This window comes from Paenarthrobacter nitroguajacolicus, assembly GCF_029952445.1.
Classification (GTDB): domain Bacteria; phylum Actinomycetota; class Actinomycetes; order Actinomycetales; family Micrococcaceae; genus Arthrobacter; species Arthrobacter nitroguajacolicus_B.
Genome location: NZ_JAQPPK010000008.1, coordinates 1 through 54407, shown reverse-complemented (window position 1 = coordinate 54407; position 54407 = coordinate 1). Strand labels below are relative to the sequence as shown.

Below are 54407 nucleotides of genomic sequence, written 5' to 3'. Positions count from 1 at the left end.
CATTGCCGAGGAACTCCAGGAACCGGCCCAAAGTGTTGCCGAGGTGTACTTCGCCGTGTTCGAACGCATCTCCGCCATCCCCCTGCTGGAGCACATCACCATGCTGCCGCGGGGCACGCATTGGGAATCCTTGGCCCGGGCGGCCCTTCGAGACGACATGTATCTCGTTCTCGCCGACATGACCAAAGCCGTGGTCCGGCATACGGCCCGCTCATCCGCCGCGGCCGCCGATCCGGTGGAGCGGATAGTGGACTGGGAGCACGGAAACATCGAGCAATTGACGCGTGTCCAGGAGACCATCCAGGAGGCCATCAAGCCAGGTCCAGTGGACATTGCCGCCCTTTCGGTGGCTGTGAAACTGCTCCGCGCCATGGTCCGGCGGTGAGACCCGGGTCACTCACATGCCGGTCATCTTACAAATATTTGGCCTCCACCTACTATGATTGACGGGTCGCCCTCGCATGCGGCAAGTAATAGGAGGCCCCCAAATGACCCCTGCAATGACTGCAGAACGCGAAATCCGTCTGTCCTTTTCCAGGGCTGACGAAATCCACGACGGACTTGAGCAAGCCGTGGATGCATTGATCAAGAACGCAGCAGCTGAGGCTGCCTGCGGAATTCTGGTGACCCGGCACGAGCCCGGCACCTACACCGTGGCGCTGGACGAATCCGTTCCCTTCGGTCAGACCCACGAAGTCCTCGCTGCCTAACTGCCACCCTGAGGGCAACCCAGGCAGCGACGCCAAAAACCGGGGCCCGTCCCCTTCCGCATCTACTACCCGCGGAAGGGGACGAGCCCCGGTTTCTGTTTAAACTGCACCCGACTTAAGCTACGCCCGGCGGAGAGTCACGCCGTCGGACTTCATGAACAGTTCCTTGCCCTCTTCGGTGACGCCCGGCCCTGAGTGCTCGAGCCACACAACGTTTCCGCTGCCCGAAACTTCCTCGACCCGACCGGCTGCGATGACGTGGGCGTATTTGACCACTTCCACCGTGTCGCCGACTTTCAGCATCCGCCAGTCGGAAACCGTAGCCGAGTGAGCGTTTCGCCTGGACAGGACTGCTCCGCGTGCCTTCATTGAACTTCTACCCCTTTGTGGATGTTCTCTGTTGTGTATTGAGTTGTGTGAACGGTTGACCGTCAAGCCCACGACATCTTCGGCGTGGACGTGACGTACACCATAAGTTCTACTACATTTGCCACGCCCCGGTGCCTGCGTTGCGAACAAAGACCGGGGCGTGACAAATTAGCCCATCAAATGAGCGTTTTATTCGACGTCAGGCCAAAATCCCGACGGCGGATTCGGCGGCCGCACGGACCGCGCCGGAGCCAACCAAACGGTCAGCCGCTTCGAGTTCGGGCGACAGGAACCGGTCGGTGCCCGGCCCCTGGACCACTTCGCGAAGCACCTCAAGCACAGCCGTGCCGGCAGGACCCGGGGTGAGTTCGCCGTCGGACATCTGCGTACGCATGTCGATGGCGCGCGCGCTGGTGACGAGCTCGACGGCGAGCACCCGCCGCAGGTTCTCCACGGCCTTGCGCAGCTTCCGGGCCGCGTGCCAGCCCATGGACACGTGGTCCTCCTGCATGGCGGAGCTCGGGATGGAGTCCACCGAAGCCGGAACGGCCAGGCGCTTGTTGTCCGAGACCAGGCCGGCCTGCGTGTACTGGGCGATCATGAGGCCCGAGTCCACGCCGGGGTCACCAGCGAGGAACGCAGGAAGGCCGTGCGAGCGGGCAGGATCCAGCATGCGGTCCGTGCGTCGCTCCGCGATGGAGCTGAGATCCGCGACGGCGATGGCCAGGAAGTCCAGGACGTAGGCCACGGGGGCGCCGTGGAAGTTGCCGTTGGACGTGACCCGGCCGTCGGGCAGGACCACAGGGTTGTCGATGGCTGCGGCGAGTTCGCGGGAAGCAACCAAGGCGGCGTGGTCCACGGTGTCGCGGACAGCGCCTGCAACCTGGGGCGCGCAACGCAGCGAATAGGCGTCCTGGACCTTGGTGTCGTTGATCCGGTGGGAGGCGACGATCGGCGAATTGGAGAGTACCCGCAGCATGTTGTCAGCGCTGGCAGCCTGGCCCGGGTGCGGACGCAGTGCCGCGTGGAGCTCGGGCAGGAACACCTGGTCGGTACCAAGCAGGGCCTCGACGCTGAGCGCGGCGGTGACATCCGCCGTCGCCAGCAACAGGCGGATATCCGCGATGGCCATCAGCAACATGCCGAGCATGCCTTCGGTGCCGTTGACGAGCGCCAGGCCTTCCTTTTCGGCCAGCGTGACGGGCTCGATGCCGTGCTGCGCGAGCAGCTCAGCGACCGTTGCCTTGCCGGGGACGCCGTAGAGCTCGCCGTCGGGACCCGTTGCTTCGCCTTCACCCATCAGCACCAGGGCGCAGTGGGACAGCGGTGCGAGGTCGCCGGAACAACCCAGCGAACCGAACTCGCGGACCAACGGAGTGATGCCGGCGTTGAGGACGTCAACCATGGTCTGCAGGACCACGGGACGAACTCCCGTGCGACCGGAGGCAAGGGTCTTGGCGCGGAGGAACATGATGCCGCGGACCACTTCGCGCTCCACGGCCGGGCCCATGCCGGCTGCGTGGCTGCGGATCAGCGACTTCTGCAGCTGGGTGCGGAGGTCGTTGGGGATGTGGCGGTTGGCCAGCGCACCGAAGCCCGTGGAAATACCGTAGGCGGGGACGTCGCTGGTGGCGAGGCTGTCGATGTGTGCCCGGACCTTGGCGACGTTATCCAGGGCGTCCTGGGAGATGGTCACCTTGGCGTCATGGCGTGCGACGGCGACGACGTCTTCCGGTGTCACTCCGCTGGAACCGAGGGTAACGGTCAGTTGTTCGTTGGACGTAATGGTCATTGGTGTTGCCTACTTCTCGTTCATGGGGATGCGGACGCCGCGTTCGTTGGCGACTTCGATGGCGCGGTCGTAGCCGGCGTCGGCGTGGCGGATGACACCCATCCCGGGGTCGTTGGTCAAGAGCCGCTCGAGTTTCTGCCCCGCGAGCTCGGTCCCGTCAGCAACGGAGACCTGGCCGGTGTGGATGGACCGGCCAATCCCCACCCCGCCGCCGTGATGGATCGACACCCAGGTAGCACCCGACGAGGCGGCAGTCAGGGCGTTCAGCAACGGCCAGTCAGCCACCGCGTCCGAACCGTCCTTCATGGACTCGGTCTCACGGTACGGGGACGCAACCGAACCCGAGTCCAGGTGGTCACGACCGATCACGATCGGGGCCTTGACCTTACCCTCAGCAACAAGCTGGTTGAACAACAACCCGGCCTTGGCCCGCTCACCATACCCAAGCCAGCAAATACGCGCCGGCAGGCCCTCGAACTCCACCCGCTCAGCAGCGGCATCAATCCACTTATGCAGGTGCTTGTTCTCCGGGAAGAGTTCCTTGATCGCCTCATCCGTGACACGGATATCTTCCGGATCCCCCGACAGCGCGACCCAACGGAACGGGCCCAGACCCTCGCAGAACAACGGACGAATATACGCCGGAACGAACCCCGGGAACTCAAACGCCCGGTCATACCCACCCTTGCGGGCCTCATCACGGATCGAGTTACCGTAATCAAACACCTCAGCACCGGCGTCCTGGAACTCCACCATCGCCTGCACATGCCGCGCCATCGACGCCTGCGCCTTCTTCGTGAACCCTTCCGGGTCGGCCTCGGCCTCGGTGTGCCACTCAGCCACCGTGATGCCCTCCGGCAGGTACGACAACGGATCATGCGCGGACGTCTGGTCCGTGACCACATCAAAAGTGATCTCCCCGGCCTTGTGACGGGCCAGCAGCTCCGGGAAGACCTCCGCGGCGTTGCCCACATACCCCACCGACCAGCCACGACGCTCAGCCTTCGCCGCCTGAACCTTCGCGATCGCCGCATCCAGATCGGTCTCGACCTCATCAAGGTAGCGTTTACCCACACGGCGGCGCAGACGGGACTCATCCACGTCCACGATCAAGCACGCACCATCATTCAGCGTCACGGCCAGCGGCTGGGCACCGCCCATGCCACCACACCCACCCGTCAACGTCAACGTCCCGGCCAGCGGACCCTCAGCCGAACCCTCCGGCGCGGCGGTGATCCGGCCCTCCGCGGCGAGCTTGTTCCCCACCGCGGCGAACGTCTCATACGTGCCCTGCAGAATCCCCTGGGTGCCGATGTAAATCCACGACCCAGCAGTCATCTGCCCATACATCATCAAACCCTCAGCCTCGAGCCGACGGAACTCAGGCCACGTCGCCCAATCCCCCACCAGGTTCGAGTTCGCCAACAACACCCGCGGTGCCCACTCGTTCGTGCGGAACACACCCACCGGCTTGCCGGACTGGACCAAAAGAGTCTCGTCCTTCTCCATGGTTTCCAACGTCTTCGTGATCGCATCAAACGCAGCCCACGACCGCGCAGCACGACCCGTACCGCCATAAACCACCAGGTCGTCCGGACGCTCGGCAACCTCCGGATCCAAATTGTTCATCAACATACGCAACGGCGCTTCAGTCTGCCACGACTTGGCAGAAAGCTCAGTACCCCGGGCAGCCTTGACCGGACGGGCTCCTGTAGTGAAATCGGCGGGTGCCATGGTGGCTCCTTCGTCTTTGGAAAGTGTGTGGTGGAAAGATCTTCTGCATCTACTAAAGCCCCTTATCCAAGCGGCTGGAATGCCTTTTTGATGGCTACTGTCCGGAATTACAGACATGCGCCAACTCTCGCTTTCGCGCTGTAATGCGAGCATGCTGGACCCATGGCAACGTATCGAGTGTCCACGTTGGTCGCAGCCGCGCCCGAGCGGGTTTTCGACGCTTGGACGGATCCCGACCGGTTCACTGAATGGATCGGCGGCGTCACGCGGGTGACTGATCTAGTCGGTTCCACGGGCCAAGCTGGAAGCAGCTACACAGTGTGGTTTGGCCGAATGGCGAGCCCCACCGAAGTCATTTCGGCGGAGCGCCCCCGCCACCTCCGCACGCGGTTCGGCAACGCGATCCTCAAGGGCGAATCGGACGTCACCTTTACACCCGAGGATGGTGGAACGAGGATCCAGCAAGTGTTCGAGACAAGAGGTTTGGTGGCCACGGTGGTCGGCCGGCTCTTTGCCATGGGCTCCTACCGGGGCAGTTTCCGGGGCGAGCTGGAAACATTCCGCAGCATGGTCGAACGTGACTCGCCCGGAGGGGAAGCCGGTAGCGGGCGCGCCTGAGGTGCGTCAGCCCGCCGTCGGACGTCCGTGGATCCGCACGGAAAGTTCGTCGGCAGCCTTCCTGATGCGCGCGGCCAGTACCGGCCATTGCTCAGCAGGCACTTTGTCCTCCAGGAACGTAACGGCGACGGCCGCCGTCGGCCATCCAACGTGGTCCGTCACGGGCACGGCGATGGAGCCGAATCCCGGTGTGATTTCGCCGTTTTCGGTGGCGTAGCCGCGCTGCCGCACCTGATCGAGATGGGACGACAGTGCCGAGTACTTCATGATGGGAAATTCGACCTCGTTGCGTGAGGTGAAGGCGGCAGCGTTGGGGTACAGCGCGCGGACCTGCGACTTGGGCAGGGCTGCGAGGATGGCGCGGCCGCTGGCGGTGAGGTGGCTGGGAAGGCGGACGCCGACGTCGGTCACCAGGCTTGGGCGGTTCTTGGCGCGTTCCTCCACGATGTAGAGAACGTCCCTGCCGTGGAGCACGGCCAAGTGCGCGCTCTCGCCGATCACATCGACGAGCGAGGCCAGCATGGGGCGGCCGAGCCTGGACAGCGGTTCCTGGCGGGAGTACGCGGAGCTGAGTTCGAACGCGCTGATGCCCAAGCCGTAGCGCTGCTCCTCGTGCAGATGCAGGACGAAGCCGTTCGCTTCCATCACGCCAAGCAGGTGGTAGACGCTGGATCGGGGCAGGCCAAGCGCCGTCGCAATGTTCGAGGCCGCCATGGGCCCACGGCGCGATGCCAACAGCTTCAGGATGCGCAAGGTATTTTCGGCAGCCGGGACTTTGGACGTGGCTTTGCCGGGCGCTGTTGGCGTGGTGGTCATGGTTCCTCGCTGCTGTGGGGTCTTGAGGGCCTGCCGGACTTCGTGTCCGGTATCCCGTACTCAAGCGTGCACCGTATGGAGGCCAATGACCAGTAGCCAAGCAGTGATCTGTGTCTGGGATCCCGTACGGCTGCTGCAGCAAGGAGTGGCGGTCTGCGCTCAGCCAGGCCTGTGATTTGAGAGGACTTCAAGTCTTTCGTGATCCTCTGCCGGATTTGGGGTTGCGGCCGCCTCCGAGCGTTTGCGCCTTCTGGCGGCCAAAATCAGCGCGGCGGCCCCGCTCAGGATGGCCACCACAACTGCGCCGACAATGACCGGGAGGCCTGACAGGAAGCCGGAATCCGCATTGTCTGGGCTGGTCTGAGTCGCGGGGCTTGCTTCCGGGATCTCAGTCGGGCTGGCCGGTGCGTTGACGGCTGACAGCGGGGGGATGCTTAAGTCCTCGGCCGGAAAGACCGATACGGATTTATCAGCGGTGTTGGTCACCAGGACGGACCCATTGGGAGCGACGGCGAGATGTCCGGGGGCCTGGAGCGTCGGCTGGCCGTGACGGACGTTTGTTTCGCCCGGCGCGATGACCGACAGTCCGTTGGCCTGGTAGAGGACATAAGCGGTGCCATCCGGGCCGACGGCGATCTCCTTTGGTCCGCCAGGAACCGGCACGCGGTACGAGACGGCCGAGTCGCCCGGCTTGATCACCGCGACGTCGTTTGACGTGATATTGGTGACGTAGACCGCGCCATCCGGGCCCACGGCAATTCCGTGCGGATCACCGGACCTGTCAGGCGCCTTCCTTACATCAATGGTGCGTGAAACCGTACCCGCACCCGGGGCGATGACCGAGACGGTGCCGTCGTTCTGGTTGGTCACGTAGGCGGTGCCGTCCTGGGTTACAGCTATTTCCTTGGGATTGCCGCCGACGGCGACCTCGCGGTCCGGTGCGCCGGCTCCCGGCGGAATGACCGAGACTGTGCCCAGGAGTGGGTTGGGAACAAAGACAGTCCCGTCGGGCGCCGCAGCGATGAGATGTGCGCCCGGACCGAGGGGAATCGTTCGGGCTACCTCAGAGGAACCCTTTGGAAGCACGACGAGTTTTTCCTGCTGCTGGTCGAAGTCCCAGCCCTCCACAAACAAGGTGCCATCTCCCGAGAGAGCCATTCCCGCCGGGGAGACACCAGTCATGAGTGTCTTGGACGGTTTGCTCGCTCCTGAGGGAAGGACGCTCACCCCACCGCCAGGCAGATAGTTGCCGATATAAGCGGTGCCCTCGGCATCGATGACGACGCTGAGAGGCACTCCCCCAACATCAACGACATCCGCGGACGCCATGGCTGGGCAAGCACCAGCCAACAATATGCCTCCGGCGATAGTCACAGTTACGCCCGCGCTGAACCGCATGCATCGACCCCCAAACCGTGCAAAAGAAGAAAATCTCTGTTGAGCATGCTGCCGGACCGGCCGCGCTGCCCTACGCCGAGGCAGCACCCTTCCGGCGAAGCAGGAACGTGATGGCTCCGGCCGCTGCCAGGACCAATGCCACGATGAGCCCGATGGTCCAAGCGCTCATGCCAGTCGCGGAGGTTGCCAACGGGGCCGCCGCTTCCTGCGATTGGGAGTCAACTGATGTGGAGCCCTTCGCCGCTGACGCGGCCGGCGGTACCGAAATGCTGGGCGCGGCCGACGGGGTCGCGGCGGACTTCTCTGCGGCTCCGGTTTCAGCCAGTCCGACGGCGGGCGTGTACTCGCGCGGCCAGGGAATGACGATCGGGGCTGCTCCGGTTGCGGATTCCTGGGAAGCATTGGCGCTGCCAGCAGCAACCTGCCCACCAGCGGCGGCTTGGCGAGCGGCCTCGGCGGCTGCTTCGGCCTGGCGTGCCGCTTCGGCCGCCTTCGCAGCGTCAGCCGCCTTGCCGGCGTCGACCGTTGCCTGATTCGCCAACCCGGCGAGCTCGGTGATCATGGCGTCGATGGAGGCCACATGGGTGGCAGTTGCCTGGTCCCGGCCTGCCGCTGCGGCCTTTCCGACCGTAGCGAACGTCTGAAGATCTGCGCGACTCCCATCGAGCCCCACATTGGCCGCAGCCCGGACTTCCAATCCGCCCTGGTCGATGCTGCGGAAGGCCAAAATCTGGTTGTCGAGCTCCTGCGCAACAGCATGTCCATACTCAAGGAAGTAGCGGATAATCGCGTGGCTGGTGGACTTACCGGCCTCCGACGCAGCCTTGAAAACATACTCGCCACCCGTGGCCTGGAGTTGGGCAACTCGCTGCCTGTCTTCAAGTTCAGCAGGGCCGTCCAGTTCGAACGCGGCATCGTTACCGACAGCGATGAAGGACTTGATTGCGTCATCACCGCCGGCCAGTGCAGTCTCTGCGGCCTTCCGAACTTCAGGCGTCCCCACCAGGGATAGGTCAAGGGTAGCTTGGCGGGCCTGGACGATCAGCGCTTCAAGGTCAGCATCCACAGCAGTCAGGGTCGCCAGAAGCACCGGTAGTTCTTGAGCCGCTGCGGCAAATGCTTTCCTGAGCGGCTTTTCGCTGGCAAGCTGTGCGTTGTCTGCGGCCCCTCTTGGCTTGGCCTGCGCGCTGAGGAACTTCCAATCGGCAAGCAGCCGCGTTTCGTCCGCAGTCCTCGCGGAGGCTGCGGTGTTTCGCGCCTTCTCGACGGCCGTATTGGCTCGGTCAGCGACGCCGGCCGCACCGGCAGGGTTGGATGCGATGTCTGTTTTGACCTGCTGCAGCACCGCCGAAACGGCAGACGACTCTGCGTCATGGTCGGCGACAACAAACTGGCCGTATCGGAGGAAGTCAGCAACGACAGCTCCATCACCGGTGTTAAGTGCTGCCTCCGCAGCAGCAGAAACCGCGGCATTCGACGAAGCAAGCACCGCGTAAGCCGCCTGGCGGTCTGTCATGAAGACCTTGGCACGCCAGCCTTCAAGCACAAATTTCTCCACGGCAGCGTCGCCGTTGTCCAGGCTCTCGGAAGCAGCCCGTGCGACGTGAACATTGCCGTAATCGAGGAAGTAGGTCGCAGCCGTCCTGAGATCACCGCGCCACGTCTGGCCCCACCCGACAGCGAGGAATTCATTAATCAGCGCGGGGTTGTTCGACGCCAGGACTTTAGCGGCCGACGATCTTACGTGCTCACTACCCCGCGTCGTCAGCTCGGTGACCAACTGCTTCCGGTCCGCGGCCAGCGCAACATCCTGTCCGCCGTCGAGAAAGGCCTGGACGGCGTCAGCGCCACCCACCAGGGCGGCAGCAGCGGCGGTGCGGGTCGCAGGCCCGCCGGTCTTCCACAGTTCAACGACACCAGCGGCGTCACTCACCCGCTCCACGAACGGCACAGGAGCCTGGGACGCGTTCGGGACCTCGAAATTCGGCACGTCGTAAGCCTGTGCAGGAGCGGCAAAGAGAAGTGAAGCGCCGACCACCACGGCAACAACGGCAGCGGCCCAACGGCGTCGGGTAGCGCGGATTACGGAAATCATGAGTCCCCCAAGTAACAGATGCGAGTCAGCACAGAGTTCACATGGGGGCGACGCGTGATGCGAGGGATGCCTGACCGTGTTGAAGAGCTGTCCGCGGCCATCCTATCCGACCGGGAACTATGACTTTTACCACCATCAAACAGCCACCGCGCAGAGTGTCTGCGATCAAAGACACCAAACCTCCGTGAGTCCGATCACAAGGCCGCCAAAAGTGATCTGCTGGATAGCGATCCCCTCCCAAAGACGAGAAGGTTTTACCATGCAACAAACCAAGCTGGCTGAGGAGAGCTCTGTCCTCCAAGCCGCAGGGACGGCGCTCAGCCGAGGCCTCAACGTCCGACACATCCGCTTCATGGCACTCGGATCGGCGATCGGCACGGGCCTCTTCTACGGCTCCGCGTCGGCCATCCAAAAGGCCGGCCCAGCCGTTCTCCTGGCCTACATCATCGGCGGCGCCGCTGTCTTCATGGTGATGCGCGCACTCGGCGAAATGGCCGTACGACACCCCGTGTCCGGCTCCTTCGGCCAGTATGCGAGCAAGTATCTGGGCCCGTTCGCAGGCTTCGTGACCGGGTGGACGTACGTGTTCGAGATGGCAATCGTGGCGATCGCCGACGTCACAGCGTTCAGTATCTATATGGGCTTCTGGTTCCCGCAGGTGGACCGATGGATTTGGGTGCTCGCGATCATCCTGTTCCTGGGCGCAATGAACCTGCTCAGCGTGAAGGTGTTCGGTGAACTCGAGTTCTGGTTCTCGCTGATCAAGGTGGTGGCGATTATCGCCATGATTGTCGGCGGCGCAGCGATCGTCGTGTTCGGCTTCCAAACGGGCGACGGCGGTGGCGTGGCACCGGGACTCGGGAACCTCGTGAACCATGGCGGATTGTTCCCGAACGGTTTCGAGGGGCTCCTGGCCTCGTTCGCCGTCGTGATGTTTGCCTTCGGTGGGATCGAGACGATCGGTATCACCGCAGGTGAAGCCGCGGATCCCAAGAAGGTCATTCCTCAGGCCGTTAATACCGTGCCGGTTCGGGTGCTGCTGTTCTATGTACTGACCCTGGGCGTTCTGATGAGCATCTTCCCGTGGAACGAGATCGGCAGCAGCGGCAGCCCGTTTGTGCAGATCTTTGATGGCTTGGGGATTCCCGCTGCGCCACACATTCTCAATGCCGTGGTGATCACGGCAGCCCTTTCCGCAATCAACAGCGACATCTTCGGGGCCGGGCGCATCCTGTTCGGGCTGGCCCAGCAGGGGCACGCGCCCAAGAGCTTCGGCAAGGTGTCCCGTCATGGCGTTCCGTGGATGACCGTGGTGATGATGGGCTGCATCCTGCTGGTGGGCGTCGTACTGAACGCCGTGATCCCCGAGGACGTGTTCGTACTCATTGCCTCCATCGCCACGTTCGCCACCGTGTGGGTCTGGGTGATGATCCTGGCTTCGCACGTTGCTATGAAGCGGGAGATCAAGCTCAAGGGCCTTCCGGCGTCGGAGTTCGGTTCGCCGCTGTGGCCGACGGCGTCCATCCTCACCATGGCGTTCATGGCGATGGTGATCGTGATCCTCGGCGTCTTCGAGGACACGCGGGTTGCGTTGTACGTGGGTGGAACCTGGCTGGTTTTGCTGTTCGTGGCTTACAAGTTGTGGGTCCGCGGTGGTGGCCTGCGCCGGGCAGAGCTGGTGGACGAGACGGCCTGATCCCCTTCGCCACCTTGCAGTTAATGCCAATGTTCGACGCGAACATTGGCATTAACTGTCACCTCGCAGGGGTGGCTACCTCGCCGACCAGCCACCGTCCATGGTGTAGCTCGCGCCAGTGACCATGCCGGCGTCGTCGGAGGCCAGCCAGGCCGCTAGGGACGCCACCTCGGAAGGCTCCACCAAGCGCTTCACCGCCGCCTCCGTCAACATGACCTTGGCCAGAACCTCGGCTTCAGGGATGCCGTGGAGCCGGGCCTGATCGGCGATCTGTTTCTCCACTAACGGCGTGCGGACGTAACCGGGGTTGATGCAGTTGGACGTGACCCCATGCTCGCCACCCTCCAACGCAGTGACCTTGCTGAGCCCCTCCAGGCCGTGCTTTGCCGAGACATATGCACTCTTGTAGGCCGAGGCCCGGAGCCCATGCACCGAGGAAATGTTGATGATCCGGCCGAATCCGTTGGCGTACATGTGCGGGAGCACCGCCCTGATCAGGAGGAACGGGGCCTCCAGCATCAGAGCCAGGATCCGCCGGAACTCCGCAGGCTCGAACTCCTCTATGGGCGCCACCTTCTGGACGCCGGCGTTGTTGACCAGGATGTCGCAGTCAAGGCTCAACGCACCCAGCGCGTCGACGTCCAGCAGGTCCACCGTCCAGGCGGTCCCGCCCAGCTCATCGGCGAGGGCCGCAGCTCCGGAGGCATCGACGTCGGCCACTACTACTTTCGCCCCGCGGGCGGCGAGCGCGCGGGCACAGGCAGCCCCGATTCCGCTCGCGCCGCCGGTAATCAGTGCTCTACGTCCGTTCAAGGAGTTGTCCATCGGATCAGCCCTTCGGGGTAGCGGTTGCCAGTCCGTGCCGCTCGGCATCGGCTTGGTCCACGTCCTCAAGCGCGATGCCCTTGGTTTCCTTCAAGGAAATGACGGCGACGGCGGTAATCGCGCAGGCGACCACGAGGTAGATCGCCGTGGGCACCCAGGAACCGGTGTCCTTGAGCCACTGGGTGGCCAGCAGCGGAGCGAGTGAGCCGGCGAAGATGGACGTTACCTGGGAGCCGAGCGAGACACCGGAGTAGCGCATGCGGGTGGGGAAGAGTTCGGACATGATGGCCGGCTGTCCCGCATACATGAAGGCGTGCAGGCAGAGGCCGATGGTTACGGCGAGCACGATGATCACAGCGTTCTTGGTGTCGAACATGGGGAAGGCGAAGAACGGCCAGGTTGCGCCGGTGATCGCACCGATGAGGTACACGGGCTTGCGGCCCCAGGAGTCAACCAACCGGCCGATCTGCGGAATGATCAGGAAGTGGATCACGTGGGCGATCAGGAGGGCCAGGAGCAGCGAGGACGTGTCGTATTTGTGGACGCTCTTGAGGTAGACGATCGCGAAGCTCACCACGAGGTAATACATGATGTTCTCGGCGAATCGGAGGCCCATGGCCTGCAGGATGCCTTTGGGGTATTTGCGGATGACCTCGCCCACGCCGTAGCTGATGGCTTTGGACTCCTCAACCTGTGCTTTGGCCTCAAGGAAGATGGGGGCTTCGGTCACGTGGGTACGGATGTAATAGCCCACGAACACGATCACCGCGGAGAGCCAGAAGGCAACGCGCCAGCCCCAGCCGAGGAAGGCTTCGCTGCTGAGCGTGGTGGACATGACGAACAGGACCAGAGTAGCCAGGAGGTTGCCCACCGGCACTGCTGCCTGCGGCCAGGACGACCAGAAGCCGCGGGACTTGTTGGGGCTGTGCTCAGCCACGAGCAGCACGGCACCGCCCCATTCGCCGCCGAGTGCGAAGCCCTGGATGAAGCGCAGCGCCACCAGCATGGCCGGCGCCCAGTAACCGACGTCCACGAATCCGGGGAGGCAGCCCATGAGGAACGTGGAGACGCCCACAATCACGATGGTCAGCTGCAAGGTGGGCTTGCGGCCAAGTTTGTCGCCGATCTGGCCGAACACGATTCCGCCCAGCGGCCGGGCGACGAAGCCCACGGCGTAGGTGATGAACGCCTGGATGATGCCGTCCAACTCGTTGCCGGTGCTCGGAAAGAAGTACTTGCCGAAAACCAGGGTGGCTGCGGTGGCGTAGAGGAAGAACTCATACCACTCCACCACGGTTCCCACCATGGAGGCCGCCACGATCTTCTTCAGGCCGGAGCCCTTGCCGGCGTCTTTCCCGGCTCTTGATGCGGAGCGCTGCTCTACGCTCATATCCATCTCCTCAGTGTCCTCTTTGACCCTTTTGAACGTGATGTGTTCCACAACACGAAATGCTCCACTGAGTATTGCCGCAGATTTGTTATGCCTCAATGCCCAATAAGGCACCTTAGGTGTGCAGAATTGCAGATATGAATCCCAACCCCGACGACCTCCTCGTCTTCCTCGCCGTCTCACGTTCAGGAAAATTCACGACGGCGGCCCAGGCCTTGGGGCTGAACCACACCACCGTTTCGCGCAGGATAGCGGCGCTGGAAAAGGCGCTGGGCGGTCGGGTCCTCGCGCGTGCCGCCGGCGGGTGGGAAGTGACTGATTTGGGTGCCGAAGCCGTGCTGGTCGCAGAACGCATTGAGGCTGCGGTGAGTGCGCTGGGACCGAGCGACCGCGCACCCGACCCCATTGCCGGCGTCGTACGAATGACCGCAACCGATGGCTTCAGCGCGTATATCGCGGCACCGGCGGTGGCGCGGCTTCGGCGGGAGCATCCTGGGCTAAGCGTGGAGATCGTGACGGTGACGCGGCGGGCGTTGCAGCAGAGGTCGGGGCTGGACATTGAAGTGGTGGTGGGGACACCGCAGGTGCACCGGGCTGAGGCGATCCGGCTGGGCGAGTACCGGCTGGGGATGTACGCATCGCGCGCCTACCTGGTGGATCACGGCACACCTTCCAGCATCGAGGAACTGACGCAGCACCAGCTGGTCTACTTTGTGGATTCAATGCTTCAAGTGGATGACCTGGATGCGCCCCGCCGACTGGTCCCCACCATGCGCGACGGTCTGAGTTCAACCAACGTGTTCGTTCATGTGGAAGCCACACGTGCCGGGGCTGGGGTTGGCTTCCTGCCGTGCTTCATGGCCGACCGGCACGCGGATCTGATCCGGCTGCTGCCATCGGACTTCGCGGAGCTCCTCCCCTACTGGATGGTCCTCCGCCCTGACTCGATGCGCCGCCCCGCGGTGGCCGCCGTCGTGCAGGCCTTGCGGGAGGAGACGGAGCGGAAGCGGGAGGAGTTGCTGGGGGCGGCCTAACCCGGAGTTTTTGTACAGATAATGGCCCTCATAAGCGCGTTATGTGTACAAAACTCCACCGGCGGGGGTCAATTGGCAGGAGGATCGTGCCGGACGGGCGTTCCGGCCGCGAAGGCGCGGACCTTGGCGTCGTCCCAGATGTGGGCCGGCACGCCTCCGCCCAGGAGCCTGCGTGCCAGCGTGGGATCCTCACCAAAGGGAACGTGGCTGCCGGCCATGATCATGTTGCCGTAACGGCGCCCCTTGAGCATGGCAGGATCGGCGATGATCATGGTGTGCTCGAAGGTATCGGCAATGGTGGCGGCGTCGGCCCGGGCGTTCTTCAGGTCCGGCGCGTCACCCGAGTTGACCACGTACAGTCCGTCGGCAGCCAGCACAGCATCCGCGTGGGCCGTGAACTCACGGGTGGTCAGGGCGCGCGGCGTGAAGGCGCCAGCAAAGACGTCGCGGATGATGAGGTCGCGGGTATCCGGGGTGAGGGACTCGGTGACCTGCCGGGCTTCGCCCACCCGGATGCGAAGCAACGGCGCCTTGGGCAGGTCGAACCACCCGCGAACGTAGTCTGCCAACTTGCCGTCGAGCTCCACAACTACCTGCCGCGCCTCCGGGTACGCGGAGTGGAAGTACCGGGCCATTGAGCAGGCCCCGCCGCCAAGGTGCAGTGCACGCAGCTTCGGCTTATGCTCCCGGGGCCATCGTGATTCCACCAGGGCCGCAATCCATCGCATGTACTCAAAGTCGAGGAAGAGCGGGTCCGCGAGGTCTATATGCGAGCTCATGACGCCGTTGATTTTCAGGAGCCAGCCGTTGGAGTTGTCCTGGTCGTGCAGCAACTCGCAGTCGCCGGTATCGATGTAGTAGACGCCTTCAACCGGGCCATCAGGACGGGTGCCGGAAGGCACCTCGACGACTCCCGCCGTCGACCTTTTTCCGCGTTTCGCCACTATCTTCGCCCTGCCTGATTCATTCTCCCAGCCTAGTGGAGTGCCGCTTTGCCCGGTTCGGCATCATCAGTAGTAAGGATACTTACAATTTGGCCGGGTTCAGCCATATGATCGCATCATGGACATTGGAGCATCGGTGTGGGCGGAGGTTTTGACGGCAGCAGTGGCGTGGCTGACGGTGGTCTGCCTCCTGCTCGCGCGGGTGCCCAAACCGCCCGGCCTGCTCGACTCGCCGCTCGATATGGAGCAGACGGAAGACAGCGAGCGCTGAATTAAAGCCCGACGCCGGGACGCACCATTCGGTGCTCGGGCAGCGAGTACCAGGACGGGTCGCACAACTGACGCTTCCCGTCGGGGACGAAACCGTTGCGGCGGTAGAAAGCCTGCGCCCGCGGATTGTCGTCAAGGACCCACAGATACGCCGGGCCGTCCCCGATCAGGGCATCCACCAAAGCTTGGCCAACTCCCCTGCCGTGGATCCGCTCCAGCGTGTAGAGCATGAACAGCTCAACTTCGCCGGGCCTGTCATCGTCCCTGCCCTCCCCGGCGGCCCCGAGACCTACCAGTTCCCCATCGGGGTCGAAGGCCAGCATCCGGGGGTGGCCCGCGGCGATGAACTCCCGGTACCTGTCGGCGCGCTGAGGCAATCCAGCTTCCTGTTTTTCAAAGAACTCACGGGGCAACAGGTGCCCATAGCTCTCCTGCCAGGACCGGAAGTGCATTGCGGCCATTGCCTGGGCATCATCGACCGTTGCCCGGCGAAACGTGAAGTCCATCTACCGCACGCGCGCGATCGCGAAGCCGTCCCAGCCCTTGCTGCCGACCGTCTGGATGGCCGTGGCATCCAGACGCGGATCCTGGCCCATCATTTCCAAGGCCTTCACGATCCCCGGCGCATTGGTTTCATCCCGCGCGGGCTCCAGGATGGCACCATCCCAGATGACGTTGTCCACCACGATCACAGTGCCGGGGTGGCCCAGCCGGATGGCCCAGTCCAGGTAGTTGGCATCGTTCTCCTTGTCCGCGTCGATGAAGACGAAGTCGAACGATTCCTGGCCGGCGAGCGTCGGCAGCGTATCCAGGGCAGCCCCGAGGCGGATATCCACTTTGTGCCCGACGCCGGCGGCATCGAGGTTGGCCCGCGCCACGTCGGCGTGCTTCTGGAGGTATTCGCACGTGACGATCCTGCCGTCGTCGGGCAGTCCCTGAGCCATCCACATGCTGCTGAACCCGGCCAGGGTTCCGATCTCCAGCACGCGCCTGGCTCCGGACATCTGCACCAGCATCCGCAGCAGTTTGCCCGCGTTGGGCGCTACCTCTATGGCCGGCATCCCTGCCTCGGCCGCGGAACTCACCGCACGCTGGTGGACAGGATCAGGGCGCACGACGACGTCAGTCAGGTAATGCTCGACGTCAACCCACCCGGGCTCGGTCACGTGTTCAATCATGGCCCCCAGTCTGGCACTCACAGCGCGCTGGGGAAAGCACTACTCCGAGGCGGAAATGGCGCCTTCCAAGCGCTCCACCTTGCCGGTCAGCTCACCACTGTAGCCCGGGCGGATGTCCGCCTTAATGACCAGTGAGACGCGGCTGCCGTACCGGCCAACCGCCTCAGTGGCGCGTTTGACGACGTCGAAAACTTCGTCCCACTCGCCTTCAATAGTGGTGAACATGGAGTCGGTTTGGTTGGGCAAGCCGGACTCGCGGACGATCTTGACAGCGGCGGCAACGGCATCGTGCACCGAGGCGTCAGGGGCAGGTCCCCCATTGACGGCGGAAGCGGGCTGGCCCGAAGGGGCGACTGAGAATGCAAGCAACATGAATCCAGTGTTTCATGTGCTGGTTTGTCATATAGCAACCTACTCCCGCGTAACCACAGGCCAACACGCCTCCGTTGCTACGCTGGCAACCATGGAACAGCCCTCTGAACGCAAGCCCCTCAGGGCAGACGCCGCACGCAACGTGGACAAGATCATCACCGCCGCCCGGCAGTGCTTCCGGGAATACGGACCGGAAGTACCCCTGCAGACCATTGCCGCTACCGCCGGGGTGGGTCCCGCTACACTGTTCCGCAACTTCTCGGACAAAGAACAACTGGTCCTGGCCGCATTGTCGCGGCAATTGCGCCAGCACGTGGACCCGGTTGCCGCTGCTGCAGCCGACGGCATGGACGCCGCCGAAGGCCTCATCAACGTCATCGACGCCGTGATGCGGGTTGCCAGCGAAGACGCCAACCTCCTTGACGCAGTTGCCGGCCGACGCGGGCTTCTCATGGGCATCACCGGCGGCCTCATCGGGTCCATGGCCACGCTCCTGGAACGCGGCCAAGGCCAGGGATCGCTGCGCCGCGACATCACCATCGAGGACATGGTCCGCCTGGTGGCAATGCTGATCGGCGCCGTGGACACCATGGAACCGGGATCCGAAGCGTGGAAGCGTCCGGTGGCATTGATCGAAGACGCCATCCGGACAGAGCGCCCGTCGCGCCCACTGCCCGAGCAGACGGACATCCCTGGAGTGACGCTCACCGAAGGCGCCTGATTACCAACGCCCTGGGGGATCGATGGTGAGTCCTGCCCATCGCGGAGCAGGCTCCCTGGCCGTAGTGTCAACCGTATGAATATTCCCCTGAGCTCATACTCTTCCAGTGGATCCGGGTCCGCTGCCGCCGTCGGCCTTGGCCTGCTGTTCATGGTCATCTACTTCGCGGTGGTTTTTGGCATTGTTGGAGTGCTCTACATGGGAATCTTCACCAAGTCAGGCCGTCCGGCATGGGGCGCATTCGTACCCGTGTACAACGGGATCAAACTCCTGGAGATCGCAGGACGCCCTTGGTACTGGTATCTGCTGTTCTTCATCCCCTTCGCCGGAATCTACTTCAGCATCGTGTCCCTGAACGACCTCGCCAAGTCATTTGGAAAGGACTCGGGCTACACAGTGGGCCTGGTCCTGTTGCCTGTTGTCTTCGTGCCGATGCTCTCCTACGGCTCCGCTCAGTACCTCGGGCCGGCTGCCGGACGGCAGTTCGTGGCGTACCCGCCGTCGTATCCGCAGGGCTACGGACAGCCGCCCGTTCAGCAATACGACGGCCAGCAGTACCGCTAACCCCAGCCGAGCAGCCGCAGCAAAGCTGCGGCTGCTGCGCCCGAGATGACGACCACCAGAAACGGCGCACGGAGCAACAGTGCGACGGCGGCAGCCACCAGGGCGCCGACGCGGGCGTCCAGGACCAAACCCTGACCTGACGCCACAGCATTCACCACTGTGAGGGACGCCAGCAAGCCAATGGTCATGGTCCCCGCGACGTGCATGATGCGGGGGTTGTCCAGCAGCCGTGCAGGAACGAAGTACCCCACCAGCTTTGTGAGGTACGCCAGTGCGCAGGCGATGAGGATCCATAGCCAAAGATTCATTTCCCGCCCCCACTTCCGTGCCGCCGCTTCTCTGCATAGGGATCCAGATCAGGCTCAAGACCCTCATCCATGCGCGAGTGACTGAACCACCCGATCACCCCTGCCACAACTGCGGCCACCAGGATGGGGACTCCCGAGGGGACGAAAGGCACGGCAAGCACAGTGGCCAGGGCGCAGGCTGCAGCAATGGCCCAGGGTTGGCGGCCTTTGAGCCGGGGCCACAACAACGCAAGGAAGGCCGCCACGGCGGCGCCATCCAAACCCCATTGTTTCGGGTCACCCATGGCATCGCCCGCCAGGGCCCCTACGGCCGTGAAAATATTCCACAAAATGAATATTCCGATTCCGGCGGTCCAGAACCCACGGGTTTGCTCGCCGGGATCCGATTGGCCGGAAGCGGTGGCGGTGGATTCGTCAATGGTGACATGGGCAGAAACGTAGCGCTTCCACCCTCCGGGACGCAGCATCGCGTTGATCTGCATCCCATAGATTCCATTGCGCAGACCCAGCAGTGCGCTGGCAGTCATCGCCGCGACACCGGAGCCTCCGCCGGCCACGACGCCGATGAAGGCAAACTGTGATCCCCCGCTGAACAGCAGGAGGCTCAGCACCATGGTCTGCCAGAAATCAAAACCTGATGCCACCGAGAGGGCCCCAAAAGAGACGCCATACAAACCCGTCGCAATACTCAGGGAAAGGGCGATCTTGAATGCAGGCGACTCCCTCAGCTTCATGGGAGTGGAGCCCCCGCTCATTTCCGGAGACTCCAGGACCACAGGACGAGGGGAAGCTGCAGGGGCAAGCGAACGGTGTGGATGCGGCGTTCTCTCTCAGTGCCGTCCGGGCCATAAGCCCGCCTCAGCGCATCAATATGCCCGGCGAGGAATGCAACGAACATGGCGGTGGTCGCGTCGGCGGCAGCCTTGCGCGTGGCAGGGATCAAGAGTCCGACGGCGGCCGCGGCCTCCAGCAGGCCGGAGGACGCAATCCATTCCTCACGGGACATCACTGCCAAAGGACCGTTTGGGCGGCTGCCCGGCTCATCTTTCCGGCACAAGTATTCCGGCACCACAGGGTTGTAGAACGAGGGCGTCCGGAAGTGCTTTGCGGCGCTGGCCAGGAGCAATGCGCTCAGGGCAACTGCGGAGGTAGTGCGGCGTGCTTGGGCTGACCAGCGAAGAGACATGAGACCACTCAATCACAAGCGGAGTTGCCTCCAAAGCCGGGACCGCCTAGTTGGACACCATCAGCTGGGCCAGTACCTGCGCTGGCTTGTTGGTGGTGATTTCCTGGATGCCGAGCCCTTGGCACAGGGCAACGTCCTTCTCGGAGTCCACGGTCCACACCCTGAAGACCAGCCCGGCTTCCAGCCAACGCTGGACGTTCCGGGCATGTTCACGGACGTAGTCGATGCCTGGACCGGCAATGCCAACCTGCGCCTCGTCCAGCACACGTTCCGCGTCCTCCTGGGCTGCCTTCATGACATTGGCGACGGCACCACCGGTAAGGAATCCCAAGCCAAGTTCCTGGCGGATTTCCTGCACCGTGAAATCATCCACCAACTGGCAGATGTGCTGTCCGGGGACTGACTCCAGCAATCGCTGGACGGAATCGGAATCGAAGCTCATGAAGGAGATCTGTATATTCTCCAACCGGGAATCTTCGGGGGTCCAGCCCTCTTCCTCCAGCACCGCAAGGACGCGCTCTTCGAGCTTGAGGCCGTACGGGCTGGGGTGCTTGAGCTCGATCGCCAGGCCGATGTCACGGCCCGCCCCACGCAGAATGTCCAGCAACTCCGGCAAAGTGAGGAACTGGTCCGCTACTCCTCCATAGGCATCGGGAATGCGCGCGCCCTTCCATGACGAGAAGTCCAAGGACCTGAGCTGCTCCAGGGTGTGCTCGGATACAGGACCCGTGCCCGTGGAGGTGCGGTCCAGATTGGCGTCATGCAGGAGGACCACGTGTTGGTCCCGGGTCAGGTGGACGTCGCACTCCACACCGTCCGCGCCATCGGCGATCGCCTTCAGGTACGCCGCACGGGTGTGTTCAGCGTACGCGCCGCTGGCACCACGATGGGCGTAGACCTTGGGCCGGAGTGGGGTGCAGTCGTCGCTGGTCATGCAGACACCGTAGCCCACGCCGCCGTCCCAACGGGGGCTACGCTGGGCTAATGCAGGTGAACTCTGAGCGAATCCCAACTGAAGACGTCACCACCCCGGACCCGCTACCCAAGCAGCCAGGTTCCACGACGACGCGTGGCCGGTCCGCCGTCGTCGATCTTTCCGCAGGTGAACGGGAGAAAGCTGCCGCGCTGCTGCGCATGAAACGCCTGGCGCTGGCCCTGCTGATCGCCATGGCGGTGATCTTCACGGTGGCTTTTGCACTCCAGAAGCAGTATCCGTGGCTGGAATATGTCCGCGCCGCGGCTGAAGGCGGCATGGTGGGTGCCTTGGCCGACTGGTTCGCCGTGACGGCCCTGTTCAAGTACCCCATGGGTCTGAGGATTCCGCACACCGCGATCATTCCACGGCGCAAGGACCAGATCGGCGAATCACTGAGCGAGTTCGTGGAAAGCAACTTCCTCTCGCAGGAAGTTGTGCAGGAGAAGTTGGCGAGCATCGATATCGCGCGGAAGGCCGGGCTGTGGCTGTCCGGTCCCGGCGGTGCCGAACGCGTAGCCAAAGAGGGCGGCGCGGTGATTCGCGGCGCGTTCACGGTCCTCAACGACGACGATGTGCAGGCAGTTATCGAGGGCATGGTCCGCAAGCACCTCCTCACCCCTCCTTGGGGTCCTCCCGTAGGCCGGATGGCCGAACGGATTTTCGCTGACGGACACCACCACACTTTGGTGGACCTCTTGGTTGACCGGGCAGCAGATTGGGTGGACGCCAACCACGCAACGGTGAACCGATTGGTATCGGACCGCTCCCCGCTGTGGGTGCCGACGTTCGTCGACGGGCTGGTGGGAGACCGTGTACATGTGGAGCTTTCCAAGTTCGTCCGCGCAGTCCAAGCCGACCAGAACCACCAGGTCCGCCAGTCGATCGACGCTTACCTCACCGACCTCGCCCAGGATCTTCAGCACGATCCGGCAATGATCCAGCGGGCTGAAAGCATCAAGGCACAGATCCTGGGTGACCCCGAGGTCCGCGAACTCGCCTCCCGCACGTGGGGAACGGTCAAGACCGCGCTGCTCAACGCCGTCGACGATCCCGACAGCGAACTGAGCCAGCGCTTCAAGAGCGCCGTACGCGACTTCGGTACGCGCCTGGTCAACGACGAGGAACTGGCTGGCAAGGTCAACACGTGGATAGGTGATGCTGCCGGCTACCTGGTGAACACCTACCGTTCGGACATTGCCGGCGTCATCTCCGACACCGTGGCCCGGTGGGATGCCGAGGAAACGTCGCAGAAGATCGAACTCCAGGTGGGCAAGGACCTTCAGTACATCCGCATCAACGGAACCGTGGTGGGTGCCCTGGCCGGTCTGGCAATCTTTACTGTGGCGCATCTGCTCTTCGGCTGAGACCTGGTTAGCCGAGGCTGTGGGACTTGGTTGGTCTGGAGGTTTCGGGGGTGCCTTGGTAGCTTCAACCCATGCCTATCAAACTTGAGAACGTCGGGATTGCGGTCCGGGATCTGGAAGAAACAATCGCCTTCTTCACGGATCTTGGCCTCACAGTTCTGGGTCGGGACACCGTCAGTGGTGAATGGGCCGACACCGCCGTGGGGCTCGACGGGAACCACGCCAAGATCGCGGTACTCCAAACTCCCGACGGCCAAGGCCAGCTGGAGCTCTTCGAATACCTCCACCCGGATGCGATCGAAACCGAGCCCACACTCCCCAACGAGATAGGCATGCATCGCGTTGCCTTCTCGGTTGATGACATCGATGCCGCCCTGGAGATCGCCGCCAAGCACGGATGCATGCCCTTGCGCGGTGTGGCCAACTACCAGGACGTCTACAAGCTGACCTATCTTCGCGGACCCAGTGGCATTCTGGTCATGCTGGCCCAGGAATTGAATAAAGCCTGAGGACTGAGCCTGCGCTTTAGCCCAGCAGGTGCACCATCTGCCCGGGCCTCGCCTGCCCGATCAAGTCGAGGTCATCCTCGCGCACCAATGCGATCACTGGCGACTTTGCCGTGGCCGGGCGGTCGGCCAGGGCGATAACGGGAAGGCCCGACGCCGGCAGCACCACAGAGCCCGCCGCCAACGGCTGGGCCTGGGGTGCTGGAGCCGACGCCACCTCCAGTGGCCGGCCCGCCAGCCGCGCACCGACGCGGTCCGACTCGGGCGAGAGAATCCACGGTTCCGTGGTCAAGCGAAGCCACAACCCGGCGTCGTAATTGGGCACGTGCGGTCCACGGGCAATCCGGGCGACCACCGGTCGTTCAGGGTCCAAAGCGCGGCGGGGTGTCTGATGGATGTGCGGGAAACCCTGGCCCTGCGCCTTGCCGAAAGCCACAGCAGTTCCCGCGTGGAGGCCTCCGAGCGGCCCGGAGAATCCGCCCTGTACGGCGACGTAGTAGCGGATTCCGAACCGTGCCGGACCAAACGCCAGCACGGCTCCGGGAGCCACGCGCACGGGTTTGTTGAGGGGAAGTTCGGCGCCGTTGAGGGTCACGACGCCCTCGGCTCCGGTTACGGCTACGGCAGAACCGGTCACGAAGCGGAGCTTCAGCCCACCCACCAGCACCTCAAGTCCCGGCGCAGTGGCGGCATTGCCCAGCAAGGCGTTTGCCAGGTTCATGGACGCACGGTCCAGGACGTGCTCCGGGTCAAGCACCAGGCTTGAGGACCCGGGATCCACCACTACTGCACCCATGCGACCTCCCAGCTCACGAATTCTGCAGTCCGAGCAAAATCAGGCGAATGCCTCGATGCCCACGCCGGCCTGCTCAAGGCCTTCGCGAACCGCCGCGGCCATTGTTACCGCTCCGGGCGTATCGCCGTGGATGCACAGGGAATCGGCTTGTACAGGCACAACCGAACCGTCGATGGCCACCACTTCCTGGCGCGTGGCCATTCGCACGGCCTGTGCCACCACTGCGGCGGTGTCGTGCAGCACGGCACCTTCCTGCGTGCGGGGAACCAGTGTGCCGTCCGGCAAGTAGGCCCGGTCAACGAATGCTTCGCGGAAGACGGGGTGTCCGGCTTCCTCGGCCAGGGTGATCCAGGCAGAACCGGGCAGGCCCAGTACGGGGAGTCCGGGATCATAGGCGTGAACAGCTGCGACAACAGCCTCGGCTTGCTCAGCGTCCCGGACAATCCTGTTGTAGAGGGCTCCATGCGGCTTTACATAGTCCACCGAAGCTCCCACCGCGTGGGCCATCCCATCCAACGCTCCCAATTGGTAGAGCACGTCTCCGAACAGTTCGTCGAACGTCATGTCCAGGGAGCGCCGGCCAAATCCGGCGAGGTCCCGGTATCCCACGTGAGCGCCGACGCGCACGTCGAGTTCGAAAGCAGCGCGGCAGCTGTCCAGCATGGTGAGGGGGTCTCCGGCATGGAATCCACAGGCCACGTTGGCGCTGCTCACGATGCGGAACATCGAGGCGTCATCGCCCATGGTCCAGGAGCCGAAAGACTCCCCCAGATCAGCGTTCAAATCCACTGTTGTCGCCTTCCAGCGTCGGTTTCTCAAGAACATTTTTGGGTGCGTTGGGAAGCAGTTCACCCGGGATTGTGTCCGGCAGGGGGCCGAATGCTTCCTTTGCCGTGGACACTACGGCCCGACCCATCATCATATTGCCGGCGCCGCCCACCACTGCGCCAACGCCGAACGGCAGCGCGCGGCCAAGGAACGCGGAGCCTTGCCGCTTTATGAGGCTCTTGAGGAACGCGCGCTGGATGGTGTCGCGGATGACGCCGAAACCGCTCCCCGGGATCTTCTTGGTCAGGGTCTTTCCCCAGGCGTTGGTGACTCCCTTGCCGCGTCCAAGCGATTGTCCGCTGAGGGCGCCGAGCATCGACGTGCCTTCTTCGCCCAACATGATGGCCATGACCATGGTCTGGGCCCGCACGGGATCGGTAAGCCGGATGCCGTGGAGTTCGGCCAGCGAGGACGCGTACAGCGCCGTGGTCTCCAGGAACCCCACGGTTGCCAGGGCGGACAGTCCCAGCGACGCCGCCGTTCCGATTCCAGGCACGACGGCGGTGGCACCTACCGCTGCACCCCCGCCGGAGATGGCGAACAGGTAGTGGCGCTCCAGTTTCGCGGCAAGCTGCGCCGGAGAATCATTGGGGTACCTGCGTTGGAGCCTGCGAAGGTTTGCCAGAACCAGCGGGCGCTGGACTTCCACGGCCTTCAGGAGCACGTTGTGTACCCCTGGCTTGGTGTTGCCTTCGGCATCGAAGACTGCGTTGTGTGCTGTCTCTTGGGCGATTTTCACCGCCGGGTTGGGGCGCTTGGGCATGTTCACCTCTCCTTGGCAGCCAATGGATATTCAGGAAGCTGATGGTTTCAGCCTATGCCACGCCCCCCGCTTCGCGAGGCCCGCCATGGCTCTTATGTGGACACTATTCCGCCCAGGGCGGACCCCACAATCAGCCTCCCCCGGCGTAGACTAAGGGCACTTACGGAAGCAGTCCAGCAAAGGACAGGGAGTATCCGTCATGAACGCCCCGGACAAGAACGAACACATCATCCGGCACCACACCGACGCACCGGCTGAGGGTGAGACTGAGGGTTGGGTTCCGCACGACACCGGCCTGCACAGCCAGGACCCTGCCGAAGGTCCGGACTTCGACGACGACGCACCGCCGTCGGGCGCTTCTTGACCTGAGGTCCTCCCGCGCATTCCGCGGAACGGGACCTTACGCAGCGTCCCGGCACAGGAATAGGCTGGTGAGATGGCCGCCTTGAGAGCGCTGCGCCCCTTTGCACACCGGGAATTCCGTGTGTTGATTTCCGCGCTGTCGATTTCCATTTTTGGATCCGGCATGTGGGCAGTAGCGATGGTCTACGAGGTCATCCACCTGGGCGGTGGCCCCTTGGAGTTGTCGTTGGTGGCCACCGCAGCCAGTGTGGGGCTGGTGGGATTCGTGCTGGCAGGTGGCATCGCGGCCGACCGGTTCCCCCAGCGCCTCCTCATCATCGCCGTCGAGGGCGCCAATCTGGCAGTGATCGCCACGGTTACGTTGCTGGCCATGCTCAACGCCCTTCAACTCTGGCATTTGGCCATCGGCGCCTTCGTCCTGGGCGTGGGGCAAGCCTTCTTCTTCCCGGCCTACTCCGCGATCCTGCCGCGCATCCTGCCCGCCGGGGACCTCCTCGCGGCCAACGGCATGGAAGGCACCGTCCGGCCCATCCTGCAGCAAGCTGCCGGACCCGCGGTTGCAGGCATCCTGGTGGCGGCCTTCTCGCCCGCGCACGCGGTTGCCGGGGTCGCCGCCTGCCACTTTCTGGCGTTCGGGATCCTGAACTTCCTGAACCGGCACGCTGCTGGTGGTCCTGGTACAGACGGGGTATCCCCGGAATCATCGGGAGGAAGGTCCTTCCTCCGGGACCTCCGCGAAGGGTTCACCTACACCGTCCGTACCCCCTGGCTGCTGTGGACATTGATATGGGCGTGCCTGTCAGTGCTGTTCCTGATCGGGCCCATTGAGGTCCTGCTGCCGTTCGTTGTCCGGGACCAACTGGGCGGCGACTCGAGGATGTTCGGGTTCCTGCTGGCCGTCATGGGCGTTGGGAGTGCTGTCGCCGCGCTGGCAACGGCCTCCTTCCCCCTCCCCCGCCGCTACCTGACAGTAATGGTTGTGGTGTGGGGTCTCGGAAGCCTGCCCGTCGCCGCCATTGGTTTCATGGACAGTGCGTGGCTGCTGGGAGGTGCCATGCTCATTTTCGGAGTAACCGAAGGCATGGGAACAGTCATCTGGGGAACACTCCTACAGCGGCGGGTACCGCGGCATCTGTTGGGCCGGATTTCGAGCCTGGACTTCTTCGTCTCCCTCGCCCTGATGCCCGTGTCCATGGCGCTGGCCGGACCTGTGGCCGAGGTGGTTCCGATCTGGCTGATCTTCCTGGTAGCCGGCCTGGTGTGCCCGTTCATGGCATTCGTGGCTGTTTTTGCAGCGCGCATGATGACGGACGAGATCGAGAATCCGCTGACCCCTTCTGCCTCAGAAACTGCAGATACCCAGCCCGATTCCGTTTAGCTTGAGGCTGCCGCTCGCCTACGCGGGCGAGGGCCCTGTGGTGCGACGCGCCACCAGGTGTGGTGTCCGCACAAGGTGGGTGGCCGGCGTCGTGCTTTCCAAACGGTCGACGGCGCGGTCCACGGCCGCGTGGGCAAGAAGCGGTGCGTCCTGGCTTATGGAGGACAACTGGACGTAGCTGAGACGAGCAAATTGGCTGTCGTCGTACCCAAGGACGGACACGTCTTCCGGCACGCGAAGTCCGGCCGCCCTGAAACTCTCCCAGACGCCCAGCGCGCAGCGGTCGTTGAAAGCCACGACGGCGGTGGGCAGGTCCGTCTGGAGCTCGCGGCCGGCGCGCAAACCGTCTTCCTCCGTCGGGCCGCCGGAGACCACGCGGGCGTCGAGTCCGACACGCGCTGCTTCTTGCTGGAACGCTTCCCTGCGCTGCCGGCTGGAGACAGCGTGGCCGCCGTCGACGTGGGCTATGCGGCAGTGGCCCAGCGACGCCAGGTGCTCGATCGCAATACGGATGCCCGCTTGGTCGTCGCTGCTTACTGAGTCCACGGAATCGCCAACGTCATCCCTGAGGAGGCTGACCACAGGCAATCGTGCGGCGTATCCGGACAACTCGCGCTCGCCAAGTGCCGGGGAGATCATGATGAGTGCCTCGCAACCGAGATCCATCAGCGACTCAACTGCCCGCTCTTCGGATCGCCCGTCGACCACAGCGCTGAGCGCGATGTCGTAGCCGCGCTGCGTTGCTCCGGCGTACGCGGCGTTGACGATTTCGGCGTGGAAGGCCTGGTCTGTGGAGAAGCTGACCCCGAGGAGCCTCGTCCGGCTGCTTCGGAGGAGACGGGCGCGGCTGTCCGGCCTGTAGCCGAGGGTCCGTGCGGCTTCCTGCACTTTGAGCCGGGTAGCATCCGACGCCCCTGGCGCATCACGCATGACGATGGAAACGAGGGCACGGGATACGCCTGCCGCTTCCGCGACGTCCATCAGGGTAGGCCGTTTGCCCGTCATGGCTCTCCTCTGCTCGGCAGCCAGTCTATAGAACGATCTATGGCGCCGCTCCGTAACGATTCTTGCAGCCCTTAACGAGTCGTGCGGCCGGTCGCGACTCAGACGACCGACCGCACTAGCCCGTACACGCAGCGATGGCGCCCCGGGCGGGCCCCAGAACCCGCCACACCCACCGCTGCCTACTGTGCCGATGACACGCGACGCAGCCGAAAAGGGCAACGGCGCTGTACGCGGTCAATGACATGGGCAATGGATATGTACGCCGAGCGTCGAAAACATGACGCGGAGTTCCGAAGAATATTTTCCGGGAGGCGTCTTTCGCCGGAAAACCCGCCCTTCGCGGACGATCTTCGGCAGGCTTGTCGAACTCGACAACGGCGAGGATGGGTTTGAGCTTGTCCCTGGCGAATCTACTAGAACGATCTAGACGAAGTCCATGAATGCGTGTAACCATTGGATCACCTAGAACGATCTAGAAGACCTAAAAGGAGCAGCCAATGACGTATCTCCAGCACCCCGTCAAGAAAGACCAACCCGTCCGCATCGCCGTCATCGGCGCAGGCTGGATCGGAAAGTTCCACGCCGAAACCATCGCCCTCCGTGTACCGAATGCCCGGCTGGAAGCAATCGCCGACCCCGCCCTTCCCGCAGTCGAGGAACTCGCCGGCAAGCTTGGCGTGGCCAAAATCAGCACGGATGCCGCCGATGTCCTGGCCGATCCGGACATCGACGCCGTCCTCATCGCCTCGCCCATGCGCTTCCACTCGGAACTGATCACGGTCGCGGCAAAGGCAGGCAAGGACGTCTTCTGCGAGAAGCCCGGCGGACGGACCATCGAGGAACTGGACGCAGCCATCGAGGCGGCGGCGAGTGCCGGCGTCGTTCTTCGCTTTGGCTTCAACCGGCGCTACTCCAGCGACTTCGCGGCAGCCCGCAAACTGGTGGATAACGGCGCGGTGGGGACTCCGCAACTCCTCCGCTCCCTCACCCGGGATCCAGGAACGGAAGCCGGAATCAGCAACCCCGGGCGCATCGCCCCCGGCACGATCTTCCTGGAAACCCTCATCCACGACTTCGACACGCTCAATTGGTTCAATCCCGGGGCCGTTCCGGTCAAGGTCCACGCCGTCGCCGATGCCCTGGTGGCGCCCGAGGCGAGGGAGGGCGGCCTGCTGGACACCGCCGTCGTAACCGTCACGTACAGCAACGGCGCAATCGCTGTTGCAGAAGCGAATTTCAACGCACTCTACGGTTACGACGTCCGCGGCGAAGTCTTCGGTTCGGCCGGCATGGTCACCGCCGGCACGCCGCAGGCCACCAATGCCACCAGCTACACCGCTGCGGGCATCGCCTCCGAGACCTCGCGCCTGAACATCCACCTTTTCCATGACGCCTACACCGCGGAGCTCGCCCACTTCGTGGACGATGTCGCCGCGCGCCGTGGATACGCCGGTGAAAGTACGACGGCGACCACGTCGGCCGCCGCGGTGGCAGCGCCGGGTGGGGTCGATGCGCGGAATGCCTTGGCCGTAGCACTCGCCGCATTCAAGTCCGCGGAGACAGGTTTGCCTGTTGCCGTGTCCGAAATCGCGGAACTGCAAGCCGCCGGGAGCGCCGTGGAGCTTGCATCCGCCGGGATCCGGGCATGAGCTTCCGCCTGGCCGTCTGCGCCGAAATGGTTTACGGCGAACTGCCGCTGATCGAGCGGGTGCGACGGATCCACGATCAGGACTTCGCGGTAGAGCTCTGGGATACACGCGGCCGCGACATTGCTGCGCTCGCCGCCACGGGGGCGACGTTCTCCTCCATGACCGGATATTTCGGCGGCAGTGTCATCGATCCCGCCAACGCCCACGAGGTGCTGGCTTCGGCAGAAAAGCTGATTCCCACGGCGCTGGCGTTGGGCGTGGAGCGGATGGTGGTGCATCCTGCTGAACTGGGAGATGGCGGGCATGCTGTGAGACCTGCCCATCGCAGCACGGGCGGGATGTGGCTGACCGGACTCCGCACTTTGGAGAAGCTGGGTGAACTGGGGGCAAAGCACGGCATCACGTTCGCCCTGGAGAACCTCAACACCGTCCTCGACCACCCGGGCATTCCCCTGGCCCGCGCCAAGGACACCCTGGCTCTGGTGGAAGCCGTGAACCACCCCAACGTGAAGATGATGCTGGACCTTTATCACGCACAAATCGGCGAAGGGAACCTGATCGAGCTGGTCCGCGCTGCCCAGCCGTTTACGGGCGAGATCCAAGTGGCGGACGTGCCCGGGCGCTTCGAACCGGGCACGGGCGAGATCAACTATCCGGCGGTCGCTGCGGCCCTTCGTGACGCTGGATATGCGGGGGTCATCGGCATGGAAGCAGGTGCGATAGGCGGCCAAAGCATCGAAGCAGGCGACGCCGCCCTCGCAGCATTCCGCGCCGCCTTCTCTCCCAACTGAGTAACAGCACCTGTCGCTATGAGTGCCCATTGCGACAGGTGCTGTCACGTAGTTGGGTCAGTACTTGATGGGTTCCATGCGGCCGGTGCGCAGGGAGAGCACGGCTGCTTCTGCGATCGCCTGGGCCTTCAAACCGTCTTCCAGTGAAGGACCCGGGGCTGCGCTGCTTTCCAACGCCGCCACGAAGGCGGCGAGGGCTGCGGCGTACGTCGGCTGCACGCGTTCGAACCAGCCAGGGTGAAGTCCGTCGTCCACCACGGATGTACCGGAGTACCGGGAAACCGCCCCGTTCCTGTGGCGCCGGGCTTCAACCATTCCGTCGGAACCCATGATCTCGATGCGCTCGTCATACCCGTATCCGGTGCGCCTCACGCTGTCGATCTGGACCAACGCCCCTCCGGGGAGCCGCAACGTGACCGCGGAGGTGTCGACGTCGTCGTACTCCGCAATGCCGGGCTCCGCCAAAGCCGAACCGGTAGCGAAAACCTCCACGGGGTCCAGGCCGGAAAGCCAGCGTGCGAGGTCGAAGAAGTGGACGGTCTGGTCTCGCATCTGGCCACCGGAAACGGCCACGTAGGACAACGGCGGCATCGACGGTCCGCGTGACGTGAGCTGGATAAGCTCTACCTTGCCGATCCCACCGGAGTCCACAACACGCTTGAGTTCGGCATAGTCGCGGTCGAAGCGGCGGTTGAAATCGACCATGACCGGGACGCCGCACTCCTGGGCATAGGCTGCGGTATCGCGGGCACGGTCCAGGTCCAGATCGATCGGCTTCTCGCAGAGCACGGCCAGCCCGACGGCGGCGGCGCGGCGAAGGTGCCCGGCGTGCGTATCCGTGGAGGAGGCGATGAAGACGGCGTCAATCGCAGAGGCATCGAAGGCCTCCTCCAGCGTCGCGGCGGCAGCGGCGCCGTGCGCAGCGGCGAGGTTTTGCGCACGCTGCTGGTCGACGTCGTACACGAGACGGAAGTCGATCCCGGGGTGGGCGGCAAGATTGGCGGCGTGGACGGAACCGATGAACCCGGCTCCGATGAGGGCGAAACGTTGCATGTCAGGCTGTTGCTTTCCGGTAGGCGGATACGGGGGTTTTCCAGGCGGAATCATCCTGGTGGGAGGCCGCGACCGCTTCCACGAACTGCACGCCGATCAGGCCATCGATGCCGGTGGGGAAGGACAGTTCGCGCTCAGGGATCGGAGTGGAGTCGCGGCGTGCGCGGAGGACCTCGGCGAGGTCCGAATAGAAGTTGGCGAAGGCCTCAAGGAAGCCCTCCGGGTGGCCGAGTCCAACGCGGGTGAGCCGGGACGCGTCGTCGTGAAGGGTGCTGAGTCCGTGCGTGAGTATGGTGGTGGCGCCCGCGAGGTCCTGGACCTTGAGATGGTGCGGGTCCTCATGCTGCCATTCGAGGCTGCCCCTCTCGCCGTAGACGCGGATGCGCAGGCCATGGTTGTGGCCAGTGGCCGCCATGCTGGCCCAGACCCGCGCCGGGACGTTGCCGCTCAGTTCGAGTTCCACGGTGGCGTTATCGAACACACGGCGTCCGGGCACAAAGGTCTGCAAGCGGCCGGAGAGGCGTTCGGCTTCGAGTCCCGTGATGTAGCGAAGCAGGTGGAAGGCGTGGGTGCCGAGGTCGCCAACCACGCTCGGGAACCCCGCAATATCCGGGTTGGTGCGCCACTTCGCTTGCTTGTGGCCTTCTTTCTCCAGGGCCGTGGCCGCCCAACCTGAGGCGTGCTCGACGTCGACAAAGCGGATGGCCCCCAGCTCACCGTTTCGGACCATGCGGGCGGCCTGGCGCACCATGGCGTAGGCCGAGTAGCAGTGCGGTACCGCGAGGATGGCGTCGTTGGCGCCTGCGATGCGGACGAGTTCCGCAGCCGTAGTGGAGTCCTGCGTCAGCGGCTTCTCACAGACCACCGAAATGCCGTGTTCAAGGAATGTGCGGGCGATCTGGAAGTGGCTGTCATTGGGGGTCGCAACCACCACCACATCCACACCGTCTTCGCGGGCAGCTTCGGCTTCGGCCATCTCGTGGCTGTCGCGGTAGTTCCGCTCCGCCGGGACTCCAAGCCCGACGGCGATCGTGCTGGAATTCTTCGGATCGCGCCCAAAAATGCCGGCCCGCAGATCGAAATGTCCGTCCAGCCTCATGGCGTAGCGGTGGGTTTTGCCAATGTCGGCGCCCGAACCACCTCCCACCATGCCAGCGACCAGTTGCCGCGAATTTGGTGCACTCATGGAAGATCCTCATTGCCTCTTTGGAATTTACTTGGACCGGTCCATAATGGCCGTGGAAGGTGATTGTAGTCAACCTCTTGACCTTAAAAGCTTGGGGTGGGCGCCATGATAGCCTGACAAAGGTTTCACCAGTTTCACCAGTTTCACCAGTTTCACCTACTTTCACCGCCGGAGGCCCGATGCAGAACCCCTTCAAGCCGACTGCTGGTGCGACGCCGCCAGCCCTGGTCGGCAGGGCAGGGCTCCTGGATGAATTCGAATATGGACTCCGGCAGGGCTCCGGCGCACCGGGCCTGCTGACGATCATTACCGGCTCCCGAGGCATCGGGAAAACCGTTATGTTGACCACGGCCGAAAATGTCGCCAGGAACCATGGCTGGGCGGTCATCTCCAGGACGGCCAACCCGGGCTTCCTGGCCAGGATCGGTGACGACATGCTCGGCCTGATTGATGAACTGGGTGACGGCCCGCCCACTCGCAGGGTCACAGCCTTCTCCGCAGCGGGCTTTGGGCTCACGACCCAATTGCCGCCGGAGCGCGCGGTGGACTGGCGACGAACCGGAGATACTTTGCTGCGCATCCTGGACACCAAGGGCACCGGGCTCTTGATTACGGTGGATGAGATACATGCCGTGGATCGAACCGAGATCTCCCAGTTGGCCGCGGACGTTCAGCACTTCATCCGCGATGGACTGCCTATCGGATTGATCTTTGCTGGACTTCCCGCCGCCGTGTCGGACCTGCTGAATGAAGGAGTGGCCACCTTCCTAAGGCGCGCTGACCGGATCAACCTCCACGAAGCGGCAATAAACGAAGTCACCGCCTCATATCGGGAACTGTTCAGCGGTGGCGGCGTGAGCATCCCGGACGAATTGCTCAACCAGGCAGCCGAGGCGACAGCGGGCTACCCGTTCCTCATTCAACTGGTGGGCTACTACCTGTGGCTCGAAGCAGACAAAGCAGGATGGACAGTAAACAATGACGCCGTCACCAAGGCAATAGCGGCTGCCCAGCGGAGGAACGTCCAGGTGGTTGTGGAGTCGGCGCTGTCTGACCTTTCAGACAAAGACCGCGATTTCCTTGCCGCAATGTCCATGCAGGACGGACCTTCGACAGCCGCCCAGATAGGCCAGATGATTAGGTCCAAACCCAATGTCGTGTCCAAGTATCGGAACAGGCTCATCGCCGCGGGACTGATCGAGACCGCGGGCTATGGCAAGTTCGACTTTGCCATTCCCGGCCTTCGCCAATACCTTCGCTCGTGATCATGGGCGAAATTGCCGCACCGAGAGGAAAGAGCGTCGTGACCGACGAGGCCAAAGCGCCCGCCAGCAAGCCCACCATCCGCGATGTCGCGAGCGCCGCGGGAGTTTCCAAGTCCCTCGTTTCGCTGGTTCTGCAAGGTTCTGCCAACGTCAGCGAGAACCGCCGTCGCGCTGTCCTGGAAGCCATGGAACAACTGGGGTACCGCCCCAACCGCTTGGCCCAGCGACTCTCCGGTCCCCGGAGTGGAACCATCGGGGTGATGCTCAACGACATCCGGAACCCCTGGTTCGTGGAATTGCTTGAAGGACTCACTGCGTCACTGCACGCGGCAGGCATTTCCCCGGTTCTGGCCGACTCTTATACCGACACCCGCGTGGGTCGAAGTTCCGTGGAGACTCTGCTGGAGCAACGGATCGACGGCTTGGTGGTTGTGGGCACCACCACGGAATCGGCCGCGATCGAAAGAGCCGCCCAAAGCATTCCGGTGGTCCTGGCCGGAACCCGCGAACCGGTGCTTCCCGGCGTCGACATTGTGGTCAATGATGACGACGCCGGTGCGCGCCAGGCGACCGAACACCTCCTGACGCTTGGGCACAGGAGGATCGCGCACCTGCAAGGACCCGGCGAGGTGGGCAAAATCCGACGGGCGTCGTTCGAGCGGACCATGCGCGACGCCGGGCTGGAACCTTTGGTGATGGCAGGAGGGGTGAGCGAGGAGAGTGCGTACGCTGCGGCGAGCCGCCTGCTCGCCGGCAAGGATAGGCCCACGGCGATCTTTGCCTATAACGACATCGCCTGCATCGGCGCCCTGTCCGCCGCGGACGACCTTGGGCTGTCGGTGCCCGAGGACCTGTCGCTTGTTGGCTACGACAACACCTACCTGGCCAAGATAAGGCATCTGTCCCTGACCTCCGTGGACAACGGGAATCTTGCAGTCGGCGTGGAAGCCGCAAAATTCATCCTCGAACGGCTCGCAGCTCCGGAACTTCCGGCCCGAACACACCAGGTGCCATCGCAGCTTCAGGTGCGCGGCTCATCGGGGGACGCGCCTTCGTAGCTGAATACACCTAGCGCGACCGCCTGAGCAGCAACACCCCCGCGTTCGCCGCCACGATCAAGCCAATTCCCACCCACTGCGTCAGCGCCAACTCCTGATGCAGTACCAACGCACCGATGATCGCCGCAAACACCGGATTGATGCTCATCAGGATGCCGAACAGGCTCGCAGGTACCCTGCGCAGCGCGATCAGGTCCGCCACGTACGGCAGCACGGAAGCCAGGATCCCGGCGGCCACCGCGCACAGGACAGCGAAGGCGTCCACCGGCCGGCTCAGGAAGATAACGACGGCGACCGGCAGGAACAGGGTGGCTGACACTCCCGTGGCGGCGGCTGTTCCCTGAATGCCCTGGATTCTTTGGCCCACCACACGGTTGAGGAGGATGTAGGCGGCCCAGCTGCAGGCCGCCATGAGACCGAACGCGATGCCCAGGAAGTCGGTGGATGCTTCGGGCCGGGTAATGGCTATGACACCCGCCGCCGCGGCCACCGCGCAGAAGGCATTGGCATTCTGCCGTGAACTGGCCAGTGCCACGGCCAGCGGACCGAGAAACTCCAGCGTCACCGCCAGCCCCAGGCCGATCCGTTGGATGGACGCGTACAGCCCGAGATTCATAGTGCCAAAGGAAACGGCCAGCAGGAGCACCGGCCACCATTGCCGCCAAGCCAGGTCCCGCAGGCGCGGCCGGACCAGGGGCAAGAGCACGGCCGCGGCCACAAGTTGCCGAACAGCCACCACACCCACAGGTCCCATGACAGGAAAAGCGAGCGAACCACTCGCGGCGCCCAACTGGTTGGAGAGCGCACTGGCCAGGAGGGTGGCGGCTCCCCCGGCTTTGCCCCTTGCGGCATTGGTCTGTTCCATGAGGAGATTCTGCTGCCCCGGGGCTAAGACCCTAAATGCATGAATGACCGTATTTATACGCCGCATGCATGAATATGATGAGGGCATGGACGTGGAACTGCGACAATTGCGCTGTCTCATTGCGGTAGTGGAGCAAGGCACCTTCACTGACGCCGCGATCGAACTCGGCATGTCCCAGGCCGCCGTTTCGCGGAACATCGCAGCCCTAGAGCAAGCGTTGGGGACACGCCTCGTAGAGCGGACCACCCGCAGCGCAAGGCTGACGGATGCCGGTGACCACGCACTGGGCAAGGCACGCAGGATCATCTCACTCCTGGCCGATCTTGAACGGGACGCCCGGGTCGGCACAGGTAAGATCCGCATGGGCTACGCGTGGTCGGCCTTGGGAGAGCACACCACCGAATTCCAACACCGCTGGAAATCGCGTTTCCCGCACACCGAGCTTCAACTGACGCGCTCCAACACACCCAGTGGCGGCCTGCTGGACGGAACCACCGATTACGCGATCCTTCGGCGCCTCCCTCAATCCACCGCCGTCGAGCATGTCCACATCGGCGAGGAGAAGCGCTACTGCGCCATGTCCGCTGACGATCCCCTGGCCCCTAGGAGATCAGTGACTTTGGCCCAGATCGCCACGTTGCCCGTGGCGATGGACCTGCGCACGGGCAGCACAACTCTGGACCTGTGGCCGGAGCAAGGCAAGCCGCCGGAAGTGGTTCCCATCCACGACATCGACGATTGGCTGACCGTGATCGGCAGCGGGTCCGCGCGGGGCATCACCGCAGCGTCCACCGCACATCAATACCGGCGCCGAGGAGTCGCCTACCGGCCGGTGCGTGACGCGCCCATGGTTCCGGTGTACGTTGCGTGGCTGAAGAAGGACCCGCCGCAGGATCGCCAGGCTGTGGTTGGATTGCTCGCCGAGCTCTATCGGTAGGTCACTCTTTAACGATCACACCAGCACCCCTGGAAGCGGGCGGCCTATGTGCGCAGTGGCGTGTGGTGATGGTTTCGCCGGGCTGTTTGGCTGGGATCGACATGTGGCGGCGGGGTAAACCACGGGACGCCGTTTCTGCTCGCAATCTTCCACTGTTCCTTATGGATGACCTGATGATGATGTGAGCACAAGAGCACGCCGTTGTCCGTGCTGGTGGGCCCACCTTGCGACCAGTAGGTGATGTGGTGGGCCTCGCACCAAGGCGTCGGCATGGTGCAGTCCGGGAAAGCACATCCTTGGTCGCGGGCGTTAAGGGCCTTGCGGATGTGGGGTGGGAAGATGCGGCTGGTTCGGCCTATTCCAAGGACCCTGCCCTCAGAGCCCAGCAGGACCGGGAGAATGTCGGCGTCGCAGGCAATTTTCCGGATGATGTTCGGGTGGATCGGTCCTTGGAATGTGGACGCCGCGCTGCTGAGCCTCACCTGGGTGCTGCCCGTACTGTCCTGTCCTTTGAGCCCATTGAAGAGGTCGCGGTAGTCGATGGTGACCATCACTTGGGGTTTCAGGCCGCCATTGGCAGGGAGCTTGCCTGTGGCCAAGGCATGCTTGCAACCACCCACGAGACCGTCGAGGAGCTTCTGCGCCCGGGAGCGCCGGTCGAGTTCGGGAACCCAGCCCGCCGCCGAACCCATCCCCGAGTACCGACTGCTGCTCTTGCCGCTGCTGAAGGGGCTGGCTGGCTCCTTGCTGGTGAGTCGGGGGTTGGTGGCGGCATTCATGACGGTGGTGAGGGTTTCGAATTGCTCGGCTGTTGCGAAGATTTCGAGGTGCTGCAGGCCGTGCCTCGGCTTACGGATGAACGCCCCTTGAATTTGGCGAAGCGCTTCCTCGCTGGGTTCATGGCCATCCTGATCAATGAAAGCGATCCAGCGGCGGGCGGCCCGTGCGACGAAATCCGGGTCCGACTCAAGGGCCGTGGCGGTGAGGGCGTGCTCCATCTTCGTGATGGTGCCGGCGTCCGTGAGGAGCTGGACATCATCCAGTGCCGCGCCTATCAAGGTGGCTGAGCGGGCAGACACCAGCGCATCTGCCGCAGCGGCGGCGAGTTCTTCGCGCCGCGGTGGAAGCTGCTCCCCCGTCATCCCGGTGCCGGGCAAGACGGTGCTGGCAAGGGCAAGCCGGCTGCGTGCGTCCTTGATGGTGATCCGGAGGCTGGCACGGAGGAATTCCGCCGCATTCCGGTACCCATCGTCCAGCACAGCAGCGGTTGACGCCCCTCCCCCCTGGGCCGCGTCTTCTCTTTCCGTCCAGCCGGCGCGCCAGGCGGGAGCCTTGCCGGAGGCGCACTCCCCGCGGGTTCGCTCCACGGCCTGTGCTGCGACAATTTGCAGGTACTCCACAGTCCGGGCGATATCCTCGACCGTGCCGGCGAAAGCAGCAGCCTCACCGACGTCGAACATCGAGGCTTGCCGAAGGGCGGAGGCCCGAACGCAGTCCAGCGCAGCAGCGCCATCCTCAAGGGAATCCGCCCCCAAAGACCCCAATGCGAAGCCGGACAGGGGCGCCGCCACCCCCTCTCCCACCCGCGTTCCATTTCCCATAAATCAAGCCTGCCACCGGCCCCAGGCACCCAAATCAAACCAAACGTCCTATGTGGATAACCCAGCCAAATCCTCCAAACAAGGCACCCAATCCATAAGCATGCTTACTATAGTCAAAGGCAGAAACCCCCGATTGACTACAGGAGTCGTGTCATGGCTGAGCGAACGGTGTCGGATCTGATCGTTGAACGCCTCAAAGCGTGGGGCGTAGGCAGGGTGTTCGGTTACAGCGGGGATGGCATCAACGGCCTGATGGGTGCCCTCCGTCGCTCGGAGGGCGACGTGGAGTTCGTGCAGGCCCGCCACGAAGAAGCCGCCGCATTCATGGCGGTGGGGCACGGGAAGTACACCGGTGACGTTGGCGTGGTGACCTCTACGCAGGGTCCAGGCGCAGTCCACCTGCTCAACGGCCTCTACGACGCCAAGATGGACAGCGTCCCTGTCGTAGCGATCATCGGCCAACAAAGCACCACTGTCCTGGGGTCCGCGTACATGCAGGAAATCGACCTGCTCACGCTCTTCAAGGACGTCGCCGCCCAGTTCGCGCAGCTTGCCAGCTCCCCGGAGCAGGTCCCCATGCTGATTGACCGGGCTTTCCGTACCGCGCTGGAGACCAAGTCACCCTGCGTGGTCATCGTGCCGCACGATATCCAGACGGCGGAAGCACCGGATCTTGGGCATGAACACGGAATCGTCGTCACCGCACCCGTGTGGCACCCCACCAGGGTGGTGCCCCGGGAGGAGGAGTTGGATGCCGCCGTCGAGATCCTTTCACAAGGCGAGCGGATAGCGGTGTTCGTTGGCCAGGGCGCCCGCAAGGCCCAGGACGAAGTGGTTCAGCTTGCCGAAAAGCTGAACGCCGGCATCACCACCAGCCTGCTCGGCAAGCCTTTCGTGGACGAAACGCTCCCGTTCGCCGCGGGAACCATGGGCCATTTGGGCACCACAGCCAGCGCGTACCTGCTGGAAAACTGCGACACCCTGCTCATCATCGGCTCCAACGATCCCTGGACCGAGTTCTACCCCAAGCCCGGCCAGGCCAAAGCCGTGCAGATCGACATCGATGGCAGGAAAATCGCCAACCGCTACCCGGTCGAGGTGGGCCTGGTGGGAGATGCCGCCGAAACCCTCCAGCAACTTTCACAGCGACTGGAAGCCAAGCAACAGGAAAAAGAGGCCCAACGCGCCCAGTGGCGTTCCGACGTCGAAACCCAGGTCAGGGCCTGGCGTCACCTTTCGGAGCAACGCGCCAACGTACCGGCCGAGCCCGTGAACCCGGAACTGGTGGTCCGCGAGCTCAGCGGCAGGCTCCCCGGCAATGCCCAGCTGAGCATCGACGTCGGCAGCTGCGTCTACTGGTACGCCCGCCAACTGATCCTTCCGCCGGGAGTCCCCGCCCACCTCAGCGGTACGCTGGCCAGCATGGGCTGCGCCGTACCCTACGGACTCGCAGCGAAGCTCACCCATCCCGACCGGCCCTTGGTGGCACTGGCCGGCGACGGCGGCATGCAGATGCTGGGGGTAGCCGAGCTGATCACCGTTGCGCACCGCTGGCGGGATTGGGCGGATCCACGGTTCGTCGTGTGCGTCTTCAACAACCGGGACCTCGCCGAGGTTTCATGGGAGCAGCGCGAAACCGAGGCCGAGCCGCGCTTCCCCGCCAGCCAGGAGATCCCGGACTTCCCCTACGCGGCCTACGCCGAACTGCTGGGCCTGGCCGGGGTGCGCGTGGATGACCCTGCAAAACTGGGAGAGGCCTGGGATTTTGCCCTCTCCGCAGATCGCCCCGTGGTCCTGGAAGTTCTGACGGACCCGGACATCCCGCTGCTTCCGCCCTTCCCTGCCGGAGAGCAGAAGCTCCCGGGCATGAGGTCCGCTTTGGCCCAGGAAGGCCCTGCCGGCGCGCATGCCCGCCGGCTGCTGGACACGTATGCGGCAGGCGAATCGGAGCTCCGCGGCTAGCCCTTGCGGACTTATGCCGCCCTTAACGGCAATAGCCGCCCGCCGCCGTCGTGCCTTCACTGGGAAGCACGACGGCGGCAGGCGGCTTAAGCGAGGATCGCCCGTTTAGAGGTTCCCGCTTAGAGGTTCCCGCTTAGAGGTTCTCGATCAGCGAGACGTCGCGGACGGCGCCCTTGTCAGCGGAGAGGGCCATGGCGGCGTAGGCGCGGAGGGCCGGGGAGACCTGCCGGTCCCGGTCCTTCGGCTTGTAACCGCCGTTGACCAGCAGCTTTTCGCGGCGTTCTTCGAGGATCTCATCGGGGACCTGCAACTGCAGGGAGCGCTGGGTGATGTCGATGCTGATGATGTCGCCGTCTTCAACCAGGGCGATGGCACCGCCGGAGGCAGCCTCCGGGGAGATGTGCCCGATGGACAAGCCGGACGTGCCGCCGGAGAAACGACCGTCGGTGATGAGGGCGCACTTCTTGCCCAGGCCGCGGCCTTTGAGGAAGGACGTCGGGTAGAGCATTTCCTGCATGCCCGGACCGCCACGGGGGCCTTCGTAGCGGATGACCACCACGTCGCCTTCCTTGACGGACTTGTTCAGGATCTTTTCCACGGCTTCGTCCTGCGATTCGCACACAACGGCGGGGCCTTCGAAGATCCAGATGGACTCGTCCACACCGGCAGTCTTCACCACGGCGCCGTCCACTGCCACGTTGCCGCGCAGCACGGCCAGGCCGCCGTCCTTGGAGAAGGCGTGCTCCACGGAGCGGATGCAGCCACCCTCCGCGTCGGTGTCCAGGGAGGTCCACACGTTCGACTGCGAGAACGCGGTGGAGGACCGGACGCCGCCGGGGGCCGCGTGCCACAGAGCCTGTGCTTCCTCGGTGGCCTTGCCGCCGCGGATGTCCCAGTCGTCCAGCCAGCCGTCCAGGTCAGTGGAGTGCACGGAGTGGACGTTCTTGTGCAGGAGTCCGCCGCGGTTCAGCTCACCGAGCAGCGCGGGGATGCCGCCGGCGCGGTGCACGTCCTCCATGTAATAGGTCTTGTTCCCGGCTACGTTCGGTGCCACCTTCGCAAGGCATGGCACCTGGCGGGACTTGGCGTCCATCTCGGCCAGGCCGTACTCCACGCCCGCTTCCTGGGCTGCGGCCAGCAGGTGCAGGATGGTGTTGGTGGAGCCACCCATGGAGATGTCCAGGGCCATGGCGTTGTCGAAGGCCTCTTTGGTGGCGATGGAGCGCGGCAGTACCGAGTCGTCGTCGCCGTTGTAATAGCGCTTGACGAGCTCGACGACGGTGGCACCAGCCTTCTCGTACAGCGCCTTGCGGGCGGTGTGGGTGGCGAGCACGGAGCCGTTGCCCGGCAACGCCAGGCCGATTGCCTCGGCCAGGCAGTTCATGGAGTTTGCGGTGAACATGCCCGAGCACGAACCGCAGGTGGGGCAGGCGTTCTCTTCGATGAGGTTGATGTCCTCGTCGGAAATGGACTCGTCCACGGCGTCGGCAATCGCGTTCACCAGGTCCAGCGAGCGCACGGAACCGTCGCTCAGCGTCACTCGTCCGGCTTCCATGGGACCGCCGGAGACAAACACCACGGGGATGTTCAGGCGCAGCGCGGCCATGAGCATGCCCGGGGTGATCTTGTCGCAGTTGGAGATGCAGACCAACGCGTCGGCACAGTGTGCGTTGACCATGTATTCAACGGAGTCGGCAATCAAGTCGCGCGACGGCAGGGAGTACAGCATGCCGGAGTGGCCCATGGCGATGCCGTCGTCAACGGCGATGGTGTTGAACTCGCGCGGCACGGCGCCGGCGGCGAGGATCGCGTCGGAGACGATCCTGCCCACCGGGGCGAGGTGGGTGTGGCCGGGGACGAACTCGGTGAAGGAGTTGGCCACGGCGATGATCGGCTTGCCGATGTCCTCGTTGGCGACGCCGGAAGCGCGCAGCAGTGCGCGGGCGCCGGCCATGTTGCGGCCGTGGGTAACTGTTTTAGAACGGAGTACAGGCATGGGTACCATCCTGCTGCTCTTTCAGGATCTCCGGAAGACGGTGCTGCTACTAGTAGTGAAAGTACCAGAGTAATAGTGTTGTCATCGTGAAAGATGAGAGACGCAAGGAACTGGGGCTGTATCTCAGGACCCGCCGAAACCAGGCCCTCCGCTCCGACTATGGACTCCCGCCAGTAGGGCGGTCCCGCGAACGCGGACTTCGCCGGGAAGAGATCGCCTTCCTCTCCGGGGTCAGCGTCACCTGGTACACCTGGCTCGAACAAGGCCGCGACATCAGTCCTTCACGGCAGGTCCTTGAATCCATCGCGCGCGCCCTGCATCTCTCGGATACCGGCCTGGGCTATGTGCTCTCCTTGGGCGGCTACGCCTCCGCGGTGCCCAAGGGGCCGGTCGCGGCCGACGCGCCGGCCCATGTGCAGCGCCTGCTGGATGCCCTGGATCCCAACCCCTCGTACGCGCTCTCCCCGGATTGGGGCGTGGCCGGTTGGAACCGCGCCTATGAGGCGCTGTACCCAAACATAGGAACGTTCGACGCCGCCGACAGGAACCTTTTGTGGCTCGTCTTCACCGACCCCTATGTCCGGGACCTGCTCCCGGACTGGGACGTCACCAGCAAGAGGTTTTTGGCCGAATTCCGGGCCGAGACGGGTCAGCGCCTGGGTGATCCGGATGTGGCGTACCAAGTGGAACGGCTCAAGGAAGCCAGCCCCGAATTCCAGGAAAGCTGGGACCGCTACGACATCCTTGGCTTCGAGTCCCGCGAGCGGCTGTTCCATCATCCGGCTGTGGGGGTGCTGCAACTGGAGCACCATCAAGTGTCGCCTTCGGACCGGCCGGACCTGCACATCGTGGTTTACACGCCGTCGCCGGGCAGTGATGCCGGGGAGCAGATGCAGCGGCTGATGGAGACCGCGCGGTAGTTGCGCTGCTGCCTGCTAAGCCGGTGCCCTACAACTGCAGGGAGGCTTCGTCCGGGGTGGCCAGCGTCAACACCGCTTCTTCAACGGTTTCATGGCCCTCCAGTTCGCTCTCGATCCTCCGGAGCACCACGGCCACCTCGTGTTCCGGGTGGTCGCCTTGCAGGTCCACCGCCGCCACGAGATAGAGCTTGCGCGGGCCCACGAACTCCAGGTGGAGGTAAGTAAGCCGTGCGATGTCCCGGTGTTCCAGCAGTTGCCGTCCCATGGAGCGTTCGATGTCCGGCGTGACTCCCTGGCCCACCAGGAACCGCCGGTTGCGGTCGATCAGCACAACGGCAACCACGGCCAGCAGGACACCGACCACGATCGAGCCCACAGCGTCCGGCAACGGCGATCCCGTGACCTGATGCAGGAACACGCCAGTAAACGCAATCACCAGGCCAACCAGCGCTGCGGCATCCTCGGCAAAAACAGCACGCAGTGTGGGATCCGAGCTAACGAGGACCTGCTCCAAGGTGCGCCGCTCCAGCTCCTTGGCCGCCCTTCGGGTCTGGCGGAAAGCCTGGATGAAGGAGAAACCTTCCAGCACAAAGGCCAACGCCAGCACTATGTAGGCGATCAGGAAGTCCGAGGCCGGCTCCGGCTCAAGGATTTGCTGGATCCCGTGCATGATGGAGACCACGGCTCCGGCGGTGAATAGACCGAAAGCGGCAAACATGGACCAGACGTACGCTTCGCGGCCATAACCCATGGGATGGCCCTTGTCCCGTGGACGCTGGGAACGGCGTTCGGCCATGAAAAGGAACACCTGGTTGCCGGTGTCCGCCCAGGAGTGTGCGGCCTCGGCGGTCATTGATGCCGATCCCGTGAGGGCCGCAGCCACCGATTTGGCCGCAGCAACCAAAGCGTTCGCCGCGAAAGCGATGATGACCGTCAACAGGGTGGAGCCGGAGTCAGGTTTTTCCCGGGATGCAGCCATAGGGATACCGTACCCAATGGAGGCTCTCGCCATGAGCCAGCGAGCTGCACAAAAGAACCCACTTTCAGCCCGTTGTTCCCCCAATTGGCGCATCATGGAGGAATGAACGCCTTTGATGCCAGCGGTTCGGCGCAGGGTGGTTCCGGTAGCTTCCGGCCAGGCCTGCACCCGTGGAGCCGTTATGTGGCATTGGGCGACTCCTTCACGGAAGGGTTGGGCGACCCCGAGCCCCGCAGCCCGGGCGGACTCCGAGGCTGGGCGGACCGTGTTGCCGAAGAACTGAGCGCGGGCCACGAGGATTTCGCGTACGCCAACCTGGCGATCAGCGGAAAAGTGCTTCATCAGATTTTGGCGGAGCAGGTAGGTCCGGCGCTGGATCTGAAACCGGATCTCATCACGCTCAACGCCGGCGGCAACGACCTTCTCTTCCACAGAAGCGATCCCGATAAACTGGCGCTCGAACTGGACCACGGCGTGGAAACACTGGCCTCAACAGGGGCAACAATCGTCCTCTTTACCGGCCCGGATTGGGGTGCCACTCCCGTTCTTGGCAGGACCCGCGGCAAAGTGGCAATCTTCAATGAAAACATGCGCGTGGTTGCTGCCCGCCATGATGCCGTGATCGCGGACCTCTGGGCTTTGCGGCAACTCACCGATCCCCGGATGTGGGATCCGGACAGGCTTCATTTCTCTCCGCTTGGCCAGCACACAATCGCCATCATGGTCCTCGACACGCTCAACGTGCCGCATTCCCTTGAACCCCTGGCCCCGAGGCCGCTTCCGGAACGCCGCTGGCGTGAAGCGCGCGCTGATGACATCGTCTGGGCCAGGGAGCACCTTTTCCCTTGGGTTGTGAGACGGCTGACCCAGCGGAACGCCGACGGCGACAGGCACCCCAAGCGCCCACAGCCGGGCCCGGTTTTCGGTGCGGCCATGCCGCCCGGCAGCTATATCGGCAACGATCCCCGCCACATGACTGACTGAACCCGCGTTCTAGCCCGCACGTTGTGGTTCCGTTTGCGCGCGGACACTCCACGCAGACCAATCCAGCGGGTGCACCGAGGGGCGGCCCAGCAGGTATCCCTGCGCAGCCGTGACCTTCAAGGCCGTCACTTCCTGTAGCTCTTCCGCGGTTTCGATGCCCTGTGCGTGTACGTCCGCGCCGATCTCGCGCGCCAGCTCCACAATGGCCCGGGCGCGGAGTTTCTGGCCGTCGTTGCCGGCAATTCCTTCGATCAGGTGGCGGTCCAGTTTGATGATGTCCGGCCGCAATTGCTCGATGGTGTCCAGCGAAACCATGGCAGCGCCCGAGGCACTGATCGCTATGCGGAGCCCCAGGGCCCGCAGCTGGTCGAGACCTTCGGCCTCCGAATGGGCCGTCAGGGACTCCAGGCTGCCCGTCAGTTCAACGATGATCCTCTCGGGAGCCAAGGCGGCTGCGGCCAGGAGGTTCCGCACCCGTGGATCGTGGGATGTTGCGGGGGTCAGGTTCAGCGCAACGAACATGTTTTCCGGGACATCGTGTGCGGCCATCAGCGCGCAATGCAGAGCAGCTATCTCAAGCTCGGTTCCGAGTCCGGCCGCAGCTGCTTCGCTGAACCACACATCGGCTCCCGCTCCGTCTTCGCCGATGAACCGGGTCAACGCTTCGACGCCGATCGGTTCGCCGTTGGGAAGGGAGTGGACTGGTTGGAAGGCAGTCAGGAGGAGTTTGTCGGCGAGGATCGATTGGATCCCGGCCCGGACGTCGTGGCTGACGGGAACCAGGACGGTCCTTGAGGCGTCGGACGATTCCAGGTGCAGGCTGGCGTGTTCAAGGTGAACGGGGACGTTGGTGGCAGGTTGCGCTGTTTTCCGGGTGAGGAGCAGATGCTGCAGCAGTGCGCCCTCGGGGTCGTCCGGGCGCGCATCGAGCAGCTCCCGGAGCTTGTTCCGGGCCCCTTCGCTGCGCGGTTCAGCGTCCTCAAGGATGGACTCGATGATGTCCAGGACCTGAGCACGCATGGTCACTTCGTCCGCGAAAGGCGTCTCCCCAGAGCTGTCCTGGTTACTGCCGTCCGCGTCGTTATCCGGTGAAAGAGAGCCCGCTTCTTGAGCCATCAATTATTCCTTTGTGTATCCCCCGCTGGCCAGGCCAGACAACTGCCGGCCCGCCTCGTGAGGGCCTTGCCTCGAATCTTACAGAGAAAAATGTCACCTGGCTCACACTTATGACTTCAATCCCAGGATCCCCTAGCCGGGAGTCGCGGCCCAGACCTCGTCGGCCACCTCGATCTCCTGCGCCATATCATCCAGGAAGCGCATCACAACCCCACGCTCCTCGGGAGTCAGTCGCGCGGCGGCCAGGAACCGCCTGGCCTGTTGTTTGCCCACGGTCCGCATCGCGGCCTCGTGTGTTTCGGGGGTGATGGCGATGGCCAGGGCCCGGCGGTCGGAGGGGTGGGCGTCCCGCGTGACGTGGCCGGCGCGTTCCAGCCGGTCGAGCAGCTTGGTGGTTGACGCCGTCGAAATATTCAGGTGGGCCGCTATGGCTCCGGGTGTGGCGATGGCGCCGTGGTTGGCGCAGACAATCAGGTAGTGCAGTGCCCGCATGTCCGATTGATTAAGTTTCATGTAGCGGAGCGAGGCGTCGGTGAGGCGCTGTTCGGCGTCGCGGAGTCTTCCCAGTGCGGCCATGAGGTCACTGATTTGCTGGACGTCGGCGTCGGAAAAGCGGGAGCGGTCAACCAGCTCCTGGCGGGGGTCGTTCGCGTCCAAATGGTAAATGCCGGCAGGCGCCGGGAAGCCGGCTTCCTTCGGCATTTCTTCAGGTCTGGACATGTTGAGTATGTTACACCTAACTTCCTACATGGTAGCCTTTCTTCTAGCCTGTCTAGCAATATTCGGGCTGTTACTGAAGACTTTGCTGTACAAGCCCAGGTTGCAGGAGGAAGACGCAGTATGAACGCGACAGAGATGGTTGTCCTCCTTGACGACGACGGCACTCCCATCGGTGAGGCGCCAAAAGAAGGGGTGCACACGCGGGAAACCCCACTCCACCTCGCCTTCTCCTGCTACCTCCTCAACGACGACGGCGAGGTCCTGCTGACCCGCCGCTCCCCCGAGAAGAAGACCTGGCCCGGCGTCTGGACCAACAGTTTCTGCGGACACCCTGGACCGGGAGAAGATCCCGTGGACGCAGTGGCTCGCCGGGCCCAATTCGAACTGGGCGTGGACGCCAACAGGATCGAAATGGCCCTTCCCGACTTCCGCTACAGGGCCGTTGACCCCACCGGAGTTGTGGAGAACGAGATCTGCCCGGTCTACACGGCCAGAATCAGTGGCAGCTTGACCCCAAACCCCTCCGAAGTGGCTGATTGGGCGTGGATGTCGCCCGCGGTGCTGGCCAGTTCCCTGGAGCGCACTCCCGCCGCCTTCAGTCCCTGGCTGGGCCTCCAGTTCCCACAACTCCTCGAGGCGCGGGTACTCCAACCCGGGAGCGGAGCAAAAGCATGACCGTCACCTCCGGCGCCTTACGCAGCCGCACCGACCTCTGCACGGCGATCGAAAACGAGCTGAGCGGACTCATTGGCAAGCGGGCCAGCGCCGCCACTGCCTATGGCCCCAACTTCACCAGGCTGTGGGAACTCGCCGGCCATAACGTCCTTGGCGGAAAATTTGTCCGCCCCCTTCTGCTGATGGAAACCTACGATGCCCTCCGGCAACGCGGGACAAACCAACCCGAACAGGACCACCGCGAAACCAGCCCGCACGCCACGGGCCACCGCGAAACCGCGATCAGCATCGCTGCGGCGATCGAGCTCCTCCACTACTCTTTCCTGCTCCACGACGACGTGATCGACGGCGACCTCGTCCGGCGCGGGCACCCCAACCTCATCGGTTCCCTCCTCGCGGAGGCCCAGGCCCTACCCCGGAACAACACCGCTGAAGGCGCCCGCGCAGGCAGCGACCTGCACTGGGCCCAAACCGGCGGCATCCTCATGGGCGACATGCTCCTCGCCGCCACCCACCAGGCCTTCGCCAGGGCTGACCTCCCGCACGAGCTTCGGCTGCGGCTGCTGGATCTCCTGGAACACACCATCAACGAAACTGTTGCCGGGGAGCAGTTGGACGTTGGCCTCGGCGACGGCATCATCGATCCCCACCTCGAAACCATCCTCGTGATGTGCGGCTACAAAACCGCCACCTACACTTTCGAACTTCCCCTGCGGGCTGCTGCTGCGCTGGCAGGTGCCGATTTCGCCGTCGAAAATGCGCTCGCCACCGCCGGCCGCCATTTGGGACTGGCCTTCCAACTCCAGGACGACCTCCTGTCCACGTTCGGGGATCCCCGCCGGCACGGCAAGGATCCCTTTTCGGATCTGCGGGAGGGCAAGGAAACCGCCATCATCGCCCACGCCCGCACCACCGGGGCATGGCAGGACATTGAGCCCTTCTTCGGCAGGCCCGAACTCAACGGCGCGGAATGCGAGTACGTTCGCCGACATTTGGCGGACTGCGGCGCGGAGACTTTCGTCAACGGACTCATCGAGCAACAGCTGCAGGCCTTCAATGACCTGTTGACCAGCACCATCCCGTCGGCTGTTTGCACTGTGTTGCTGGACCTCGCCGGCCAACTGGAAGGACGGCAGTCATGAGCGTTGCCACGGACACCTCTTTCATACATTTCACCCGGACTGCCGAACGGGCCGCCAACCAGGTCATTGCGGCCTACTCCACCTCCTTCGGCCTGGCGTGCAAGCTGCTGGGACCACGGCACCGGCAACACGTCCGGAATATCTACGCTTTGGTGCGTGTAGCGGACGAGCTCGTGGACGGCGTTACCGCTGAGGCCGGGCTCAGCTACAAGGAACAATGCGATGCCCTGGCGCACTTTGTGGAGGAAACCCATCGTGCCGTGAAACTCGGCTACAGCAGCGACCTCATCATCCACGCCTTCGCGCAAACTGCCCGGGCGGCCCGGATTGATGAATCCCTCATCGATCCGTTCTTCGACTCCATGCGAACTGACCTCGGCGGGCGCACGGCCGCACCGGCCGCTCCCCTGCGCTTCGATGCCACCGCCCACCAGGGCTACGTCCACGGCTCGGCAGAGGTGGTGGGGCTGATGTGCCTGCGCGTGTTCATGCGGGATGAAAACATCGACGACGGCGACGCCGCGGCTCTGCAACATGGCGCAAGCAGGTTGGGGGCCGCGTTCCAGAACATCAATTTCCTTCGCGACCTGGCCGATGACACCACCCGCCTCGGGCGCAGTTACCTGGGCACGTCAGAGCATTTGGAGGACCACGACAGGATGGACTGGGTCCGTACCATCCGTGCACAACTGGCCGATGCCAACGCCGTCATCCCGTTGCTGCCCCGTGACGCCCGGGCCGCCGTCCGCAGCGCCCTTTCCCTCTTTGCTGCCCTGACGGACAGGATCGAGCACACCACCGTGGACGAGCTCTACCGCTCACGGGTCCGCGTCCCGGATGCCGTGAAAGCCGGCCTCGCCGCCCGGGCAGTCGCCTCAACCTGGATGGAGTTGCACCGATGACACGGACAGTAGTGATCGGCGGTGGCATTGCTGGGCTTGCCACCGCCGCACTCCTCGCCCACGAAGGCCACGAGGTACAGCTCCTGGAGCAACGCAGCCAGGTAGGTGGCCGGGCCGGGAGCTTGGAACGGGACGGCTTCCGCTTCGACACAGGCCCCTCCTGGTACCTCATGCCCGGCGTCTTCGACCACTTCTTCGAGCTCCTGGGCACCAGCACCGCGGAACAGTTGGATCTCCGAACGCTCAGCCCCGCGTACCGCATCTTCAGCGAACCAAACCACGACGGCGGGCGGCCGGATCCCCTGACCGTCCCCTTGGGCAGCGAACAGGTTTTGGAGACGTTCGAGAGGGTTGAGCCCGGCAGCGCCAAGGTCCTCGCCACGTACCTGGCATCGGCGCGGCACACCACGGAAATGGCCGAGCGCTTTTTCCTCTACAACCCTTTCACCAAACTCCATGGCCTGCTCCAGCCCGAAGTGCTGCGGAGCCTGCCAAAGCTCGCGCAGCTTCTCCTGACGCCCCTGGACAAATACGTGGCCCACCGCTTCCAGCATCCGGTGCTGCGGCAGGTGCTCGGGTATCCGGCCGTGTTCCTTGGCACCAGCCCGTCCGACGCCCCGGCGATGTACCACTTGATGAGTGCCCTGGACCTCGGCGACGGCGTGCAGTATCCGATGGGCGGCTTCCGGGAGCTCGTGGGGCGGCTTGAGGCCCTGGCTGTCGAAGCGGGGGTGCGGATCCACACCGGTGCCGAGGCCCTCAAGATCACCACGCGCGCCACCACCAGGACCAAAAAGGTGGGTCGCTTCGACGCCGTGAAGCTTCCTGCCGGGTTGACCGGCAAGGACAGCCGGGAGGTCACCGGCGTGACATGGCGGGACAGTCATGGCGACGAGCACTACAGCGTGGCAGACCTGGTGGTCTCCGGCGCCGACCTCCACCACACCGAGACACAACTGCTGGGTGTCAGGGACCGCAGCTACCCCAATTCGTGGTGGGAACGGCGCACCAGTGGGCCGGGGGCAGTCCTGGTGATGCTGGGCGTCAAAGGCAAGCTCCCTGAACTTCCACACCATTCCTTGTTCTTTACCCGGGACTGGGAGGCGAACTTTGCTTCCATCTTTGGAGCAGAGACCAGCATCCCCGATCCCGCCTCGATTTACGTGTGCAAGCCCAGCGCAACGGATCCAGGCGTGGCCCCCGCGGACCATGAGAACCTCTTTGTCCTGGTCCCTGTCCCGGCCGATCCCACGCTGGGCGCCGGCGGCCCGGACGGAACGGGTGACTTCCTCATCGAACGCACTGCCGAGGCCGCCATCGACCAAATCGCTGAATGGGCCAACATCCCCGACCTTCGCGAGCGGATCGTGGTCCGGCAGACGATAGGACCAGCCGACTTCGCCCGGGACTACAACTCATGGCGCGGCGGCATGCTCGGACCGGCCCACACGCTGGGACAAAGCGCCATGTTCCGCGCCCAGAATGCCTCCAAGCGCGTGCAGGGGCTCTACTACGCCGGCGCCACAACCGCTCCTGGCGTGGGTGTGCCCATGTGCCTGATCAGCGCCGAGCTGGTCCTCAAGCGGATCCGCGGAGACCACAGCACCGGCCCTGTCAGTGTGAGGCCCGTAGCCAGCAGGATTGGCTGATGGGTGTTCTCTACCTGGTCTCGTTGCTGCTCGGCATCACGTGCATGCTGCTGCTGGATCACAGATTCCGCCTGTTTTTCTGGCATGACGCGAAAGCAGCGGCGATCGTGACCGCCGTCGGGGTTTTGTTCTTCCTCGGCTGGGACGCGGCCGGAATCGGGCTGGGGATCTTCCTCCGCGGAGAAGGGACCATCGCCACGGGCATTCTGCTGGCCCCGGAGCTGCCCCTTGAGGAACCCGTGTTCCTGCTCTTCCTGACGCTGTGCACCATGGTCCTGTATACGGGCGCCCGCAGGCTGCTTTCCCTGGCGCCGGGGAAGCGTCGGCAGAGGGAACGGGAGAACGCATGACCTACCTTTGGCTCGCATTTCTCTTCGTAGCCGCGGCAATTGTGGCCGGTGTGGTCTTTGCCCGCCAAGGGGCCCGCACCGGTGAGTCCCGGCGGCACTGGCAAGCGGTTGGCCTGGCATTCGCGGCCCTCGCAGTTCTCACAGCGGTGTTCGACTCCGTCATGATCGGCATGGAACTCTTCCACTACGACTCCTCGCACATCCTTGGCCTCACCGTTGGCCTGGCGCCGCTGGAGGACTTCGCTTATCCGCTGGCGGGCGTTGTGGCACTTCCCGGCTTGTGGATGTGGCTGAGCCGGCGTCGGGACGCGGTGGCAAAATCCAACCTCAAAGGCTTGGTTCCACAGGCGATACTCGCATCCCGCCCCGTCAGCTGGATCAACACCGCCTACCCGTTCGCGGCGGCCATGCTCCTCACCACCCGCGAAATCGACTGGGTCCTGATCCTGGGAACGTTCTACTTCCTGATTCCCTACAACCTGGCCATGTACGGCATCAACGACGTCTTCGACTACGAATCAGACCTCAAGAATCCGCGTAAGGGCGGCATCGAAGGCGCGCTGCTCCAACCGCACCTGCACCGGCCCATGCTGTTGCTCGCGGCGCTGACCAACGTTCCGTTCCTCTTGGTGCTGGCCCTCGCCGGCGGTCCGGCTGCATGGCTCAGCCTCGCGGTGAGCGCGTTCGCCGTGGTGGCTTATTCCGTAGCAGGGCTCCGCTTCAAGGAACGCCCGGTCTTGGACTCACTGACCTCCAGTACGCACTTCGTAAGTCCCGCCGTCGTGGGTTTGGCGATCGCAGGCGCGGATGTGACACCGGGCCTCCTGATCCTGCTGGCCGCGTTCTTCCTGTGGGGAATGGCTGCGCACGCCTTCGGCGCCGTCCAGGACATCGAACCCGACCGGCAGGCAGGAATCGGCTCCATAGCAACAGTGATCGGTGCCCGCCGGACGGTGCGGCTCGCCGTCGTGCTTTGGCTGGTCGCCGGCCTGGCGATGCTGGCAACACCGTGGCCCGGGCCGCTCGCGGTGATCATCGCCGTCCCGTACATCGTCAACTGCGCGCCTTACTGGAACGTGACGGATACGACGGCGGCACGCACCAACACGGCATGGCGGCGGTTCATCTGGCTCAACTACGGCTCAGGATTCCTGGTGACGCTCATCTTCATCCTGCACTGGAGCCTCACATCATGACTGGGTTGGCTCCGCAGAGTCATCATCGATGGTGTCCATCGCCTCGCGCATGTGCTGAAGGAAGTCCACCACAACACGGGACTCATCCGGGCTCAGCGCGGAAGCGGCATCCAGCATCCTGCGGTGCATCCCGCCCAGGGTGTGCCGTACTTCCTGGTCCGACCCCGGTGTTGCCTTCAGGATCAAAGCCCGTCGGTCCGTGGGGTGTGGCTCGCGGCGGATGTGGCCCGACTCCACCAGCCGGTCGATCAAAGTGGTCATGGACGCCGACGTTATGCCGAGCTTGTCCCCCAGGTCCTTCGGCTTCATCACCTTGCCCGCAGCTTCGGCCTCAAAGAGGTACCGCAGTGCCAGCAAGTCTTTCTCGCCCATGCCCATGGAGGAACGTGTCCTGCGGCGCATGGCTTGTTCTGAAGTGCGATAGTCCCTCAGCGCGTTCAAGACATCGATGGCGAGGGCCTTTTGCCCCGGGTCTTTCCCGTACCAATAACCCCTTGCGTGGCCTTCAGAATCCATCCGATGTTCCTTCGATAAGCGTAAAGCTCGCTTCGCTAGCAATTTGATACTAAGTCACGGACCCCGTGAATGCATGACACCGCACATCCCACAACGAAAGAGGCCCAGCAGATGGCGACCAGAAGCCCGGATCTTATGCGGCAAGTCACTGTGACGATCAGTTTGATCGTGTGCATTGTTGGCTCGATGATCGGCGTCGGCGTCTTCGGTGGGACGCCCATTGCACAGGCCGCCGGCGGTGCCCTGGCCGCCGACTCCACCCTCCTGGCACCTGCCACACCAGCTTTCTCCATCTGGTCGGTGGTGTACACCGGGCTTGTTGCCTACACGGTGTTTCAGTGGCTGCCATCCCAGCGTTCCAACGCCCGGCAGAGGGCGCTGGGATGGATTGTGGCCACGTCCATGATCCTGAACGCCGCGTGGATCCTTTCCGTCCAGGCCGGGTGGCTTTTTGTCAGCGTCCTGGTGATCGTGGCGCTGCTGGTGACCCTTGTACTGGCGTTCCTTCGTTACAGCCGGACCCGCGCTTCGTCGTGGCTCGAAGCTGTGGTGGTGGACGGGACTTTGGGGCTGTACCTCGGTTGGACCAGCGTGGCCGTCTGCGCCAACATCGCAGCTGCCCTGAAGGCCTTTGGCTTCTCCGGCTTTGGTTTGCGGCCTGAGGTGTGGTCCGTTTCCGTGCTCGTGGTGGTGGCCGCCGTCGCTGCCGCCTTGGTCCTGGGCTCCGCGATCACGGTGAGGGCGCGGGCGGTGGTGGCTGGGCGCTAGGTGTACTCAGCCAGCAGGTTGGTTACATCTGCTGATGGGTGGTCGTCCTCCGAGTGCTGAGTGAGTGCGTCGGTGGTTGTAGAAGTCTAGCCAGCCGGTGAGGGCTTGTGCGCGGTGGTTGTTGGAGT

At 63.9% G+C, this 54407-nt stretch carries 57 protein-coding genes (1 of these 57 running past the window's edge); 27 read left to right on the top strand and 30 right to left on the bottom strand.

Annotation, left to right across the window (positions count from 1 at the left end; genetic code table 11):
- Positions 1-385, top strand: partial view of an NAD-glutamate dehydrogenase gene (locus PJL15_RS07360; RefSeq protein WP_281450533.1) — the 3' end only. Its footprint begins 4532 nt before the window's first position; only the last 385 of its 4917 coding nucleotides appear in the window; the start codon falls outside the window, past its left edge; it ends in the stop codon at positions 383-385.
- A 103-nt stretch (positions 386-488) separates the two neighbouring features.
- Complete coding sequence (locus tag PJL15_RS07355; RefSeq protein ID WP_281450532.1) at positions 489-710, top strand: hypothetical protein; 222 nt, start codon at positions 489-491, stop codon at positions 708-710.
- A 120-nt stretch (positions 711-830) separates the two neighbouring features.
- Here the strand turns inward: PJL15_RS07355 and PJL15_RS07350 are convergent, their stop codons facing one another.
- From PJL15_RS07350 to PJL15_RS07340, 3 genes are all read right to left on the bottom strand, one after another.
- Positions 831-1079 (bottom strand): hypothetical protein, encoded by a 249-nt coding sequence (locus tag PJL15_RS07350; RefSeq protein WP_281450531.1) that lies wholly within the window; start codon positions 1077-1079, stop codon positions 831-833.
- Positions 1080-1278: 199 nt separating this feature from the next.
- Complete coding sequence (hutH, locus tag PJL15_RS07345) at positions 1279-2871, bottom strand: histidine ammonia-lyase (RefSeq protein WP_281450530.1); 1593 nt, start codon at positions 2869-2871, stop codon at positions 1279-1281.
- Between the two features lie 9 nt (positions 2872-2880).
- A complete protein-coding gene (locus tag PJL15_RS07340; protein WP_281450529.1) occupies positions 2881-4605 on the bottom strand; it encodes a urocanate hydratase in 1725 nt (574 codons plus the stop codon).
- 162 nt (positions 4606-4767) lie between these two features.
- Between PJL15_RS07340 and PJL15_RS07335 the strand changes: the two genes are divergently transcribed.
- On the top strand, positions 4768-5223 hold the full coding sequence (locus tag PJL15_RS07335; protein WP_281450528.1) for an SRPBCC family protein: 456 nt from the start codon (positions 4768-4770) through the stop codon (positions 5221-5223).
- A gap of 6 nt (positions 5224-5229) precedes the next feature.
- Here PJL15_RS07335 and PJL15_RS07330 read toward each other — a convergent pair whose 3' ends face one another.
- The 3 genes from PJL15_RS07330 to PJL15_RS07320 form a co-directional block, all read right to left on the bottom strand.
- The gene (locus PJL15_RS07330) at positions 5230-6039 is read right to left on the bottom strand and encodes an IclR family transcriptional regulator (protein ID WP_144661777.1); all 810 of its coding nucleotides are present in this window, start codon (positions 6037-6039) and stop codon (positions 5230-5232) included.
- Positions 6040-6198: 159 nt separating this feature from the next.
- Complete coding sequence (locus tag PJL15_RS07325; RefSeq protein WP_281450527.1) at positions 6199-7413, bottom strand: YncE family protein; 1215 nt, start codon at positions 7411-7413, stop codon at positions 6199-6201.
- Between the two features lie 94 nt (positions 7414-7507).
- Positions 7508-9532: an ALF repeat-containing protein gene (locus tag PJL15_RS07320; RefSeq protein WP_281450526.1), complete on the bottom strand. Its 2025-nt coding sequence runs from the start codon at positions 9530-9532 to the stop codon at positions 7508-7510.
- Positions 9533-9791: 259 nt separating this feature from the next.
- Between PJL15_RS07320 and PJL15_RS07315 the strand changes: the two genes are divergently transcribed.
- Positions 9792-11228 carry an amino acid permease gene (locus PJL15_RS07315; protein WP_281450525.1) on the top strand — a complete coding sequence of 479 codons (1437 nt, stop codon included), beginning with the start codon at positions 9792-9794 and terminating at the stop codon, positions 11226-11228.
- A 75-nt stretch (positions 11229-11303) separates the two neighbouring features.
- On the opposite strand, the gene PJL15_RS07310 is transcribed toward PJL15_RS07315, so the two are convergent.
- Positions 11304-12053 (bottom strand): 3-hydroxybutyrate dehydrogenase, encoded by a 750-nt coding sequence (locus PJL15_RS07310; protein ID WP_281450524.1) that lies wholly within the window; start codon positions 12051-12053, stop codon positions 11304-11306.
- A 4-nt stretch (positions 12054-12057) separates the two neighbouring features.
- The gene (locus PJL15_RS07305; protein ID WP_281450523.1) at positions 12058-13443 is read right to left on the bottom strand and encodes an MFS transporter; all 1386 of its coding nucleotides are present in this window, start codon (positions 13441-13443) and stop codon (positions 12058-12060) included.
- A 137-nt stretch (positions 13444-13580) separates the two neighbouring features.
- On the opposite strand from PJL15_RS07305, the gene PJL15_RS07300 reads away from it, so the two are divergent.
- On the top strand, positions 13581-14477 hold the full coding sequence (locus tag PJL15_RS07300; RefSeq protein ID WP_281450522.1) for a LysR family transcriptional regulator: 897 nt from the start codon (positions 13581-13583) through the stop codon (positions 14475-14477).
- Positions 14478-14545: 68 nt separating this feature from the next.
- Here the strand turns inward: PJL15_RS07300 and PJL15_RS07295 are convergent, their stop codons facing one another.
- Positions 14546-15421, bottom strand: a complete 876-nt coding sequence (locus PJL15_RS07295) for a spermidine synthase (RefSeq protein ID WP_281450521.1) — start codon at positions 15419-15421, stop codon at positions 14546-14548.
- 118 nt (positions 15422-15539) lie between these two features.
- Between PJL15_RS07295 and PJL15_RS07290 the strand changes: the two genes are divergently transcribed.
- Positions 15540-15692: a hypothetical protein gene (locus tag PJL15_RS07290; RefSeq protein WP_281450520.1), complete on the top strand. Its 153-nt coding sequence runs from the start codon at positions 15540-15542 to the stop codon at positions 15690-15692.
- A gap of 1 nt (position 15693) precedes the next feature.
- Here PJL15_RS07290 and PJL15_RS07285 read toward each other — a convergent pair whose 3' ends face one another.
- From PJL15_RS07285 to PJL15_RS07275, 3 genes are read right to left on the bottom strand one after another with little or no spacing between them, the layout of a single operon-like run.
- Positions 15694-16197 (bottom strand): GNAT family N-acetyltransferase, encoded by a 504-nt coding sequence (locus tag PJL15_RS07285; protein ID WP_281450519.1) that lies wholly within the window; start codon positions 16195-16197, stop codon positions 15694-15696.
- Positions 16198-16869 carry an O-methyltransferase gene (locus tag PJL15_RS07280; RefSeq protein WP_281450518.1) on the bottom strand — a complete coding sequence of 224 codons (672 nt, stop codon included), beginning with the start codon at positions 16867-16869 and terminating at the stop codon, positions 16198-16200. It lies immediately after the preceding gene.
- A 39-nt stretch (positions 16870-16908) separates the two neighbouring features.
- Positions 16909-17241, bottom strand: a complete 333-nt coding sequence (locus PJL15_RS07275; RefSeq protein ID WP_281450517.1) for a thiamine-binding protein — start codon at positions 17239-17241, stop codon at positions 16909-16911.
- 91 nt (positions 17242-17332) lie between these two features.
- Between PJL15_RS07275 and PJL15_RS07270 the strand changes: the two genes are divergently transcribed.
- Both PJL15_RS07270 and PJL15_RS07265 read left to right on the top strand, forming a co-directional pair.
- Complete coding sequence (locus PJL15_RS07270; protein ID WP_281450516.1) at positions 17333-17962, top strand: TetR/AcrR family transcriptional regulator; 630 nt, start codon at positions 17333-17335, stop codon at positions 17960-17962.
- Positions 17963-18037: 75 nt separating this feature from the next.
- Entirely contained in the window at positions 18038-18526 is a 489-nt protein-coding gene (locus PJL15_RS07265) for a DUF5684 domain-containing protein (RefSeq protein ID WP_281450515.1), read from the top strand.
- Here PJL15_RS07265 and PJL15_RS07260 read toward each other — a convergent pair.
- From PJL15_RS07260 to PJL15_RS07245, 4 genes are read right to left on the bottom strand one after another with little or no spacing between them, the layout of a single operon-like run.
- Positions 18523-18834: an AzlD domain-containing protein gene (locus tag PJL15_RS07260; protein WP_281450514.1), complete on the bottom strand. Its 312-nt coding sequence runs from the start codon at positions 18832-18834 to the stop codon at positions 18523-18525. The genes PJL15_RS07265 and PJL15_RS07260 overlap by 4 nt on opposite strands.
- Positions 18831-19589 carry an AzlC family ABC transporter permease gene (locus PJL15_RS07255; protein WP_281450513.1) on the bottom strand — a complete coding sequence of 253 codons (759 nt, stop codon included), beginning with the start codon at positions 19587-19589 and terminating at the stop codon, positions 18831-18833. Before PJL15_RS07255 ends, PJL15_RS07260 begins: the two co-directional genes overlap by 4 nt.
- Positions 19586-20020, bottom strand: coding sequence for a DoxX family protein (locus PJL15_RS07250; RefSeq protein ID WP_281450512.1), 435 nt, complete (start codon positions 20018-20020; stop codon positions 19586-19588). Before PJL15_RS07250 ends, PJL15_RS07255 begins: the two co-directional genes overlap by 4 nt.
- Before the next feature lie 46 nt (positions 20021-20066).
- Positions 20067-20954, bottom strand: coding sequence for a glycerophosphodiester phosphodiesterase (locus PJL15_RS07245; RefSeq protein ID WP_281450511.1), 888 nt, complete (start codon positions 20952-20954; stop codon positions 20067-20069).
- Between the two features lie 50 nt (positions 20955-21004).
- Between PJL15_RS07245 and PJL15_RS07240 the strand changes: the two genes are divergently transcribed.
- Both PJL15_RS07240 and PJL15_RS07235 read left to right on the top strand, forming a co-directional pair.
- On the top strand, positions 21005-22360 hold the full coding sequence (locus tag PJL15_RS07240) for a DUF445 domain-containing protein (protein ID WP_281450510.1): 1356 nt from the start codon (positions 21005-21007) through the stop codon (positions 22358-22360).
- 71 nt (positions 22361-22431) lie between these two features.
- Positions 22432-22869 (top strand): VOC family protein, encoded by a 438-nt coding sequence (locus tag PJL15_RS07235; protein WP_281450509.1) that lies wholly within the window; start codon positions 22432-22434, stop codon positions 22867-22869.
- A gap of 16 nt (positions 22870-22885) precedes the next feature.
- Here PJL15_RS07235 and PJL15_RS07230 read toward each other — a convergent pair whose 3' ends face one another.
- Genes PJL15_RS07230 through PJL15_RS07220 form a run of 3 tightly spaced genes read right to left on the bottom strand, consistent with a single transcriptional unit; the run spans position 22886 to position 25253 of the window.
- A complete protein-coding gene (locus tag PJL15_RS07230) occupies positions 22886-23662 on the bottom strand; it encodes a biotin-dependent carboxyltransferase family protein (protein ID WP_281450508.1) in 777 nt (258 codons plus the stop codon).
- A gap of 39 nt (positions 23663-23701) precedes the next feature.
- Positions 23702-24451, bottom strand: coding sequence for a LamB/YcsF family protein (locus tag PJL15_RS07225; RefSeq protein ID WP_281450507.1), 750 nt, complete (start codon positions 24449-24451; stop codon positions 23702-23704).
- The gene (locus tag PJL15_RS07220; RefSeq protein WP_281450506.1) at positions 24435-25253 is read right to left on the bottom strand and encodes a hypothetical protein; all 819 of its coding nucleotides are present in this window, start codon (positions 25251-25253) and stop codon (positions 24435-24437) included. Before PJL15_RS07220 ends, PJL15_RS07225 begins: the two co-directional genes overlap by 17 nt.
- A gap of 199 nt (positions 25254-25452) precedes the next feature.
- Between PJL15_RS07220 and PJL15_RS07215 the strand changes: the two genes are divergently transcribed.
- Positions 25453-25617, top strand: a complete 165-nt coding sequence (locus PJL15_RS07215; protein WP_281450505.1) for a hypothetical protein — start codon at positions 25453-25455, stop codon at positions 25615-25617.
- Positions 25618-25689: 72 nt separating this feature from the next.
- Complete coding sequence (locus PJL15_RS07210) at positions 25690-26994, top strand: MFS transporter (RefSeq protein ID WP_281450504.1); 1305 nt, start codon at positions 25690-25692, stop codon at positions 26992-26994.
- An 18-nt stretch (positions 26995-27012) separates the two neighbouring features.
- On the opposite strand, the gene PJL15_RS07205 is transcribed toward PJL15_RS07210, so the two are convergent.
- Positions 27013-27999 (bottom strand): LacI family DNA-binding transcriptional regulator, encoded by a 987-nt coding sequence (locus PJL15_RS07205; protein WP_281450503.1) that lies wholly within the window; start codon positions 27997-27999, stop codon positions 27013-27015.
- A 497-nt stretch (positions 28000-28496) separates the two neighbouring features.
- On the opposite strand from PJL15_RS07205, the gene PJL15_RS07200 reads away from it, so the two are divergent.
- Together PJL15_RS07200 and PJL15_RS07195 are read left to right on the top strand one after the other, a co-directional pair.
- Positions 28497-29648 (top strand): Gfo/Idh/MocA family oxidoreductase, encoded by a 1152-nt coding sequence (locus PJL15_RS07200; RefSeq protein WP_281450502.1) that lies wholly within the window; start codon positions 28497-28499, stop codon positions 29646-29648.
- The gene (locus tag PJL15_RS07195) at positions 29645-30439 is read left to right on the top strand and encodes a TIM barrel protein (protein WP_281450501.1); all 795 of its coding nucleotides are present in this window, start codon (positions 29645-29647) and stop codon (positions 30437-30439) included. The genes PJL15_RS07200 and PJL15_RS07195 overlap by 4 nt, the downstream gene beginning before the upstream one ends.
- 57 nt (positions 30440-30496) lie before the next feature.
- Here the strand turns inward: PJL15_RS07195 and PJL15_RS07190 are convergent, their stop codons facing one another.
- Entirely contained in the window at positions 30497-31492 is a 996-nt protein-coding gene (locus PJL15_RS07190) for a Gfo/Idh/MocA family protein (protein ID WP_281450500.1), read from the bottom strand.
- A 1-nt stretch (position 31493) separates the two neighbouring features.
- Positions 31494-32678: a Gfo/Idh/MocA family protein gene (locus PJL15_RS07185; protein WP_281450499.1), complete on the bottom strand. Its 1185-nt coding sequence runs from the start codon at positions 32676-32678 to the stop codon at positions 31494-31496.
- Between the two features lie 179 nt (positions 32679-32857).
- Here PJL15_RS07185 and PJL15_RS07180 point away from each other — a divergent pair, with 179 nt between their 5' ends.
- Together PJL15_RS07180 and PJL15_RS07175 are read left to right on the top strand one after the other, a co-directional pair.
- Positions 32858-33943: an ATP-binding protein gene (locus PJL15_RS07180; protein ID WP_281450498.1), complete on the top strand. Its 1086-nt coding sequence runs from the start codon at positions 32858-32860 to the stop codon at positions 33941-33943.
- Between the two features lie 2 nt (positions 33944-33945).
- Complete coding sequence (locus PJL15_RS07175) at positions 33946-35001, top strand: LacI family DNA-binding transcriptional regulator (protein WP_281450497.1); 1056 nt, start codon at positions 33946-33948, stop codon at positions 34999-35001.
- A 10-nt stretch (positions 35002-35011) separates the two neighbouring features.
- Here the strand turns inward: PJL15_RS07175 and PJL15_RS07170 are convergent, their stop codons facing one another.
- Positions 35012-35866 (bottom strand): EamA family transporter, encoded by an 855-nt coding sequence (locus PJL15_RS07170; RefSeq protein ID WP_281450496.1) that lies wholly within the window; start codon positions 35864-35866, stop codon positions 35012-35014.
- Positions 35867-35951: 85 nt separating this feature from the next.
- Here PJL15_RS07170 and PJL15_RS07165 point away from each other — a divergent pair, with 85 nt between their 5' ends.
- Positions 35952-36803 (top strand): LysR family transcriptional regulator, encoded by an 852-nt coding sequence (locus PJL15_RS07165; RefSeq protein ID WP_281450495.1) that lies wholly within the window; start codon positions 35952-35954, stop codon positions 36801-36803.
- A gap of 44 nt (positions 36804-36847) precedes the next feature.
- On the opposite strand, the gene PJL15_RS07160 is transcribed toward PJL15_RS07165, so the two are convergent.
- Entirely contained in the window at positions 36848-38404 is a 1557-nt protein-coding gene (locus tag PJL15_RS07160) for an HNH endonuclease signature motif containing protein (RefSeq protein ID WP_281450494.1), read from the bottom strand.
- Between the two features lie 153 nt (positions 38405-38557).
- Here PJL15_RS07160 and PJL15_RS07155 point away from each other — a divergent pair, with 153 nt between their 5' ends.
- The gene (locus tag PJL15_RS07155) at positions 38558-40366 is read left to right on the top strand and encodes a thiamine pyrophosphate-requiring protein (protein ID WP_281450493.1); all 1809 of its coding nucleotides are present in this window, start codon (positions 38558-38560) and stop codon (positions 40364-40366) included.
- Between the two features lie 133 nt (positions 40367-40499).
- On the opposite strand, the gene ilvD is transcribed toward PJL15_RS07155, so the two are convergent.
- Positions 40500-42362 (bottom strand): dihydroxy-acid dehydratase, encoded by a 1863-nt coding sequence (ilvD, locus tag PJL15_RS07150; protein ID WP_281450492.1) that lies wholly within the window; start codon positions 42360-42362, stop codon positions 40500-40502.
- An 86-nt stretch (positions 42363-42448) separates the two neighbouring features.
- On the opposite strand from ilvD, the gene PJL15_RS07145 reads away from it, so the two are divergent.
- Positions 42449-43282, top strand: coding sequence for a helix-turn-helix transcriptional regulator (locus tag PJL15_RS07145; RefSeq protein ID WP_281450491.1), 834 nt, complete (start codon positions 42449-42451; stop codon positions 43280-43282).
- A 28-nt stretch (positions 43283-43310) separates the two neighbouring features.
- On the opposite strand, the gene PJL15_RS07140 is transcribed toward PJL15_RS07145, so the two are convergent.
- Positions 43311-44261 (bottom strand): cation diffusion facilitator family transporter, encoded by a 951-nt coding sequence (locus PJL15_RS07140; RefSeq protein ID WP_281450490.1) that lies wholly within the window; start codon positions 44259-44261, stop codon positions 43311-43313.
- Between the two features lie 102 nt (positions 44262-44363).
- On the opposite strand from PJL15_RS07140, the gene PJL15_RS07135 reads away from it, so the two are divergent.
- Positions 44364-45245 (top strand): SGNH/GDSL hydrolase family protein, encoded by an 882-nt coding sequence (locus PJL15_RS07135; RefSeq protein ID WP_281450489.1) that lies wholly within the window; start codon positions 44364-44366, stop codon positions 45243-45245.
- Between the two features lie 9 nt (positions 45246-45254).
- Here PJL15_RS07135 and PJL15_RS07130 read toward each other — a convergent pair whose 3' ends face one another.
- Both PJL15_RS07130 and PJL15_RS07125 read right to left on the bottom strand, forming a co-directional pair.
- Positions 45255-46361, bottom strand: a complete 1107-nt coding sequence (locus PJL15_RS07130; RefSeq protein ID WP_281450488.1) for an EAL domain-containing protein — start codon at positions 46359-46361, stop codon at positions 45255-45257.
- A 132-nt stretch (positions 46362-46493) separates the two neighbouring features.
- Positions 46494-47081: a MarR family winged helix-turn-helix transcriptional regulator gene (locus PJL15_RS07125; RefSeq protein ID WP_281450487.1), complete on the bottom strand. Its 588-nt coding sequence runs from the start codon at positions 47079-47081 to the stop codon at positions 46494-46496.
- Positions 47082-47201: 120 nt separating this feature from the next.
- Between PJL15_RS07125 and idi the strand changes: the two genes are divergently transcribed.
- From idi to PJL15_RS07095, 6 genes are read left to right on the top strand one after another with little or no spacing between them, the layout of a single operon-like run.
- Entirely contained in the window at positions 47202-47756 is a 555-nt protein-coding gene (idi, locus tag PJL15_RS07120) for an isopentenyl-diphosphate Delta-isomerase (protein WP_281450486.1), read from the top strand.
- Positions 47753-48898 (top strand): polyprenyl synthetase family protein, encoded by a 1146-nt coding sequence (locus PJL15_RS07115; RefSeq protein WP_281450485.1) that lies wholly within the window; start codon positions 47753-47755, stop codon positions 48896-48898. The genes idi and PJL15_RS07115 overlap by 4 nt, the downstream gene beginning before the upstream one ends.
- Entirely contained in the window at positions 48895-49800 is a 906-nt protein-coding gene (locus PJL15_RS07110; RefSeq protein WP_281450484.1) for a phytoene/squalene synthase family protein, read from the top strand. The genes PJL15_RS07115 and PJL15_RS07110 overlap by 4 nt, the downstream gene beginning before the upstream one ends.
- Positions 49797-51449, top strand: coding sequence for a phytoene desaturase family protein (gene crtI, locus PJL15_RS07105; RefSeq protein ID WP_281450483.1), 1653 nt, complete (start codon positions 49797-49799; stop codon positions 51447-51449). The genes PJL15_RS07110 and crtI overlap by 4 nt, the downstream gene beginning before the upstream one ends.
- Positions 51449-51799 carry a lycopene cyclase domain-containing protein gene (locus tag PJL15_RS07100; protein ID WP_281450482.1) on the top strand — a complete coding sequence of 117 codons (351 nt, stop codon included), beginning with the start codon at positions 51449-51451 and terminating at the stop codon, positions 51797-51799. The genes crtI and PJL15_RS07100 overlap by 1 nt, the downstream gene beginning before the upstream one ends.
- Positions 51796-52995, top strand: coding sequence for a prenyltransferase (locus PJL15_RS07095; RefSeq protein WP_281450481.1), 1200 nt, complete (start codon positions 51796-51798; stop codon positions 52993-52995). The genes PJL15_RS07100 and PJL15_RS07095 overlap by 4 nt, the downstream gene beginning before the upstream one ends.
- On the opposite strand, the gene PJL15_RS07090 is transcribed toward PJL15_RS07095, so the two are convergent.
- Positions 52990-53511 (bottom strand): MarR family winged helix-turn-helix transcriptional regulator, encoded by a 522-nt coding sequence (locus tag PJL15_RS07090; RefSeq protein ID WP_281450480.1) that lies wholly within the window; start codon positions 53509-53511, stop codon positions 52990-52992. The two genes, PJL15_RS07095 and PJL15_RS07090, sit on opposite strands and share 6 nt — an antisense overlap.
- A gap of 150 nt (positions 53512-53661) precedes the next feature.
- Here PJL15_RS07090 and PJL15_RS07085 point away from each other — a divergent pair, with 150 nt between their 5' ends.
- Positions 53662-54279 carry a TspO/MBR family protein gene (locus PJL15_RS07085; protein WP_281450479.1) on the top strand — a complete coding sequence of 206 codons (618 nt, stop codon included), beginning with the start codon at positions 53662-53664 and terminating at the stop codon, positions 54277-54279.
- Positions 54280-54285: 6 nt separating this feature from the next.
- Here PJL15_RS07085 and PJL15_RS07080 read toward each other — a convergent pair.
- On the bottom strand, positions 54286-54407 hold a 122-nt coding region (locus tag PJL15_RS07080), incomplete at its 5' end, for an integrase core domain-containing protein (RefSeq protein WP_281450021.1).

What these genes read in the sequence shown, in the direction of transcription:
- PJL15_RS07355 (WP_281450532.1), top strand. Translation starts at nt 489, where the DNA reads ATGACCCCTGCAATGACTGCAGAACGCGAAATCCGTCTGTCCTTTTCC.
- PJL15_RS07350 (WP_281450531.1), bottom strand. Translation starts at nt 1,079, where the DNA reads ATGAAGGCACGCGGAGCAGTCCTGTCCAGGCGAAACGCTCACTCGGCT.
- hutH (WP_281450530.1), bottom strand. Translation starts at nt 2,871, where the DNA reads ATGACCATTACGTCCAACGAACAACTGACCGTTACCCTCGGTTCCAGC.
- PJL15_RS07340 (WP_281450529.1), bottom strand. Translation starts at nt 4,605, where the DNA reads ATGGCACCCGCCGATTTCACTACAGGAGCCCGTCCGGTCAAGGCTGCC.
- PJL15_RS07335 (WP_281450528.1), top strand. Translation starts at nt 4,768, where the DNA reads ATGGCAACGTATCGAGTGTCCACGTTGGTCGCAGCCGCGCCCGAGCGG.
- PJL15_RS07330 (WP_144661777.1), bottom strand. Translation starts at nt 6,039, where the DNA reads ATGACCACCACGCCAACAGCGCCCGGCAAAGCCACGTCCAAAGTCCCG.
- PJL15_RS07320 (WP_281450526.1), bottom strand. Translation starts at nt 9,532, where the DNA reads ATGATTTCCGTAATCCGCGCTACCCGACGCCGTTGGGCCGCTGCCGTT.
- PJL15_RS07315 (WP_281450525.1), top strand. Translation starts at nt 9,792, where the DNA reads ATGCAACAAACCAAGCTGGCTGAGGAGAGCTCTGTCCTCCAAGCCGCA.
- PJL15_RS07310 (WP_281450524.1), bottom strand. Translation starts at nt 12,053, where the DNA reads ATGGACAACTCCTTGAACGGACGTAGAGCACTGATTACCGGCGGCGCG.
- PJL15_RS07305 (WP_281450523.1), bottom strand. Translation starts at nt 13,443, where the DNA reads ATGAGCGTAGAGCAGCGCTCCGCATCAAGAGCCGGGAAAGACGCCGGC.
- PJL15_RS07300 (WP_281450522.1), top strand. Translation starts at nt 13,581, where the DNA reads ATGAATCCCAACCCCGACGACCTCCTCGTCTTCCTCGCCGTCTCACGT.
- PJL15_RS07290 (WP_281450520.1), top strand. Translation starts at nt 15,540, where the DNA reads ATGGACATTGGAGCATCGGTGTGGGCGGAGGTTTTGACGGCAGCAGTG.
- PJL15_RS07285 (WP_281450519.1), bottom strand. Translation starts at nt 16,197, where the DNA reads ATGGACTTCACGTTTCGCCGGGCAACGGTCGATGATGCCCAGGCAATG.
- PJL15_RS07280 (WP_281450518.1), bottom strand. Translation starts at nt 16,869, where the DNA reads ATGATTGAACACGTGACCGAGCCCGGGTGGGTTGACGTCGAGCATTAC.
- PJL15_RS07275 (WP_281450517.1), bottom strand. Translation starts at nt 17,241, where the DNA reads ATGTTGCTTGCATTCTCAGTCGCCCCTTCGGGCCAGCCCGCTTCCGCC.
- PJL15_RS07270 (WP_281450516.1), top strand. Translation starts at nt 17,333, where the DNA reads ATGGAACAGCCCTCTGAACGCAAGCCCCTCAGGGCAGACGCCGCACGC.
- PJL15_RS07265 (WP_281450515.1), top strand. Translation starts at nt 18,038, where the DNA reads ATGAATATTCCCCTGAGCTCATACTCTTCCAGTGGATCCGGGTCCGCT.
- PJL15_RS07260 (WP_281450514.1), bottom strand. Translation starts at nt 18,834, where the DNA reads ATGAATCTTTGGCTATGGATCCTCATCGCCTGCGCACTGGCGTACCTC.
- PJL15_RS07255 (WP_281450513.1), bottom strand. Translation starts at nt 19,589, where the DNA reads ATGAGCGGGGGCTCCACTCCCATGAAGCTGAGGGAGTCGCCTGCATTC.
- PJL15_RS07250 (WP_281450512.1), bottom strand. Translation starts at nt 20,020, where the DNA reads ATGTCTCTTCGCTGGTCAGCCCAAGCACGCCGCACTACCTCCGCAGTT.
- PJL15_RS07245 (WP_281450511.1), bottom strand. Translation starts at nt 20,954, where the DNA reads ATGACCAGCGACGACTGCACCCCACTCCGGCCCAAGGTCTACGCCCAT.
- PJL15_RS07240 (WP_281450510.1), top strand. Translation starts at nt 21,005, where the DNA reads ATGCAGGTGAACTCTGAGCGAATCCCAACTGAAGACGTCACCACCCCG.
- PJL15_RS07235 (WP_281450509.1), top strand. Translation starts at nt 22,432, where the DNA reads ATGCCTATCAAACTTGAGAACGTCGGGATTGCGGTCCGGGATCTGGAA.
- PJL15_RS07230 (WP_281450508.1), bottom strand. Translation starts at nt 23,662, where the DNA reads ATGGGTGCAGTAGTGGTGGATCCCGGGTCCTCAAGCCTGGTGCTTGAC.
- PJL15_RS07220 (WP_281450506.1), bottom strand. Translation starts at nt 25,253, where the DNA reads ATGCCCAAGCGCCCCAACCCGGCGGTGAAAATCGCCCAAGAGACAGCA.
- PJL15_RS07215 (WP_281450505.1), top strand. Translation starts at nt 25,453, where the DNA reads ATGAACGCCCCGGACAAGAACGAACACATCATCCGGCACCACACCGAC.
- PJL15_RS07210 (WP_281450504.1), top strand. Translation starts at nt 25,690, where the DNA reads ATGGCCGCCTTGAGAGCGCTGCGCCCCTTTGCACACCGGGAATTCCGT.
- PJL15_RS07205 (WP_281450503.1), bottom strand. Translation starts at nt 27,999, where the DNA reads ATGACGGGCAAACGGCCTACCCTGATGGACGTCGCGGAAGCGGCAGGC.
- PJL15_RS07200 (WP_281450502.1), top strand. Translation starts at nt 28,497, where the DNA reads ATGACGTATCTCCAGCACCCCGTCAAGAAAGACCAACCCGTCCGCATC.
- PJL15_RS07195 (WP_281450501.1), top strand. Translation starts at nt 29,645, where the DNA reads ATGAGCTTCCGCCTGGCCGTCTGCGCCGAAATGGTTTACGGCGAACTG.
- PJL15_RS07190 (WP_281450500.1), bottom strand. Translation starts at nt 31,492, where the DNA reads ATGCAACGTTTCGCCCTCATCGGAGCCGGGTTCATCGGTTCCGTCCAC.
- PJL15_RS07185 (WP_281450499.1), bottom strand. Translation starts at nt 32,678, where the DNA reads ATGAGTGCACCAAATTCGCGGCAACTGGTCGCTGGCATGGTGGGAGGT.
- PJL15_RS07180 (WP_281450498.1), top strand. Translation starts at nt 32,858, where the DNA reads ATGCAGAACCCCTTCAAGCCGACTGCTGGTGCGACGCCGCCAGCCCTG.
- PJL15_RS07175 (WP_281450497.1), top strand. Translation starts at nt 33,946, where the DNA reads ATGGGCGAAATTGCCGCACCGAGAGGAAAGAGCGTCGTGACCGACGAG.
- PJL15_RS07170 (WP_281450496.1), bottom strand. Translation starts at nt 35,866, where the DNA reads ATGGAACAGACCAATGCCGCAAGGGGCAAAGCCGGGGGAGCCGCCACC.
- PJL15_RS07165 (WP_281450495.1), top strand. Translation starts at nt 35,952, where the DNA reads ATGGACGTGGAACTGCGACAATTGCGCTGTCTCATTGCGGTAGTGGAG.
- PJL15_RS07160 (WP_281450494.1), bottom strand. Translation starts at nt 38,404, where the DNA reads ATGGGAAATGGAACGCGGGTGGGAGAGGGGGTGGCGGCGCCCCTGTCC.
- PJL15_RS07155 (WP_281450493.1), top strand. Translation starts at nt 38,558, where the DNA reads ATGGCTGAGCGAACGGTGTCGGATCTGATCGTTGAACGCCTCAAAGCG.
- ilvD (WP_281450492.1), bottom strand. Translation starts at nt 42,362, where the DNA reads ATGCCTGTACTCCGTTCTAAAACAGTTACCCACGGCCGCAACATGGCC.
- PJL15_RS07140 (WP_281450490.1), bottom strand. Translation starts at nt 44,261, where the DNA reads ATGGCTGCATCCCGGGAAAAACCTGACTCCGGCTCCACCCTGTTGACG.
- PJL15_RS07135 (WP_281450489.1), top strand. Translation starts at nt 44,364, where the DNA reads ATGAACGCCTTTGATGCCAGCGGTTCGGCGCAGGGTGGTTCCGGTAGC.
- PJL15_RS07130 (WP_281450488.1), bottom strand. Translation starts at nt 46,361, where the DNA reads ATGGCTCAAGAAGCGGGCTCTCTTTCACCGGATAACGACGCGGACGGC.
- PJL15_RS07125 (WP_281450487.1), bottom strand. Translation starts at nt 47,081, where the DNA reads ATGTCCAGACCTGAAGAAATGCCGAAGGAAGCCGGCTTCCCGGCGCCT.
- idi (WP_281450486.1), top strand. Translation starts at nt 47,202, where the DNA reads ATGAACGCGACAGAGATGGTTGTCCTCCTTGACGACGACGGCACTCCC.
- PJL15_RS07115 (WP_281450485.1), top strand. Translation starts at nt 47,753, where the DNA reads ATGACCGTCACCTCCGGCGCCTTACGCAGCCGCACCGACCTCTGCACG.
- PJL15_RS07110 (WP_281450484.1), top strand. Translation starts at nt 48,895, where the DNA reads ATGAGCGTTGCCACGGACACCTCTTTCATACATTTCACCCGGACTGCC.
- crtI (WP_281450483.1), top strand. Translation starts at nt 49,797, where the DNA reads ATGACACGGACAGTAGTGATCGGCGGTGGCATTGCTGGGCTTGCCACC.
- PJL15_RS07100 (WP_281450482.1), top strand. Translation starts at nt 51,449, where the DNA reads ATGGGTGTTCTCTACCTGGTCTCGTTGCTGCTCGGCATCACGTGCATG.
- PJL15_RS07095 (WP_281450481.1), top strand. Translation starts at nt 51,796, where the DNA reads ATGACCTACCTTTGGCTCGCATTTCTCTTCGTAGCCGCGGCAATTGTG.
- PJL15_RS07090 (WP_281450480.1), bottom strand. Translation starts at nt 53,511, where the DNA reads ATGGATTCTGAAGGCCACGCAAGGGGTTATTGGTACGGGAAAGACCCG.